Consider the following 57,064-nt stretch of genomic DNA (forward strand, 5'->3'; position numbering starts at 1 on the left):
AACGTTCCGGAGCTGCCTTCATTCGACCCAGGCTCCGCCGCCAAGGCATGCGCTGGCTTCCCGCAGAACGCGCACGCCTGCCACTTCGCGGGCTCAGGCCATCCCTTCGAGCTTCTGACCGGAAGCGTCCGCTCCCACGTGCCGACAGGCATGGGGACAGCACATCTCTAGACGGGCCGATTGTGAATCCCCTCAAAGAGAACTGATTCCAGACCAGACAATCAGGCAGGGCCGTCCGGAACTCAGCGCCCCAACCCAGCGGAACCTCTCACAGCATGCCCCCGGGGGCAGCATCAGCTTTGGCAGGCGCTTCGACGAAGCCCGCCCCAACGCCACGCCAGAGTGCGTTGGGGCAGCTCGCCTGCCAGTGACTACGGCCCCACGTCCACGTCTCGGCTGAGCCAGCCCACTCCGCCGCGTCCGTCACGCGCCACCACATAGACGGTGATTCGCTGGGGCGTGGCGGGCGTCTCGTACTTCGACGTCGGGTCTCCGGGCCTGTTGTCCACCGGCTCCTGCGAGCGGAACTCCTTCACCTCGCCGTCCCCTGAGACGAACCAGCTGTAGAAGACCTGCTCCGTGCGCGGGCCGTCCTCCGCCGTATACACCTGCGAGCTCCCCTCCGTGAGCACCGGACGGAACACCACCTCCGTGTCCACCGGCAGCGGCCCCGTCAGCGGCACATCATTCCAGAGGATGTCCGCCACCGACGGGTTCTGATTCGGCTCCGTCGTCGAGCGCACCAGCACCTGCCTCACGCCCCGCTCCACCCCCTCCGGCGTGCCCGTGCCGTCCGACGCCTCGTACCCCACGAAGAGCGGAATGCCCTGCTCCAGCGCCTCGCGCGTGCGCGGGTCATCCGGATTCGGCGTCCCTCCTCCATTGGGATTCGCCGCGACCAGCGCCTCCTGCAACACCACCTGCACGTTGGGGTCCTGCAATGACAACACACCGTCCGGCAGCGCCACGCCGTTCTCACCCGGGCAGCGGCCGTCATACGGGTTGCCGTTGTAGCGACACAGCGCATACGTCACCGTGACGGTCCGCCCCTCCGGCGCCACGCCCAGCGCGCTGAACGTCACCGGCCCCGGCAACGTCCCGGTGTCCGGATTCAGCACCAGCTCCGGCGGCTCCGCGCGGATGCCCAGCACTCGCACCCGGCGGATTTCACTCTGCAATTCGAAGTCGGGGCCGCAGGCAAGCAGCAGCGCGGCCAGTGTGACGAGGACTCGCGTGCGCATGCTCAGAAGCTCCCCTTGGCGCCAATGACTGGAAGGATGGGCAGTCCCTCGAAGTAGGCGCTCTCGCTGTAGTTGTAGTTGTAGGCGATGCCCTCCACCGCCGCGTTGTTGTAGACGTTCGTCAAATCCAGATAGACGTCCAGCGTCCACTTGTCGAAGACGAAAATCTTGTCCACGCGCACGTCCAGCTGATTGAACGACGGCAGCCGTCGCGAGTTCACCCCCGCGAACAGCGGCAGGAACACGTCGGTGCCGTCATCCCTCACCGAGCCCACCACCGGCGTCGTCGGATTGCCCGACGCGAAGCGGAAGCGCGCCCCCACCTCCCAGCCCTTCGGCAGCTTGTACGAGGCAATCGCCGTCAGCACGTGCGTCTGGTCGTTGTCGAACAGGCGCCAGTTCGCTCCCGGCGCATCCCGACGCTCGCTCTTGCTGAGCGTGTACGCAATCCAGCCGAACAGGCGCTCCGTCAGCGAACGGCGGATGAGAATCTCCAGGCCATACACGCGGCCGATGCCCCCGTTCGTCAGCCGCTCCGGCACCAGCTCCCCGTCCCGCTCCACCAGCGCGTCCGAGCGGCTGATGAGGTTGTCCAGGTCGTTGTAGAAGACCTCGCCGCTGACGAACCACTCCTGCTGAGGCTGCCACTCCGCGCCCACGCCGTACTGGAGCGAGCGCTTCGCCGCCAGGTCCGGATTGCCGAACGCCAGGCTGGGCTCATCCTGCACCGGCGGCCCGTGGTACACGCCCGCGCCACCCTTCAGCGTCAGCGTGTCCGTCAGCGCGTAGCGCACCGCCAGACGCGGGTTGAGCGTGCGCTTCGTCTCCTTCTGGTCCGTGAAGACATACCCCTCGTACCGCACGCCCGGCACCACCAGCAGCCCCTTGAACGGGCGCCAGCGCCCCTCAATCCACAGCGAGGGGAAGTACTGGAGGAAGTCGCCGTCGGTGTTGAGCAGGTCCTCGGTGATGAGCGGACTGGGCGGCTCGCCCTCGCGCGGCGGACGCTGGATGCGCGCCTTGACGTTCGCGAAGCTGCTCGTCACGTCCACGCCACCCGCCAGGGTGAAGGGCTCCACCAGCGCGTACTCCGCGGTGGCGCGCAGGTTCAGGTCCGTGGAGGCGATGCGCAGGTTGCGGTCGCCAATCTCGAACTCCACCAGCGTGTTGCCCACCAGCGCGTGCGTGTCCAGCGTGAGCCGGTCCGCGCGGTACTGGTGACGCAGCCGCAGCTGGTTGAAGCCCGTGGTGACATCCAGGCTCCCGTTGACGGTGGGGTCGTTGTCCGACGGCCGGTCGAACACCAGCCCCAACCTGTCGCGCGAGGTGATGCCCTGCAGCGTGAAGGTGTGACGCGACAGCGGCTTCCACACCAGCTTGAGCTGCGCGTCGTAGTAGCGCGGCGCCACCTGGAGGCTCGGGCCGTCACCCTCCGGAATCACTCCCAGCACGATGTCGATGTACGAGCGCCGGCCGCCAAGCGCGAAGCCCAGCGTGTCCGTAATCGGCCCCTCAATCACCGCGTTGGACTCAATCAGGCTCACGCCCACGGTGGCGTGGAGGCGGTCCATCTTCGGCTCGCGGCTGTTCACGTTGATGACGCCGCCGGTGATGTCGCCGTAGTACGAGGAGAAGTTGCCGGGCAGGTAGTCCAGCGACTCCAGCAGCTCGGAGTTGTAGACGCTCGTCAGGCCGCCAAAGTGGAACAGCAGGGGAATCCGCTGGCCGTCCAGGAAGACGCCGGACTCCTGCGGGCTGGTGCCACGAATCACGAGCGCGCCGCCGTTGAACGCGGGCCGCGCGACGCCGGGCAGGTTCTGCACCACCTTCAGCGTGTCGCCCTGCGTGCCGGGCACGCGCTGCACCTCCGCCACCTGGAGCGTGGTGCTCGTCACCTCCTTGCGCTCACGGTCGCTTCTCACCACCGTCTCGAAGGGGCTGAAGATGCGCTTCTGCACGTAGTACGTGGCGCGCGTCTCCAAGCCCTCGGACAGCGTCTCCTTCGTCTTGAAGCGGTCATAGCCGCCCTGCACCACCAGCACCTCGTGCGTGCCCAGCGGCACACCCCGGAAGGAGAAGCGCCCCTCCGCGTCGGCGACGGTGGACAGGTCCAGCTCCGGCAGCACGATTTCCGCGCCGTTGAGCGGCTTGCGCGTGCCTCGCTCCAGCGCCTGACCGCTGAAGTTCACCGGCGCCTCGGGCTGCGAGACGCCTCCGTCCGCCGTGGGCTCGGGCGCCACGGGCCGGAAGACGAACTGGTACGCGTACTGGATACGGACTGGCGAAGGGACGTTGTCCACCTCCGCCGGGGAGAACTCGAACTGCTTCACCGCCTCCACCGCGGCCTCATCGAAGCCGTGCCCCGCGGCCTGCGTGACTTCGACATTCGTGACGGCGCCCGTCTCCGAGATGTCGATGAACATCACCACCGTCCCCTCCAACTGCTGGGCGGCGGCTTCAGCGGGGTACGGCGCTTCCACCTGACGCAGGAGCTCGGGTGGCTTCGTCAGCACACCGGTGGGGACACCCGCGTCGGGGTCGGCGACGCCGCCATCCGGGGCCTGGGCCAGCGCCCCGGTGGCGATGAGGAAACAGAAGACGGTGAAGAGCGTTTTCATGAGGGGAGGGGCGCACCCGCGCGCGCCCTCCCGAAGCTCTCACAACTTGGGCGCGAGGACGATTTCGATGCGCCGGTTCAAGCTGCGGTTTTCCGGCGAGTCGTTGGCCGCAATCGGCTGGTACTGGCCGTACCCCGCCGCCGACAACGTCGTCGGGTCGACACCCGCGTCCTGGAGCGCCCGGACCACCGCCATCGCTCGCGCCAGGCTCAGCTCCCAGTTCGTGGGGAACTGACCGCCGCCCGTGGGCACGTCATCCGTGTGCCCCTCCACGCGCACAATCTTCCCCTGCACCGTCTTGAGCGCGGTGGCGATCTTGTTCAGCGCCTCCACGCCCTCCTTGCCCACCCGCGCCGAACCGGAGGCGAAGAGAATCTTGTCCTTGAGCTGCACCGTCATCCGGCCCTTCAGCTCGGACAGCTCGATTTTGCCTTCGGAGATTTCCGACTTGAGGCTCTGCGCCAGGTTCTCGTACTCGGAGCTCTTCTTCTCCAGCTCCTCCTTCGCCTGCGCCAGCTTCTTGGAGTTGCGAGCCAGCTCGTCATTGAGCGCGGCCAGCTGCGCGTTCTGCTCCTGCAGCGCCCGGCGCTCGGCGGCGCCCGACGTGAGGCGGGACTCGGAGGTCGTCAGCCGCGTCTCCAGCGCCGTCTTCTCCTGCTCCAGCGCCGCGATTTTCTCCGTCAGCTCCTTCACCTTGGCCTCGGCGGCCTCGCGCGCACCCTTCTCGTCCGTGAGGCCCTTGGTGAGCTGCTCCGCCTCCAGCGCCTTCGCGTCGAACTTGCCCTGCGAAACGCATCCCGTGGAGAGCGCGACGAATGCCGCCAGAATCAGCCGTGTCCGCATATGTATGAGTTCTCCCGACAACGATGATTGGAGCTCCACCTTACTGCTCGGGAGCGCCAAGGTCAGGAAGAACCCACAATGGCATTTCGCCAGCCGGGTGCCCTGGCCGCCTGGCCAGGGTGGGGCCCTCAGCGAGGGAAGATGGGGTGCACGTCCAGCCAGACGGAGAAGAGCGCGTCAGCGAACGTCTTGCCGGGGATGAAGACGCCGCCGCTGGCCGCGCCGCCGATCTCCAGCCCGCCCCCGGGCGTGTAGGTGATGATGAGGTCCCCGCCCTTCTCCACGTCACGCATCGAGTCGAGCATGACGCCGAGCTGCTGGGACAAGGGCCCCTCGCGCAGCTCCGCGCTGCGGTGCAGGCCATGGCGCAGGCTGTCCACCAGCTGCGAGCGGGTGATGTCCCGCAGGAAGCGGAAGTGCAGCCGCTTCACGGAGTTGGAGGCGATGGCCTCCGAGGCACTGCGTGGACGGTCCTCCAGGTAGAGGCTCCACACATAGACCTTGAAGAGGAAGCGCTTGTGCAGCTCCATGTGGGCGAGCTCCACCGTGCGCCCCTGGAGCGTCATCGAGTCCGGCATATGGACTCCGCCCACCTGCTTCTGTCCCGCCCGCGCCGAGCCCGCGACCAACACCAGCCCCAGCACGAGCCACCGCGCGCTCTTCCACGCCTGCTCTCTCATGCGTCCGACCCCCGCCCCGTTACGGTGCCGGGATAGGTGCGCACGCCCTCGCCGCGCCGCCAGCAGATCCACCTGTGCACCTGTGCCCTGGTGGACGGAAAAGACCGCCGGTGAGTCCGATGTCACGCCGTGTCCCTGACCCGTGGCCGGAACGCCAGGGCACCAGGTGGGGGGCAGGAGGGGGATGTCGGGGTGAATCGGGTCCATGACGCTCGTTGGAGAACATACCAGTGCTCTCCGACGTGCGGGGCTCCCAGCTTCATGACAGGTCGGGTTCCGTGCATCCGGGCCGCCCGTCCGGGTGCGTCAGCTCGTGGCCGCGTCCGTGCGCTCCAGCAGGGCGCCGGCCCAGGTGAGGCCGCTGCCCACGACGCTCAGCACCACCGCGTCGCCCAGGGAGGCGTCGTCCCAGTGCTCGCTCAGCACGCCTGGGGCTCCTGCCGCGCCGGTGTTGCCCCGGACGTTGACGTTGAAGCGGTGGCGGGACTCGGGCACCTCGCAGCGGCGCTGGACGGCCTCCAGCATGCGCAGGTTGGCCTGGTGACCGATGAAGGTGACGTCCTCGTTGCCCTTCTCCGGGTGCTGGCGCAGGTAGTGGGCGCGCAAGTCGAGGAACGTCTCCCCCGCGCGGCGGATGGCGAACTTCTGCACCTCCGCGCCGTGCTGGGTGAAGTGGCCGATGCGCGGCACCCGCACCTTGTCCGCGCCCGATGGGTCTCCGGCCAGCCGCGTCTCGGTGATTCGCCACCGCCCGGGCACGCGGGGAGAGAGCACCGCCGCCGCCGAGCCGTCGCCCCACAGCACCGCGCTGGAGCGGTCCGTGTAGTCGACGACGCGCGTGGAGTTGTCCATGTTCACCACCAGCACGTAGTCCGGCAGCCGCTCCGGCCGCATGCCCGTGAGGAAGTGCAGCTGCGTGCAGAACGAGGAGCAGGCGCTCTGGAGGTCCACCGCGGGCGCGTCGATGCCCAGCACCTGCGCCACGCGGTTGGATTCGGCCGGAATGCACTCGTCGGGGCTGCACCCGCCCGCGACGACGAGGCCGATGTCGGACGGCTTCAGCCCCGCGCGCGCGAGCGCCATCCGCGCCGCCTGGGCCCCCGTCTCCGCGTTGCTGAAGAGGGCCGCTTCCTGCGCGGCCCGCACGTCCTTGTTGCGCGTCTCCCGCAGGTACTCCAGCGGCAGCACCGTGTGACGGGAGCGGATGCCCACCCGCTCCACAATCCACGCGTCCGAGGTCTCGAGCCCCAGCTCCTCGAGGAAGGCATTGGTCAGGAGGTTGGGCGGATGGAAATGGCCGAGCGCGTGCAGGAACATGTGAACCCTCTAACCACGAACCCTGCCCATTCTCTGTCAGCGCCCTGTCACGCCTTCGCCACTCCGCGGAGCAGCCGGCCACTCGTGCGGAGCGCCGGCCCGGTCTCGTCACGTTTTCGCCACGTTGCTGACGCGCTGTGTCGTCACTTCTCGGGCGGCGGAGGGAGGACGCGGGTGGTGAGCACGAGGCGCGAGTCTCCCTTGCCCTCGATGCGCATGCCCTGCTGGTACAGCTCCGGGGCGGGGGTGAGCGTCAGGGGCCCGGCCATGGAGAAGCTGAGGAGCAGGGTGCCGGCGGCCAGGATGTTCATCGTTCCCTGGTAGGTGACGGACATCGACACGGGGGACTCCTCATCCGCGGGGACCTCCAGGGTGGTGGACACCGCGAAGACGCCCACGGGCCCGCGCGCCTCATGGCGAATCTCCGAGAGCTGGATGCGGGTGTCCTTGAACTTCACCCCGTCCGGGCCGCCTCCCTTCTGGAGGCTGGCCTCGAACGCCTTGGCGACGCGGTCCACGCTGTCGCCAATCTGGAGCGGCGCTTCGGGGAAGGCGGCGACGATGGGGTCCTCCTCGCCCAGCCCTTCAAGGTCCGTGAGCACCGTGTCCCGCACCTGCTTCGTCACGGGCTTGCCCTGCAGGTCCGTCACCACGAGGGTCCCCTTCTTGAACTCCCCCAGGTAGCTCTTGCCGTTGACGGCGGACACCTCCCGCGTCTCCTTGCCGTCGCCGTCCTTCGTCACGTCCACCACATCGCCATAGACAATCTTCCTGCGGGTGACGATGCGGCCCTTCGCCGCGAGCGTGGTGGTGACCTGCGTCTGGAGCATCGTGCTCGACAGCGAGATGGGCTCCGGCTCCATCTCCGGCCCGGTGACTTGGAAGTCCTGGGTCATCTCCAGGCGGAGTCGCTGCTCCTCCGCCTCCCCCACCACCGCGTCCTTCTTGGTGAAGCGCACGCCCCTGCCCAGCTCGTCCCTGTCGCCCTTCACCTCGTCACCCAGCGAAACGGACGACAGCGACACCCCCGCGACAACGACCCACGACCACATTCGGCGCATTTGTTCCCCTCTCGCCGCAATCCTTTCATGGGCTTGCCGATATCGTCAGCCCTGAATCCGCACAGCGGAACGCGGCGCTGACAGGCATTGGCGATGGCACGGGCGAGGTAGAGTACCGCGCATGAGCGCGACGGCTACGTCCCGGGTCCACTTCCGTACGTGCAACCTGTGCGAGGCGATGTGCGGCCTGCGCATCGAGCTGGAGGGCGAGAGAATCACCGCCATCCGAGGTGACGACGAGGACCCGTTCAGCCGGGGCCACGTGTGTCCCAAGGCGCTGGCGCTGAAGGACCTGCACGAGGACCCGGACCGGCTGCGCCATCCGATGCGGCGCACGGCGACGGGTTGGGAGCGCGTGTCGTGGGACGACGCGCTCGACGAGGCGGCCCGGCGCATCCACGCCGTGCAGCAGGAGCACGGGCGCGACTCGGTGGCGTCCTACCTGGGCAACCCCAACGTGCACAACCTGGGCAACATGGTGTTCGGCCCGGAGCTGGTGCGCGCGCTGCGCTCACGCAACCGCTTCTCCGCGACGTCGGTGGACCAGCTCCCCCACCAGCTGGTGTCGTACTTCATGTTCGGCCACCAGCTCCTCACGCCCATTCCCGACCTGGACCGCACGCAGTACCTGCTCGTCATGGGCGCCAACCCGCTCGCCTCCAACGGCAGCCTGATGACGGCGCCCGACATCCGCGCCCGGCTGCGCGCGATTCAGCAGCGCGGCGGCAAGCTCATCGTCGTGGACCCGCGCCGCACGGAGTCGGCCGCCATCGCCGACAGCCACGTCTTCATCCGCCCCGGTACGGACGCGCTCGCGCTCCTGGCCTTGCTGCACGTCGTGCTCGTGGAGAACACGCCGCGCGCAAGCCACCTGGCCGCGCACCTGGAGGGCCTGGAGGCCGTGCGGGAGCTCGCGCGCGACTTCCCTCCCGAGCGCGTCGCGCCCCACACCGGCGTGCCCGCCGAGACGCTGCGCGGAATCGCCCGGGACTTCCTCTCCGCCGAGCAGGCCGTCTGCTACGGACGCATGGGGCTGTCCACGCAGCCGTTCGGCTCGCTGTGCCAGTGGCTCATCAACGTCCTCAACGTCGTGACGGGCAACCTGGACCGACAGGGCGGCGCCATGTTCACCCAGCCCGCGTTCGACATCGTCGGCGGGCCCAAGGCGATGGCGCTCGGACGCGGCAGCTATGGCCGCTGGAAGAGCCGCGTGCGCGGACTGCCGGAGGTGGGCGGAGAGCTGCCCGCGGCGGTGCTGGCCGAGGAGATGCTCACCCCGGGCGAGGGCCGCATCCACGCGCTCATCACCATGGCCGGCAACCCCGTGCTGTCCACGCCCAATGGCCCGCAGCTGGAGCGCGCACTGGAGGGCCTGGACTTCATGCTGAGCCTGGACCCGTACCTCAACGAGACGACGCGCCACGCGCACCTCATCCTCCCGCCCGTCTCCCCGCTGGAGCGCGGCCACTACGACGTGGCCTTCCACGTGCTGTCGGTGCGCAACACCGCCAAGTACTCGCCGCCCCTCTTCCAGCCCGGGCCGGAGGGACGCCAGGACTGGCAGGTGGTCCTCGCGCTCCAGCACCGGCTGGAGAACCTGCGCCGCGGCCGGCCCTCGCTGCGGCAGACCCTGAAGTACCAGGCCCTCACGCGCCTGGGGCCGGAGCGGGTGCTGGATGTCGGCCTGCGCATGGGCCCGTACGGCGCGCGCTTCCATCCGCTGCGCGAAGGCCTGTCGCTGGCGAAGCTGCGCGCGTCACCGCACGGCGTGGACCTGGGCCCGCTCCAGCCGTGCCTGCTCGGCCGGCTCCAGACAAAGGACCGGCGCATCCAGCTCGCTCCCGCGCCGCTGATGGCGGACGTGCGCCGGCTGCGGGAGACCTTCCCGGAGGGCTCAGCCCACGAGCCGCGCGACGGGGAGCTGTTGCTCATCGGCCGGCGCCACCTGCGCGACAACAACTCCTGGATGCACAACGTGGCGGGCCTGGTGAAAGGCAAGCCGCGCTGCACGCTGATGGTGCACCCGGAGGATGCCTCGCGGCTGGGCCTGGTCGATGGCGTGGTCGCCGTCGTCACCTCGCGCGTGGGCGAAGTGGAGGTGCCGGTGGCGGTGACGGACGACGTGATGCGCGGCGTGGTGAGCCTGCCGCACGGCTATGGCCACCGCCGTCAGGGCACGGGCCAGCGCATCGCCGCCGAGCACGCGGGCATCAGCCAGAACGACCTGACGGACGACCGCGCCGTGGACCTGCTCAGCGGCAACGCCGCCTTCAACGGCACGCCGGTTCGGGTGAAGCCGGCCGGGCCGCCGGACGCACCCGCCACACCAGCGGCGTGAGCGCGCCGGCCGTGACGAAGACGAGCTGCACCAGGTGGCCCAGCAGCGCCACCGACATGGCGCGCGCGGCGGTGGTGTCCAGCACGCCCGCCGCCAGCGCGAAGGCGCCGTCACTGACGCCCACCTGCCCGGGCACCAGCGAGCCCACCGCCAGCGCGCAGAGATAGAGACCTTGCGAGAAGAGGGCCTGCACCAGCGACGTGTCGATTCCCACCGCGTGCGTCAGCACCGCGTACTGCGCCACCTGGAGCGCGCGGCTGCCCAGGAAGGCCAGCACCGGCCCCGTCGGCAGCAACGTGCCGTGGCACGCCGTCACGCGGAACTGCTCCGTGTGGTGGGCCCAGCGCTGGGAGCGCCGCGCCAGCCACGCACAGGGCCTCCGCGCGCGCATGCAGGCACGCAGGCCCGTGGAGGCCACCACCAGCACCACGCCATGGCCCAGCATGGCCAGGGTGAAGACGGACCAGCCCGTCAGCAGATAGGACGCCGCCGCGCAGGGAAAGGAGATGAGGCCGCCCGCCCCCAGCGAGGCCGCCTGCGAAGTGGCCGCCGCCGCGGTGGCCGTGGCGCCGCCCATGTGGGGCGACAAGAGCGCGGCCTTGGTGGCCTCCGCCGCGGCGCGGCCCGCGGGTGCCATGCTGGACACCGCCGTGCCGATGAGCTGCGCGCGCAGCAAGACGCGCATCGGGACGTGCTCGGCGCGGGTGCCATAGGAGGCGCGCGTCGCGAGCGCGTCCATGCCCTGACGTCCCAGCTCCAGCAGCACCACCCAGGGCAGCCAGGGCGCGGCCTCCAGCAGCACCCCACCCAGCTCCCGGGCTCCCGCCTTTCGCACCAGCAGCGCCAGCATGGCCAGGCCCGCCACCGCGAAGACAGGCCGCAAGAGCCCCGTCAGCTTCTTCCGCCAGGGCACCGACACCGAGGGGAGCGCAATCGCCGCGTCCATCGGTCGGCCCAGGGTCATCTCCCCGCGCGCGTTGCTCACCATCGCCTCCCTCACCCACCCTGCGCCCCGAGTCACGGTGGAAGGTGGACAGCCCCGGCTGGGATGGCGAGGGTCGCCCGTCGCCCGGAAGCCACCTCCCTCTGCCTCGCGTCAGCCGGTGGACATCCGCGCTCGGCCCCCCCACCCCGGAGCGCCGGTTGCCCGAGCGACTCCGAGTGCGTGCTCGGCTCCGGCTCCGAAGGTCGCTAGGGTGCGGCTCCGATTTCCCGCGCGCACACGGAGCAACTCATGAAAGCGGTCCGGTTTTCGAAGTTCGGGCACCCGTTGAAGGTGGTGGAGGTGGTGGAGGAGCCCGACGCGGAGCTGAAGTCGGGTGAGGTCCGCATTGAAGTGTTGGCCACCCCCATCAATCCCTCCGACGTGCTCACCCTCTCCGGACAGTACGGCTCGCTGCCCAAGCTGCCGGCGGTGCCGGGCAACGAGGGCGTGGGCCGCGTGGTGGAGGTGAAGGACACGTCAGCGGTGAAGGTGGGAGACGTCGTCTTCCTGCCGCTGGGCTCGGGGACGTGGCGCACCCACCTGGTCGCCCCCGCCGAGGGGCTGATGCCGGTGCCCAAGGGCACGGACGTGAAGCAGGCGTCCATGTTGTTCGTCAACCCGCCCACCGCGGACATCATGCTGCGCGAGTTCGTCACCCTGCAGCCCGGAGACTGGGTGCTCCAGAACGCGGCCAACTCCGCGGTGGGCCGCTACCTCATCACCCTGGCGAAGCAGGCCGGCTACAAGACGCTCAACGTCGTGCGCCGCGAGGAGCTTGCGCCGGAGCTGCTCGCGCTGGGCGCGGACGTCGTGCTCACGGACACGGACGACCTGCGGGAGCGCGTGCGCGAGGCGACGGGCGGCGCGAAGGTGCGGCTGGCCATCGACGGCGTGGGCGGAGACTCCACGCGGCGGCTCGGCGACTCGCTCGCCACCGGGGGCACGGTGGTCAACTACGGCGTCATGAGCGGCAAGGGCCCCAAGCTGTCGGCGGAGGCCACCATCTTCAAGGACGTCACCCTGCGCGGCTTCTGGCTGGTGCTGTGGCTGAAGCGCGCCGAGCGCGAGCACCAGCGCGACACCTACGCCCGGCTGTCGAAGCTGCTGGCGGACGGCACGCTGAAGACGGCGGTGGAGGGCACCTTCTCAATCGATGCCATCCAGGATGCGCTGGCGCGCGCCATGGAAGGTGGACGTGGCGGCAAGGTGCTGCTCACGCCCAACGGTCCGGTCTGATTCCCACTCGCAGCCCGAAAGGAACACGACGATGAATCGCGTGGAAGGCAAGGTGGCACTCATCACGGGCGCGGCGGGAGGCCTGGGCAGCGCGGCGGCGCGGATGCTGGCGCGCGAGGGCGCGAAGGTCGTGGTGACGGACCGCAAGAGCCAGGAAGCGCTCGGGCGCGAAGTGGCCGCGTCCCTGGGCGAGGGCCAGGGCCTGTTCCTCCCGCTGGACGTCACGCGAGAGGAGGACTGGGTCCAGGCCATCGACACGACGCTGGAGAAGTTCGGCCGGCTGGACGTGCTCGTCAACAACGCGGGCCTGGGCATCCCCAAGGACGTGGAGCGCCTCTCCCTGGAGGAGTGGCGGCTGGTGCACGCCGTCAACCTGGACGGCACGTTCCTCGGCTGCAAGCACGGCATCCGCGCCATGCGCCAGTGTGGAGCCAGGGGCTCCATCATCAACATCTCCTCGCTGGCGGGCCTCATCGGCGTGCCCACGCTGCCCGCGTACGGCAGCGCCAAGGGCGCCGTGCGCATGTTCACCAAGTCGGTGGCGCTGCACTGCGCGCAGCAGGGCTACGGCATCCGCTGCAACTCCATCCACCCCACCTTCGTCGAGACCACCATGGTGAAGGCGCTGATGGAGGCCAGCGGCGTGCCGGACAAGGCGCGCGAGGGCATGCGGCGCAGCATCCCCCTGGGCCACCTGGGCGAGCCGGACGACATCGCCCACGCCGTCGTGTACCTGGCGTCGGACGAGTCGAAGCTGATGACGGGCTCCGAGTTCGTCCTCGACGGCGGCTCCTCCGCGCAGTAGCCCCTCTGGAAGTCGCTGGCGGCGCTCAGGTCCAGGGCGCCGTCAGCATCTGCGCGAAGCGCACGCTCAGCTCCGGGCGCCGCATCATCGCCTGTATCCAGGCCTGCGCCTCCGTGCTCCAGTCGGCAATCGACAGTCCGCGCGCTTCGAAGACCGCCAGCGAGTCGCTCGACACGCTCATCGCCTTGAGCACCCGCGCGTACTCCAGCAACGTGCCCAGCTTCGCCCCGGGGAGGATGACCTCCGTGTCCAGCTCCTGCGCGTCCACCTGGGGGCGGGCCTGGAACCATCGCTCCAGGGACACGGGCGGCCCCATCTGGGCCACCGCGTTCATCAGCCGCGCACGGTGCGCCTCCTGCTCCTCGCGGACCCGGGCCGCCTCGCGCTGGGCGGCCTCGGCCTCGCGCTGGGCCATCTCGATTCGCCGCTGCTGGTCCCTGCGTCGGGACTCCTCCACGCGCCGCCGCAGCTCGGCCTGGCGCTGTTCCTCCTCGTCGTCCCGCTGGCGCTGGAGGTACTCGCCCATCATCTTCACGTCGACGTGGATGTCCTCCAGCAGGTCACGGTGGTAGCTGGACTCGGCCTCCTGGACGGGCGCCTCGCGCACGCGCCGCTCGAAGTCCGGGAGCCACTCCAGGAAGCGCTCCACGTCGGGGATGAGGAAGTCATTCCCCTCGCGCAGCGCATTGTTGAGCCGTGAGGACGCGTAGAACGCCGCATGCGAGGTGGAGCGCGGCCACCCATCCACCCGCGTCTCCACCGCCGCCCACACGAAGGGCAGGCGCTCGGCCAGCGTCCGGGCGGGGACGTCCTCCAACAACCACCCCACCAGCTTCGGGAGCTGGAGCTGCGAGTCCGCGCGCCACCACGTCTCGAAAATCACGAGGGGGTCCGGCTCCGCCGCGAGCTGGCGCTCCCATAGCTCCTGTCGCCAGGGCATGAAGGTGGCCAGCAGGTCCGCGCGCTCGTCGAGGTAGCGCTGGAAGCGCAGCCACACGGCGTCGATGAGCTCCTCGCGTCCGGAGATGCCGCTCCAGGAGCGCACCGCCTTCGCCAGCGGGGCCAGCACCGCCGCCCGCGCGGGCTTCTCCCACGCGGCCATCAGCAGCCGCGCCGAGCGGCCTCTCCCCACCTCCGGCGCCAGGCGGTCCAGCATCCCCGGCAGCGACACCAGCAGGTTCAGCAACGGCTCCGCGCACGCCGCGTCCCGCGCCCACGAGTGCACCAGCGTCAGCTCCTCCACGTCACCCAGCGCGAGCAAGGTCGTGAAGCCGCCCGCGCGCACCAGCTCCGCGCGCTCGGCGGACGGGGCGGTCCTGAGCGCCTGCACGGCGGCGGCATGGAAGGCGCGCGCGGCCGGCGTGGCCCGGGCCTCTCGCTCGTCGGTGGCCCACTCCAACCACCGAAGCACATTCCGCGCGGGCCACGTGCCCAGGGTGTCACGGGCGAACGTTCCCCAGCGGGCCAGGACGTCCGGAGACAGGCGCTCGAAGGGCATGTTGCGAGCCCAGGACTGCACCGCGTCCGCGAGCGCGTCCGGCTCCCGCGCGGTGACGGCGAGCACCGCCTCCAGCACCTCCAGCGTGGGCGGTGACGGCAGCCGTCGCAGCACGTCCCGGACGAAGGCCGCGTCACCCGTCGTGGCGAGTCGCGAGAGCAGTGTCGACGAGCCGAGCGACGCCAGCGTCCCCCGCGCCTCCGTCACCACCTCCGCGTCCTCGGAGTCCAGCGCGGCGACGAGCCCCGACTCGTCCTCGAGGACGAGCGCGCACTCGAAGCGGAGGTCCTCGTCCGGGGAGCGCAGCCCCTCGCGCAGCGCGAAGAGCAGGTCCACCTCGGGCGGCTTGCCGGTGGCGCGCACCCAGGCCACCGCGGCGCGCGCGGTGTGCTCGGGGAAGCGCGCGAAGACGGCGCGCGCGTGACGCTCGATGTGCTCGCGCTGCTGCCGCTGCAACCGCGTGCGCTTCCACACCCGCCAGCGCGTCAGGGCGAGCGCGGCCTCCATCGCCGCCCTCCCCTCCTCGTACAGACTGGACAGGACGGTGGAGTACATGTCCCGCGTCTCCTGTCGCAGGTGCACCTTGGCGAGCGCCGCGAGCTGGCGGACCTCGGACGCCTGGCCGTGCCGGAACATCACCGCCAACGTGTCCTCGTCCTCGTCGTCCTCGGTGGAGGAGTCGGGGACAGGCGGCCAGGCCCAGGGGAGCTGCTCGGCCCAGCGGTCCTCGGCCTCCTCGGCGAAGCCCGGGAGCAACAGGAAGGGCTCGCACCAGCGCACGTCCGCGATGACGCGCAGCACGTCCGCCCACCGCGCGGCGTACTGGGACTCCAACTGCCAGGACAGGGACGGCTCCAGCGCCTCCAGCCGCCCCACCAGCGCGAAGCGGTCCACGCCCGCGTGGAGCAGCATGCGCGCGGCGCCATAGTGCTCGGGTGGCACCGGGCCGCACGCGCAGTGGGGACACCGGATGCCGGGCGCGTTGAAGCGGGTGCAGCCGGGACACCGCACCCGCGTGCCACGGAGGGCACCGTTCTCCCAGGAAAGGGACATGCCCCCTGTCTACAACGTCCCGGCGCCGCTGTGCTCCCGGACGGCGCCAGGACGCGCCTGACTCAGGGAGGACACCCTCCCACGGGCACGATGGGCAGCGCATACAGGAACCGGACGCCGGTGTTGTCCTGCGCCGTGAAGAAGACGTTCTGGCCGGAGCGCGTGAAGCTCCTCGGGAAGGAGTCGAGCGGACCGGGCGCGATTTCCGTCAGGGACACCGTGGTGATGCGCACGCCGTTGCTCACCCAGGGCTCCGCGCCCCGGTTGCGAATCGCCGCGCTGAAGAAGAACAGGTTGTCGACGGTGGTCAGCTCGTCCGGGAACGAGCTCCCCGCGCCGAGCTCCAGGTCGCCGAACAGCCGTGTCTTCACCGCCGTGGTGTCGCTGTCCCAGGGCTCCACGCCGTGGGTGCCATTGTCCGCGGCGAAGAAGAGCCGGTTGCCCAGCACCGTGAAGTGGTCGGGATTCGAGCCCGTGGGCCCCGGGAGGATGTCCTCCACCAGCACCGTCCCCGAAACCGTGCCGTCACTGCGCCACAGCTCCATGTCGTGGCTGCCCATCCCCAAGGCCGCGCTGAAGAGCAACCTCCCTCCCACGCCCGCCATCGCCCCCACCATCCCGAACTGACGCAGCATCACCGGAGGCGCCCCTCCGTCCGTCACCATCAGCATCGCGCCACCCGAGTGCGACACGCTCACCGCGAAGAACAGCTTGCTGCCCACGGGCACCAACGGAAGCTGGAAGTCCTGGTCGCTCGGCGTCTGGAACACCTCGACGGCGCCCGGGCCACCGTTCGAGCGCATCAGCATCGTGAGGACACCGCGATACGACGTGAGGAAATAGAGCGAGCCGTCTCCCCCCAGGGTGAGCCGATAGGGCGAGGAGTCCTCGATGCCCGGCTCCAGGTCCTCCACCATGAAGGTGCCGGCGGAGGTGCCATCGCTGCGCCACAGCTCCCGTCCATGCGTTGCGTCTCCCGCGGCGAAGTAGAGCAGCCCGTTGAACGCGAACGGCTCATTCGGGAACGAGCCGACCGCGCCGGGCCAGATGTCCTTCACGAGGCGGGTGCCACCCGTCGTTCCATCGGTCACGAACAGCTCGCGCCCGGCCACCGGGTCATCGGCGGCGAAGAACACCCGGCTCCCCACGGTCGTGAACCAGGTCGGGTGCGAGCCCACCGCTCCAGGGATGAGCTCCTTCAAGAGCCGGGTGCCCGCCCCGGGGGTTCCGTTGCTCACCCACGGCTCGCTGCCTCGCACCCCGTCGTCCACGCTGAACACCATGCCCCCCGCGCTGGGCGCCATGGGCGCAATGAGTGGCGTGGGCGGCGACTCCTGCACCAGGGAGACCCCCAGCGACACGGCGGTCCTCGTGCAGATTTCCCAGGGACCCGCGAGCAGCGATGCGCCCGCCTGCACCTGCTCCGGCGACTCCGACGACGACGAGCAACTCGCCAGCAAACACACCACCACCAGGAAACAGCACCTGTACCTCATCGGGACTTCTCCTCATCCGCTCGAGTCGACAGCCATCACGTGACGGGGAGACCCACGCCGAGGCCACTCGCGCGGGTGGGAGACCAAGACACTTCGCGTCGCGAGACAACGACCCTCCGGTGGCAGCGTTTCGTCGGGCAATCGTCAGCGAACGGGACTCGAGAACAGCTCGACGTTGTCGGCCGCACGCCTACGTTCTGGGCCCCGCCTGGACAACCCCGCGTTCGGAGTCTCCCCTTCCATGACGAACCGCTGTGTCACGCTTTCGCCGGGCGTCAGCGCGCTCTGGCTGCTCGGCCTCGTGGTGGGGGCCTCGTCGGCCCTCGCGCAGTCCCCCTCGCAGGTCGGCCGCTGGTCCAGTGTCATGAACTGGCCCATCACCGCCACGCACACCAGCGTGCTCCCCGATGGCAAGGTGATGTTCTACGGCGAGTTCGCCGAGGGGGCCCTGCCGCCTCGGCGCTGGGACCCCGCCACCAATGTCATCACCGAATACCCCTATGCGGGCTACAACATCTTCTGCTCCGGCCACTCCTTCCTCTCGAATGGCAAGCTGCTCGTCACCGGGGGACACATCGCCAGCCACGTGGGCCTCCCCCGCGCGAGCCTCTTCGACTACCTCAGCAACACCTGGACGCAAGTGCCGAACATGAACGGCCCGCGCTGGTACCCCACCAACACCACGCTCAACAACGGTGACATCGTGGTCACCTCCGGAGAGATGAATGGGGCCAACGACATCAACCTCATTCCCCAGCGCTTCATCGCGGGGACAAGCAGTTGGCGGACGCTGACCAACGCGTCGATGAACATCCCCTACTACCCGAAGATGTTCCTCGCCCCCAATGGGCAGCTCTTCTACGCGGGCTCCTTGCGCGGCTCGCTCTGGCTGGACCCCACCAGCAATGGCGCCTGGAGAACCGGGCCCGTGAGCAACTACGGCACCCGCAGCTACGGGCCCGCCGTCTACATGGACGGCAAGGTGCTCCTCATCGGCGGAGGACAACCCCCCACCTCCACCGTGGAGCAGATAGACCTCACCGCGGCCAATCCCACCTGGCGGTACGTGGCGCCGATGAGCATCCGCCGTCGGCAGCACAACGCGGTCCTGCTGCCGGACGGCTCCGTGCTCGTCCTCGGAGGCAGCAGCGGCCCCGACTTCGACTCGTCCAACTTCCCCGTCTTCTACGCCGAGCTCTACAACCCCACCACCAACACCTGGACCTCGCTGGCGAGCAACGTGCGCTACCGGGGTTATCACTCCACCGCGGTGCTCCTGCCGGATGGACGCGTGCTGTCGGCGGGAGGCAGCCAGGAGCTCACCGCGGAGGTCTACTCACCGCCTTATCTCTTCAAGGGCGCGCGCCCCGTCGTCACCGCGGCCCCGACGACAGCCCAGCCAGCGAGCACCATCACCATCACCACACCCGACGCGGCCAGCATCACCCGCGTGTCCCTCATCGCCCTCAACTCGACGACGCACACGTTCGACCAGAACCAGCGGCTGCTCACGCTCGCCTTCACGCGTGCCGCGGGAAATCTCACCGCCACCATGCCCGCCAACCGCAACCTCGCGCCGCCTGGCTACTACCAGCTCTTCATCGTCAACAACGCGGGCGTGCCTTCCAGTGGACGCAGGCTGCGCATCCCTCCTCCCTGATTCGAGGACGGATGCGCGTCGGGCCCCACCTGCTCAGCGAGGACAATCCCCGTCCGGCCGGACGAGCAGGGAATACAGCCCCCGGACCCCGCTGGCGTCTTCCGCGGTGAAGAACACATAATCCTGGGAGCGCATGAAGTTCTTCGGGTTGGACGAGCGGGGCCCGGGCGCGATTTCCGTCAGGGCCACCGTGGAGATGCGCACCCCGTCGCCCACCCACGGCTCCGAGCCCCGGTTGCGAATCGACGCACTGAAGAAGAGCAGGCCCTCGAGGGTCCTCAGCGCGTCCGGGAACGAGCTGCCCGCGCCAGCCTCCAGGTCTCCGAACAGGCGCGTCCTTGGCTCCGTGCCATCGCTGTCCCAGGGCTCCACGCCATGAATCCCATCGTCCGCGGCGAAGAAGAGCTGGGTGCCCAACACCGCGAAGTGCTCGGGATACGAGCCCTCGGGTCCCGGGCGGAGGTCCTCCACCAGCGTGGTGCCCACCACGGTGCCGTCGCTGCGCCACAGCTCCATGTCCTCGGTCACCATGTGCGGCGAGGCGCTGAACAGCAGCCTCCCGCCCACCGCCGCCAGGTCCCCCGTCATCCCGAAGTGGCCCAGCACCACCGGGGGCGCACCGGCCTCCGTCGCCATCAGCGTCCCGCTCTTGCCGTGGGAGCCGCCACCTCCGTGCCCTCCCCCTTCGAAGAAGAACAGCTTGCGGCCCACGGGCGTCAGCGGGCTCGGGAAGCCCTGGTCGATGGGCGTGCGGAACACCTCCACGGCCCCGGGGCCGCCCTCCGTGCGCATCAGCAGCGTGAAGATGCCTCGCTCCGTCCGGAGGAAATACAGCGCGTCATCTCCCCCTTGCGTGAACCGATAGGGAGACGAGTCCTCGGGCCCCACCTCCAGGTCCTCCACCAGGACCGTGCCCGCGGACGTGCCGTCGCTGCGCCACAGCTCCCGTCCATGCACCGGGTCTCCCGCCGTGAAGTAGAGCAGCCCCTTGAACGCGAACAGCTCGTTCGGGAACGAGCCCACTGCACCCGGCCAGATATCCTTCACGCGCCGGGTGCCCTCCGAAGTGCCGTCGCTCACGAACAGCTCGCGTCCCACCACCGGGTCCGTGGCGGCGAAGAACACCTGGTTCCCCACCTGCGTGAACCACCGGGGGTCCGAGCCCTCCACTCCGGGAAAGAGGTCCTTCAGCAGTCGGGTCCCCGCGCTCGGCACGCCGTTGCTCACCCACGGCTCGCGACCTCGCACGCCGTCGTCCACGCTGAACATCAGGCCCGCGGCGCTGGAGGCCAAGGGCGGCGAGTACGGCGTCTCCTCGAGCGCCGTGACACCCAGCGACACGGCGGTCCGCGAGCAGGGCGCCCAGGTCTTCACGAGCGGGGACGAGCCCTCCCGCGTCGGCTCCGACGAGCCTGGGGCGGAGGAACAACTCACGAGCAGACACACCACTCCCAGGAAACGACGCCTGTACCCCATGGGGACTTCTCCTCCATCCGAGCGAGTCGACTGCTGGCGCTCGGACACCCACACCGAGACACCCGCGCGGGTGGGAGACGAAGCCAATTCGAGACCCGAGACAACGGCCCTCCGGTGGGAGGGGCCCGTCACCCAAAGGGCAATGACCGGGACGAGGGAACGGCTGGCCGCTTTGCGTTGCGGGCTTACGTTCTGCCTCCGCGTTTGAGAAGCATCCACTCGGAGAGAGCTCATGAAGCCCCGCCGTGTCTCCCTCTCACCCCACATACAGGGGGTCTGGATTCTCGGCCTCGTGCTGTGGATGTCCCCGACTCGCGCGCAGTCCCCGTCGCAGGTCGGCCGATGGTCCAGCGTCATGAACTGGCCCATGGCCGCCACCCACCTCAGTCTGCTTCCCGACGGGAAGGTGTTCTTCTTCGGCGAGTTCGAAGAGGGCAACCTGCCGCCGATGCGCTGGGACCCCACCACCCAGGTGTTCTCCACGGTCCCCTTCCCCGGCTACAACGTCTTCTGCGCGGGCCACTCCTTCCTCTCGAACGGGAAGATGCTCGTCAGCGGGGGACACGTCGCCAGCCACGTGGGGCTCGACGACGCGAGCCTCTTCGACTTCGACACCAACACCTGGACGCGCCTGCCGGACATGAACGGTCCGCGCTGGTACCCCACCAGCACGACGCTCTCCAACGGAGACGCGGTGGTGACCTCCGGAGAAGTCGCCGGGCCCGGAGACATCAACGAAATCCCCCAGCGCTTCATCGCGGGCACCAACACCTGGCGGACGCTGACGGGCGCGCAGAAGAACTTCCCCTACTACCCGAAGATGTTCCTCGCGCCCGACGGGCGGCTCTTCTACGCCGGCTCCCTGCGCGTCTCGCTCTGGCTGGACCCCACCGGCAATGGCGCCTGGACCACCGGCCCCCAGAGCCTCTTCGGCGGGCGGAACTACGGCCCCGCCGTGTACATGGACGGCAAGGTGCTCATCATCGGCGGCAGCGAGCCGCCCACCGCCACCGTGGAGCAGATAGCCCTCACCGCCGACTCGCCCGCCTGGGAGTACCGGGCCCCGATGAGCCTCCCCCGGCGCCAGCACAACGCGGTCCTCCTGCCGGACGGCACCGTGCTCGTCATCGGTGGCACCCACGGGCCTGGCTTCGACTCGGCCGACGCCCCCGTCTACCACGCGGAGGTCTTCAACCCCGCCACCAACACCTGGACCTCGCTGGCGAGCAATGCCCGCTACCGGGGCTATCACTCCACCGCCCTGCTCCTGCCAGATGGACGCGTGCTGTCCGCGGGAGGACGGCTGGAGCGCACCGCCGAAATCTTCTCTCCGCCCTACCTCTTCAAGGGCCCGCGCCCCGTCGTCACCGAGGTGCCCACCACGTGCCTGCCCGCGAGCCCCCTCACCATCACCACGCCCGACGCGGCCAGCATCGCCCGCGTGTCCCTCATCGCGCTCGGCTCGGTGACTCACACCTTCGACATGAACCAGCGGCTGCTCACGCTCGATTTCGCGCGAAGCGAGGGCAGCATCACCGCCCTCATGCCCGCCAACCGCAACCTCGCGCCGCCGGGCTACTACCAGCTCTTCATCGTCAACGACGCGGGCGTACCCTCGTACGGCCGCCGGCTGCGCATCCCTCCGCCCTGATTCGTGGAAGAATGCACACCGCATGAAGAGCGACTGCCCCGTCTGCACACAACCTGCTCCCACGCTGCGCGTCATTGAAATGCGCGGTGTCCCGGTCGACACCTGCACCCGCTGTCACGGCCACTGGCTGGACGCGGGGGAGCTGGAGCGGCTGGCACCGGGCTGGAGGACGGAGGCGCTCCGGGCGGCCCTGCCGACGGCGACCCGGCGCTGTCGTCACTCGCGACACCATGTCCCGACGACGCATGAGCAGTGCGGGCTGTGCGGCGCTCCGGCGGCGCGCTGTCCGTCCTGCGCGAAGTTCCTCTCCCAGGTGCGCACGGAGGTGTGCGCGGTGGACCTGTGTGGGAGCTGTCATGGCCTCTGGCTGGACGCGAACGAGCTCAAGGCGTTGATCGACTGGCACCAGCGCTCCCAACGTCCGCTCGCGGTGGGCGCGGCGGTGGTGGGCACGGCTGCTGCCGCGGCGGCCGCGGCGGCGCTGTCCCAGGTGACCGCGGGCAGCCCCGAGCGCTCCCGGGCGGCCGAGGTCCTGTCCGCCTCACTGGAGCGGGCGGGAGACGCGGCGGACGTGGTGGAGGTCGGCGAGATGCTGGGCGTCACGGTGGAGGCGGCCAGCGAGGGCCTGGGCTCCGCCGCCGAGGCGGCCGTGGAGGGGGCGAACCTGGTGGGAGACGCGATGGGTGGGTTGTTGGAGGTGGTGGCGGGATTGTTCCATTGACCCACCTTCACACCGCCACTGAATCCCCTATGCTCGTGACAGTCCCGTGAGACCCGCCGGATTGTGACGGGGGGAGTGCCAATGATGAGTCAGGTGAGCACGAAGAGCATTCCGGCGGATGACCGTCGTCTGTTTCCCCGTCTCCAGGCGCCGCTGTATGCGCGCCCGGCGCGGCTGAAATTCGGCGACAAGCGGCAGGTGCTGGACGCGAGCCTGGGCGGCGTTCGCATCTACTCCGACGAGCCGTACGCCGAGGGCCTCCAGCTGGAGGTGGACCTGTTTCTGGGAGACGGCTCCACGCTGGAATGTCGCGCGCGGGTGGCGTGGCTGCGCAAGCTGCCCAAGGACGCTGTGGCGGTCTACGAAGTAGGCCTCGCCTTCACGGACGTCACCCCGGAGACGCTGGAGCGCCTCAAGTCGGTGCTCGTCGTCGAAGAGGACTGAGGTCCCCCGCGATTCCCGCGTCGCACGGCCCTGAGAGGACTCACGGCCGTCCGGCGAACTCGTCCCACAGGGCGCGCAGCTCCTGCTCCAGTCCGGGCACGGAGGAGGCACGCAGGCTGCCTCCGCCGCGAAAGAGCGAGAGCCCCTCGAAGAAGGCCACCAGCAAGGCCGCGCGTCGCTCCCGTCGAGCAGGCGTGAGGTCGGGCGACAGCTCGCGCAGCAGCTCCACCACGCCCTCGCGATAGCCGGCATAGAAGACCCCCAGCGCCTCGGCCACCATGGCGTCGCGCGCGGCCAGCGCCCACAGCTCCGCGAAGAGCTGGAAGTGACGGGGGGACTCCTGGTCCTCCAGCAGGGCGTCCAGCGCGTGCCGCAGCCGCTTCGCCGGCTCCTGTCCTCCTCCGTCCATGCGCTCGCGCACCCGGCGGATGGCGGTCTCCAGGTAGCGCGCGAGCAGCGCGCGCACCACGTCCTGCTTCGTGGGGAAGTAGTACTGGAGGTTGCCCAGGCTCAAGCCCGCGCGCTGGGCCACGCCGCGCAGGCTCAGCCCCGCGTAGCCGTCCTCCACCAATACATCCATGGCCGCGTCCAGGATGCGCTCCACGCGCTCATGGCCCTTGGCGTGGACGGCGGTGCCCGCTCGCGGCTTCGCAGAGGGGAGCTTCCCGGGAGACTTGCTCGCGCGTGGTGACATCAGGCCGCCTTCCTCGTCGGCACCTCGTCGGACGCTACCTCATCGAGCCGCACGGTGACGCCGCAGTCGCGCAGCGTGGCCAGCAGCGCTTCGGCGCGGGGCTCGTGCTCGGGGAACCACACGCCGGCGGACGGAGGCGGCGCGCCATCCAGGCCCAGCAGTCGCTCGACGCCGAGCAGCGCGCCCACGGCCGTCAGGTGCGCCTGGCCCTTCGGGTCCACCACCTCGATGCGGGTGCGACCGTACTCGCCCTCCAGGTCGGCAAGCCACGCGGCCTCGCCTCCGGTGCCGCTGGTCGCCAGCAGCGCGCGGCGCAGTGGCGTCAGCCGGGGATGCTGGAGCAGGCGGAGGATTCCGAGCCGCTGGAGCACCACGAGCGACCACGTCGCCGAGCCCGAGTCGAACCCCAGCCGCGTCGCCACGCCGCGCGCGCCCAGCACCATGGGCAGCGTCGCCTGCTCGGGTGTGTCGAGCCGGAACACCCGCGTGCTCCGTCCGTCCGAGAACGTCACGCGCCGCCCGTCCGTCAGCGGCAGCACCTGGCGCTCCTGCCCGCGCTCCGTCACGTCAAAGGACAACCCCAGCCGGTCCATGTACTCCAGGGAGTCCGGACCCGCCTCGTCCGCGAGCGCGAAGCGGATGCCCACGTCCACGTGCTCCAGCCGTCCCAGGCGTCGTGCGGCCATCGCCACCAGCCGAGGCACCAGCCCCGCCATCCACGCCGAGCCCAGCATCACCGGCCCGCGCGGAGGCGTGCCCGACAGCCTCAACATCGCGGCCCGCACCCGCGACGTCCACCGGGTGATGTCCAGCACGGGGACACCGTCGCGCGCCGCCGACATCAACAGGTGGTCCTCCGGGTCATTGACCAGCGACACCACGGCCCGAGGCTTCACGCCGAGCACCGCCAGCGGTGACGGGGCCCGGATATCCAGCGCCACGCCCTCGGCGTTCCCGAGCGCGGCGGCCAGCTCCCGCGCGGGCTCCAGCCTCCGGCCGGCGATGACGAGCGGCAAGCCGGGGTGGCGCGCCCTCAACAAGCGGGCGAGCCGGACACCCACCACGCCGTAGCCCCCCACCAGCACGACACTTCCCTCGGACACCATGACGACCCCCACACGGGCGGACACGGGACGTCCGTGCCTCGACGGAGACAATATAGGTCATATGACCTAATTCTCACGACAATCGTCCGAGACGCCCTTCTGAGGGCGCGGGGCTCGGTCCGGAGTGGCTCGCGACTTTCGCCACCCGGTGGCGTCTGGAGAGGGAGCCCCAAGGACCGGCCGGGTCCATGGGGGCCAGCGCAGGTGGACCTGGACAGGGCGCGGCTGCGCGACGACACGGCGCACCCGCTGCCCCCCTTCTTCTCCACGCTTTTCGCGCGAGCGCTCTCGCGGCGATGCGTCGCCCGCGTGGGCACCTCGCCACGGCCAGGGCGTTGTGCTCCGGGCGCGTTTGGCCCAGGCTGACCGCGTGAGCCTGGAGCCGCGGTCATCCCTCCCCGAGACACCCCGCCGCGCGGGCTTCGCCCACCTCGCCTTCGAGCGCTCCGGCCCTCGCACCGTGGTGCGCACCGCGCTGGCGCACAGCCCGCTGCGCCTGCTCACCCCTCGCAATCACGGCCACGCCGCGTGGGCCTATACGAGCTCGTTCGGCGGCGGCCTCGTGGACGGGGACCACCTCTCGCTCCAGGTGGACCTGGCGCCCGGTGCCACCGCGTGGCTGTCCTCCCAGGGCGCCAATCGCGTCTACCGCTCGCCCTCCGGCTGTCGCAGCGACGTGTCCGCGCGCGTGGGTGAGGACGCACTGCTCGCCTGGGTGCCGGACCCCACCGCGTGTTTCACCGGCGCGCGCTACAGCCAGACCCTGGCCTTCCAGCTCGCGCCGGGCGCGTCGCTCATCGTCGCGGACCTCATCACCTCCGGACGCAGCGCCAGCGGCGAGCGCTGGGCCTTCTCGCACTACGCCTCCACCCTGCGCGTCCACGTGGGCGAGCGCGCGCTCATCGACGAGCGCTGGCTGCTGGACCCCACGCACGGCACGCTGCCGGAGCGCCTGGGCCGCTTCGAGGCCATGGCCACCCTCCTCCTCGTCGGCCCCGCGCTGGCCACCACACGCGAGGCGCTACACGCCCGAATCTCCACGCTGCCCGTCACCGCGCGCGCCTCCCTCATCCCCTCCTCCAGCCTCCTGGGCACTCAGGGCCTGCTGGTGCGCGCCGCCGCCGTGTCGGTGGAGGAGCTGGTGCGCACCACCCGGGACTGGCTCTCCTTCCTCCCGGCGCTGCTCGGCGACGACCCCTGGGCCCGGCGTGTCTGAGCCCCGCCCTGGCGACGCCCGACACCTTGCACTACTGTTGACGCGTCAAGTCATGGCGCCCTCGGGCCCCTGGGAGTTGGTCTCGTGCACCTGTCCCCTCGCGACGTCGACAAGCTGTTGCTGCATCAGGCGGGCTTCCTGGCCCAGAAGCGGCTCGCCCGAGGGGTGAGGCTGAGCTACCCGGAGGCCGTCGCCCTCATCGCCACGCAGTTGCTGGAGTTCATCCGTGACGGCCGGAGCGTGGCGGAGCTGATGGACCTGGGGCGGCGCTTCCTGGGACGCGCGCAGGTGATGGAGGGCGTGCCGGAGATGCTCGCGGAGGTGCAGGTCGAGGGCACCTTCCCGGACGGCTCCAAGCTGGTGACGGTGCACCACCCGGTGGTGGCCGAGCATGGCGATCTGGAGCTCGCGCTGTACGGCAGCTTCCTTCCGGTGCCGTCGCTGGAGCGCTTCAGCGCGCCGGTGTCCACGGGGGACGGAGTGCCCGGCGAGGTGCGCGTGAAGCCCGGCGACATCGAGCTCAACGCGGGCCGCGACACCGTCTCCCTCCCCGTGACGCACCTGGGAGACCGTCCCATCCAGGTGGGCAGCCACTACCCCTTCTTCGAGACGAACCGCGCGCTCGCCTTCGACCGCGAGAAGGCCTACGGCCGACGCCTGGACATTCCGGCGGGCACGGCCGTCCGCTTCGAGCCGGGTGAGCGCAAGACGGTGCAGCTGGTGGCCATCGCGGGCGAGCAGGTGGTGCGCGGAGGCAACGCGTTGGGCAGCGGCAAGGTTTCCGACGAGAATCGTGAGCGAGGGATGGAAGCGGTCCGTGCGCGCGGCTTCGGCCACGAAGGGGAGCACGAATGAGTCGGAAGATGGACCGGCGCCACTACGCGGACATGTTCGGGCCCACCACCGGGGACAAAGTCCGGCTGGGCGACACGAGCCTATGGGCCGAAGTCGAGCGCGACGCCACCGTCTACGGTGACGAGTGCAAGTTCGGCGGAGGCAAGGTGCTGCGCGAGGGCATGGGCCAGCGCGCGGGGGCCGGCGACGCGGACGCGCTGGACGTCGTCCTCACCAACGCGCTCATCCTCGACTGGACGGGCATCTACAAGGCGGACATCGGAATCAAGGCGGGCCGCATCGTCGGCATCGGCAAGGCGGGCAACCCGGACATCATGGCCGGGGTGACGCCGGGCATGGTGGTGGGCGTCACCACGGAGGCCATCTCCGCGGAGGGGCACCTCGTCACGGCGGGCGGGCTGGACACGCACATCCACTTCATCTGCCCGCAGCAGGCGGACGAGGCGCTCGCCAGCGGCATCACCACCTGGGTGGGCGGAGGCACCGGCCCCGCGACGGGCACGAAGGCCACGACGTGCACGCCGGGCATCTGGAACCTCCAGCGGATGCTCCAGGCCACTGACACGATTCCGCTCAACATCGGCCTCACGGGCAAGGGCAACACGTCCATGCCGGAGGGGCTGGTGGACCAGATTCGCGCGGGCGCCATTGGCCTCAAGCTGCACGAGGACTGGGGCACCACGCCGGCCGCCATCGACACGTGCCTCACCGTGGCCGAGGACGAGGACGTCCAGGTCACCATCCACACGGACACGCTCAACGAGTCGGGCTACGTGGATGACTCGCTCGCGGCAATCAAGGGCCGCACCATCCACACGTACCACTCCGAGGGCGCGGGTGGCGGCCATGCACCGGACATCATCCGCGTGTGCGGCGTGGACAACGTGCTGCCCTCGTCCACCAACCCCACGCGGCCGTACACGGTGAACACGCTGGACGAGCACCTCGACATGCTCATGGTCTGCCATCACCTGGACCGGGAGATTCCCGAGGACGTGGCCTTCGCGGAGAGCCGCATCCGGGGCGAGACGATTGCCGCCGAGGACATCCTTCATGACCTGGGCGCCATCAGCATCATGTCCTCGGACAGCCAGGCCATGGGGCGCGTGGGCGAGGTCATCTGTCGCACCTGGCAGACGGCGCACAAGATGCGCGAGCAGCGCGGGCGACTGAGCCAGGAGGCGGGCGACAACGACAACCTGCGCATCCGACGGTACGTGGCGAAGTACACCATCAACCCGGCCATCGCCCATGGGCTGTCCCACGAGGTGGGCTCGGTGGAGGTGGGGAAGCTGGCGGACCTGGTGCTGTGGCGGCCGGCCTTCTTCGGCATCCGGCCGGAGCTGGTCATCAAGGGCGGCTTCATCGCCTGGGGACAGATGGGCGACGCGAACGCCTCCATTCCCACGCCGCAGCCGTACCTGATGCGGCCCATGTTCGGAGCGCGGGGCCGTGCGCTCGGGGCCACCAGCGTGGTGTTCGTCTCGCCACGCGCGCTGGCGGAGGGAACGACGCGTGAGCTGGGGCTGACGAAGCGGGTGGTCGCGGTGAAGCGGTGTCGAGGGTTGAGCAAGCGGGACATGCGGCTCAACGACGCGCTGCCGGTCATCACGGTGGACCCGGAGACGTACGAGGTGCGAGCGGATGGAGAGCTGTTGCGGTGTGAGGCCGCGGTGAAGCTGCCGCTGGCGCAGCGCTACTCACTGTTCTGACCGGGAGCCTCGCGCCATGGGCTCGTCGTGGAAGGTGCTTCAGCTGGCGGACTCGGGGTTTCCCACGGGGGGCTTCGCGCACTCGGGGGGACTGGAGGCGGCGGTGCAGGCGGGCGAGGTGCGAGGGGCACCGGAGCTGCGCCGCTTCGCGCGGGAGCTGCTGTGGCAGGCGGGGTATGGAGCGCTGCCGCTGTTGAGCGCGGCGCATCGCGAGCCGTCTCGACTGCCGGAGCTGGACGCGCGCGCGGAGGCGTTCCTCACCAGCCACGTGGCGCACCGGGCGAGCCGCACGCAGGGCCGGGCATTCCTGGACACGTGCGCGCGCATCTTCCCGGGGCCGGTGGGGCCGCTGCGCGAGTCGGCGCGAGCGGCGGGGCTGGGCTTCCATCACGCGCCGGTGTTCGGGGCGGTGTTGAACGTGCTGGAGGTGGAGCTGTCGGAGGCGCAGCGGCTGCATCTGTCGCTGACGTTGAGGGGCACGCTGTCGGCGGCGGTGCGGCTGGGCATCATCGGCACGCACGAGTCGCACCAGCTGCAGCATCAGGCGACGTCGTTGTTGGACACGGTGTGGGAGCGCTGCGCGGGGCTGGGGTTGGAGGAGCTGGCGCAGCCGTCACCGTTGTTGGACTTGCTGGGTTCGACGCACGACCGGCTCTATTCGAGACTCTTCCTGTCCTGAGGTGAAGCGCACATGCACGACGATGACCACCGCGGCCATGGCCATGACGACGAGCACGACCACACGCATGAGGAGTGGGACCACCCGGGCCACTTCGAGGAGCGGGAGGAGCCGAAGAAGCGCGACTACCAGTCCCGGGCCTTCACCATCGGCATCGGCGGCCCGGTGGGCAGCGGGAAGACGGCGCTGGTGCTGGCGCTGTGCCGCAGGCTGCGCGAGCGCTACCGGCTGGGCGTGGTGACGAACGACATCTTCACCAAGGAGGACGCGGAGTTCCTGGTCCGCAACCACGCGCTGTCACCGGAGCGAATCAAGGCGGTGGAGACGGGAGGCTGTCCGCACGCGGCGATTCGCGAGGACATCAGCCACAACCTGCTGGCGCTGGAGCAGTTGATGGAGGAGCTGACGCCGGAGCTGCTGATTGTGGAGAGCGGCGGCGACAACCTGGCGGCGCAGTACAGCCGGGAGCTGGCGGACTACACGGTGTATGTCATTGACGTGGCGGGCGGGGACAAGGTGCCGCGCAAGGGCGGGCCGGGAATCACGCAGTCGGACCTGCTCATCATCAACAAGACGGACCTGGCGCCGCACGTGGGCGCGGACCTGGGAGTGATGGAGCGAGACGCGAAGAAGATGCGCGGCAGCGGGCCGTTCGTCTTCACCCAGGTCACCAAGGACGTGGGCCTGGACGAGGTCGTCGAGCATCTGCTCACCGCGTGGAAGCAGCGCACCGGCGCCCGCGCGTCCTGACCTCCTCGCGAGCTCCAACAGTGCCTCCCGCTGTCATTGGTTGGGAGGCGCTGTCGACGCGACTCACGTCAAGGTGTCGCCATCCACTTGGAGAATCACCGGACAATTCTCACGGTCCGCGGGGTCATAGGCCACATCCAACACCGCGCCGGCCACCAGCCGGAGGATGAGCTCACGCCCGTGCACCAGACGCACCTGCTCCACGAGCCAGTCCTTGCCCGGCTCCCCTTCGTGCATCAGGAGCCGCAGGTGCATGGTGGCCTCGTCGCCCACGAACATCGAATCGTATGTGACTTCGCGCAACGTGGCCTTCACCCGTCGGCCATGGGTGAGAATCCAGTTCCGCCTGTGGCGCTGCTGCCGGACCTTCCTGATGGCCAGCGCCCCGACAAAGATGACCAGCAGACTCGAGCCGGCCCAAAGCCACGGATGGGGATGATCAAACATGGCGCCCCCCTACCTCAACTTCTCGCCATCGAACCATGCTGCTTTCACTCATCGACCGCCCCCTCTGAAAGTGCGCCTGGGATTTTCCCATCGACGACATCAGGGCGGCCAGGACAAAGCGCCGCGTGGTCGCTCGGCCCGGGGGGTGACAGCAGCAACGTCGCGATGCGCGCTGGGACCAGCCCATCCCCCTGGAACGCGACGCGGACCGGGCCGAAGCGTTGGGATGCGACCACTTCAGGTGAAGGCTCCGGTGATGACGGGTACCCATGGCAGGTGTTCTGGGACATACCCGTCTTCGCGACCCACTCCATGACGACCTCCTCCATGACCCTCCTGCATCTCGTGCGATGTGCCCTGCTCGGAACGCTGCTCCTGCTCACGGCCTGTGGCGACGAGGACGACCCGTCACCTGGTGACCCTGTCGACGCGGGTGTCCAGGGGCGCGACGCGGGAACGGACGCGGGGAGCGATGCAGGATCCGATGCAGGCCCGCCCATCGAGGTGCCCTCGATTCCCGCGCAGACGGTGACGCTGGGCGGGCAGTCCTACGTCGCCTATCAGCGCGCCGGGGACACGTTCCGCATCGTCTGTCAGGCGCCCTGCCCCATCGATGAGTCGTACATCTTCGCTCGCTACGCGGGCTTTCGCGCCGTGAAGGACGACCTGCTGTCACTCACGGGGGTCGACGTGGTGTCGAAGATGGCGCCGGTGGACATCCACCTCGCCTCGGACAGCGTGTGCGGGAGCCCGGGCAACCTCGCGGGCGCGTCGTTCATGAACTCCACACCGGAAGGCCCGGGACCCGGGTCGAACGTCTGCCTGTGGGACTTGGAGGCCTCGCAAGCCCAGCCACCCAACGTCCCGCGCCCCCTGACAGTGGAGAACGCGCTGGCTCGCGAGAACCAGGTGCTCGTGGCACACGAGTACGCGCACGTCGTGTTCTTCCTGCGCCATGAGCTCTCTCACGAGTGGTTCGTGCGCGCGGTCTCCTACCGCATCGGCGGAGAAGCCCAGAGTCTGTGTGATGCGACGAACGAGCTCTTCGCGCCCACGGCCTGGAACCTGTGCCAGCAACACGGGCTCGACTATCCGCAGCTCGCGGAGAGCATGCGGCGAATCGACACGCTGTGGTCCAGGGGCGATGGCACGGAGTCCCTCTTCCTGGGCGTTCCCCTCGCCACGTCCATGTACCAGTATCACCGCATCCTGGACGGCCTCGCGGGCGAGGACACCTTCGCGGGCCTGACGCTGGCGGGCGAGCTGCGTCCGAACCAATGCGGTGACGTGGCGAGCTTCACCCCGGCCGGAGGCACTGTCTCCATGTATGGAGGGCGAGTGCGCTGGGAGCTTCCGGCGGGGGCCGTGGCCTCGGAGTTTCATGTCGGGCCTGGAAGCTGGCGCTCGGGAATGGTGGTGCCGAGCGGATGGGAATCGTTCGCCGGGGCGCACAACTACTCCTTCACGTTCGGGGAAGACCCGCTCTTGAAGCAGGCTCGACTGACGGTGAGTTACGACCCGAGCCTCATGCCCGCAGGCGCGTCCGAGTCCTCCCTCACGCTCTACTGGAAGCCCGCGGCGAGCATCGCGCAGGAGGTTCCGGGAGCGCAGGTGGACACAGCGGCGAACACCGTGAGCGGCACCGTGTCGCGGTTGGGGCGCTACATCGTCGCGCCGCGCTGAGGGAAGGGCGGGTGCTACGCTCGCGCGCATGATGTCCTCGACCACGACGGGCTTCTGGGGCCCGAGCACTTCGACGGTGGACTGGTGCGAGACGAACTACCAGCACCTGTTCCACGTCGGAGAGCTGTTCAACTCGGCGTCCAGTCTCATCCTGGTCCTCACGGGGGTGCTGGGCGTCGTGCTGCACCGACGGGTGCTGGAGCGGCGGTTCCTCCTCGCCTTCGCGTTGCTCGCGCTGGTGGGAGTGGGCAGCACGGCGTTCCACATGACGCTGCGCCGCGAGCACCAGATGTTGGACGAGCTGCCGATGCTCTATCTGGCCATCGTCATCGTCTACATCCTGCTGGAGGACCGGCCCCAGCGACGGTTCGGGAGCTGGTTCCCGTGGGTGTTGTTCGGGCACGCGGTGCTCGTGACGTACCTGACAGCGTTCACCCGGGGCGCGGTGCAGTTCTTCCTCTTCCAGGTGAGCTTCGCGTCGCTGGAGTTCTTCGCGCTCGGGCGGACGTACTTCCTCCAGCGGCGCAGTCCGGACGTGGCCACGAAACGACTGTTCCAGCTCGGCATCGGGGCCTATGCGCTCGCGATTGTCTTGTGGGTGAGCGACATCCAGTTCTGCCCCACGCTCAACGAGACGCTACCGGCGCGAGGCATTCCGAATCCCCAGTTCCATGCCTGGTGGCACGTGCTCGTGGCCTTCGGGTTCAACGCGCTCCTGCTCGTGATTGCACGGGAGCGGTTGAGGACGCTGGGAAAGGAGTCCCAGCTGCGGGCCGTGCTGGGCGTGATTCCGCGAGTCCTGTTGCCTTCACGGCTCGAGGAGCAGGCGACACCGCCCTCATCGCGGGACGGAGCAAATCCCACCTGACCCCAAGGGGGCCGGCCTATTCGTTCAGCCAGTAGAGCCTGTCGCCGCCCGACAGCGCGCGCGCCAAAAACTCACGGAACGAAGCGGCAATCGGCCGGCACTTGAGGGGATACGATTCGTGCCACCCATCCAGGAGCGGGTAGCCGCCGGCGCGAGGTGCACTGACGTCGAGAAGGGCATAGTCCCCGTCCTGGACATCCACGACCGCCCACCAGTCAGCGGGCCCCGCCGAGTCCTCGTCTCTTCCGCGAATCGCGATGCGCGCACGCCGAATCTCCGCGAGGGAGAGGATGCTGTAGCGCGCATCCGGCAACGGGTCGAAGAGCTCGGCGCCATCACAGTGTTGATAGAAGGCACGAAGCTCATCATCCAGGCGCCAGCCCACGCGCTCCTCGAAGGCGGCGATCTCCGCTGGAGCCGCGGGCGCATGCGGATGATGGGCACGGGAGACTTCGGCGAGGAGTTCTTCCATCGTCATGGTCAATCCACGTACGGCTTCACTGGTCCGATGGAGAGCCATCGCGGGTCCCTGGCATAGCATGCAGGGTACGCGTCGTTGACGACCTTGTGCACCTCTTCAGGGAGGGGGAGCACGTTCGATTGAGCCGTGGGGTGTCCACCATGGAGCAGGTCGTGAATGTGGTGCCCCGGCCAGTTCCGGCCAGCGGTCTGTGGCCACTCGCCCAACTCTTCTGCCCAGGTGCGCCGGAAGGTCTTCCGCACGTTGTCCCATTGGCGGCGGAGTTCCTCCGCATTGCCGACCGTCGGGTAGTCACAGCAGCAGTGTGTCACAGCGAGGCGAGTGCCACCCTCGGCGGGTAAACCCAGGAAGCGGCCCGTCCAATCCCCCTTGATGTCCGCCAGCCAGATGCAGCCAAGCAGCGCGTGCCCAGCTGTGGCACATCGTTGCTCACACCGCGCCATCCACTGTGCGTTGCATTGCCAGGGACCGTAATAGATGGCCGTTCGCACCGAACCACCATCAGGCGTCGGCATCGATGGGCCTATCCATTTCGCCGCGGCTGGCGCGGCACCGACGGAGCCGACAGTGGCTGAGCCGCAGCCCGAAGTGACGAGCAACAGGAGCGTGCTGCTCGCGCGCGACAGGGGCAAGAGGGAGAGGGGCATGAGGACGAGATAGGCCCAACCGACTCGGGAAGCAAATCCAGACGATGCCCATTCCTTGACCAACCTTCACGCACCGCTATCCCAATCAGGGAGCGAAGCGCACCGCGAAGGAGCTCTGCTCCGTGGCATTCCCGTGGGGTCCGTCGTCGAAGGAGAATGGGCCCGAGAAGACACCGAACAGCGTGGGTGCACCGCTCATGTCCACCCCAATTCCTCTCACTCGGAGATAGGGCGCACGCACGCCCACGGGCCCCGTATAGGTCCTCGAGGTATGCACCACGGCACCGGCCGCGTCCCGCTTCGTGTAGCGCAGCGACACCGGTGACGCGGACTCCCGGGAAACACCCGTGAACGACTGTCCCCACGCATCCGTCGCGACGCCGAAGACCCACTCGTTCGCGAAGCGCTCGAACGTCCCCTCATTCGACAGGTCCGCGTTCAACACGCCCGAGAACCCGAACGCGCCCTGTCCCGTCACACCATCACCCAGCCCCACGTCGCCCTCGGCATTCCCTCCGACATGGACCCGCCCGTTCTCCCCGAGAGCGACGTCTCCTGGCTCGCAATCCGTGTCCACTCCGCCGCCCAGGACCCGTCGATGAACGGGCCTCAGGTCAGCCCCCAGCGCTGCAATCAGGCAGCTCGGAGCAGCCAGCACCAGCGGCTCGCTCCCCGCCGAGTCCACCACCGTGCCCGTCCGCAACCGGCCCCCCAGCACCACGCCCCCGCTCTCCGTGAGCGCCAGCGTCCGGATGACCGCCTCCGCCCCTCCCATCACATACGTCCCCAGGGGCCTGCCATTCGCCGGGTCGAACGCGAGCACGAAGCCATTCGCTCCCAGCGCCACGGGTGACACCTCCGTCGTCCCCGCGCTCGTCACGAGCCGCACACGCCCCAAAGACAGGTCACTGACGCTGAATACACAGCCGATGGCCCCCAGCCCACCGCGCACCTGGAGCTCCTTGCGGAACAAGCCACAGTAGGGCTGCACGTATCTCTGCTCTCCAGAGACAATCCCCATCGCCCACAGCGCCTTCCCATCCGCGCCGCGAAGCTTCACGAGGAAGCTCGAAATCTCCCCTCGGCCGATGCCCACCGTGACGCCATCTCCGAAGTCGAGACCGTCGTGGTTGTCCTTCAACAGGCCCGCCAGATAGACATCACCCGCTTCGTCGAAGGCCACCGCGTTCGCCGCTTCGATCTCCACCGTCGAGAAGCTCCGCTTCCACGCGAGCGCCCCCTTCGAGTCGAGCACCGCCACCAACAAGTCGTAGTTCGGAATCGTCGTGCCCGGGCCGTAGTGAGCGAAGGGAACTCCCGCCACCGTTCCTTCCCGGAAGGGCGAGGCAGCCAGTGCGACGCGTCCATCCGCCCCCACCGCGAAGGCATCTCCTGTCGCGGCTCCCGGCGTGATGTCCGCATACCAACGAAAGACACCCGAGGTCGGCGGCACGGGCCCCAGGGCGTCTCCAGCCCCGTCGTCCTTCGCTCCATCGTCGGAGCAGCTCATCCCCGCCAGCAGCCCCACCCACACAACCACCGCACGCGTGCGCTGCATCATGCGTCCCCCTGGGTCATCACGAGACCGGACCACCCTGGCGCACAGCGAGCCGGGGCGAGGGACAGCCACTTCAAGGCATGGGCCAGGACGCTCGCGCGCGCCCCGGCAAGTCATTCCCCGACGTTACGCCGGCACACCTTGCCCACCGCGAAGTGGCATGCGCGCCTTGCGCGAGGTCGCGGTGGCACGCACCGCACCACGACCCCGCACCTCCTCCTTCGTGACTACTTCTTCTTCGGAGCCGCCGGCGCGGGCTTCGCGGGCGTCTGCGTCTGGATGCGCTTCACCACCTCATCCATGAGGTCGTTCGGAATCGGGATGGACAGGTTGTACTGGGCAATCTTCCAGGTGGCGCCGTCCTTCACCAGGACACCACTGCCCCGGCTGGGCCCCAGGTTGGGCGTGTCCAGCGTCTCGTCGAACCACGCCACCGCGCCGTCCTTCGACACGAAGATGTGGCGAGAGGTCGCCTTGAAGCTCCACGCCTTGCCCTTGGAGAAATACGGCTTCGACCAGGCGCGGAACTCGTCGCGCGTCCACCGCTCCGTGGCGTCCGTACCCATGTAGACGGCGTCCGGCGTGAAGTATCCGAAGTAGCGCGCCTCGTCCGCGTCGGCGGCGGCCTTGTGCCAGTCATCCAGCACGGTGGCGATGGCGGCCTTCGGGTCCGAGGAGGCCCCCGTCACGGGAGCGGCGGCGAGCACGAACAACAACAGGGAGACAGTGGACACGCGGGGCAACCTCGTCGAAGAGAAGTTCGCGATATGAAGCGGCACGGCCCACCCCAGGTCAAGACTCCGGGCCGGCCAGAAAGGCGTGAGTCGCGTGGTCCTCGAGAGCTTCCAGGTCGGTGAGGGGGATGTGCCCACGGTGCTGCTGCATGGCTTCCTCGGCTCGGGGCGCAACCTGCGCTCCCTGGCGCTGGCGTGGAGCGCCGCGGACCCTCGGCGCCGCTTCCTCCTGCCGGACCTCACCGGCCACGGCACCTCGCCCGTCCCTCCCCCGAGCGCCGACCTCTACACCGTCGCTCGCGACGTGCTGGACACCGCGCGCGCCCAGGGCTTCAACGGCGCCCTCGACTGGGTGGGCCACTCGCTCGGTGGACGCGTCTCGCTCGCCGCCAGCCTCCACGTCCCCGAGGCCGTCTCCCGCGTGTCGCTGCTCGACATCGCCCCGGGCCCCGTGCCCTACGACTTGTCCGACAGCGGCATGGTGCTGGGCATCCTCCTCCAGGCACCACCCCACGCGAAGGACCGCAAGGAGATGCGCGCCACGCTCACCGGCAAGGGCCTGTCCGACGGACTCGCGGACTGGCTGGTGATGAACCTGGTGGCGGACGGCGACGGCGTGCGGTGGCGCTTCGACCGACAGGCCCTCGCGGAGCTGCACTCACGCGTGAATGGCACGGACCTGTGGGCCGCCGTGGAGCGCAAGGACCGTCCGCCCATGCGCTGCATCCGGGGAGGCCGCTCGCGCTACGTCTCCGACGAGGAGGCCGCGCGCCTGGAGGCCGCTGGCTGCCCGGTGACGACGCTCCCGGGCGCGGGCCACTTCGTCCACGTGGACGGCGCGAAGGAGCTGCTGGCGTGGCTGCTGCGCGACTGACGCCCGCGCGTCAGATGCGCACGCCCAGGAACAGGCCGGGCCACATGCGCGTACCAGTGGGCCCTCGTCCCGTCTGAAACTGCGGCATCCACGTCATTCCCTTGTCGGGATTGTCGTCCGGCGGCGTGTAGGCATTGAGCGACACTCCGCCAAAGAGGGCGAAGCGCCGCTTCAGCTCCCAGCCCACGCTGCCGCGCAGGCGATAGAGATTGTTCTTCGTGCCGTCACCGAAGAGCTTGGGCTGCCAGCCGCCGAGGGAGAGGTCCACGTCCGCGTAGTAGCGGTCCCCGTCGCCAAGGGGCAGGTGTACGCCCACGCCCAGCGACGTGACGGTGCGCCAGGAGTCGTCTCCCTCCAGCCCCTTCATGCCGATGCTCGCGAGCACGTGCACTGTGCGGCTGCCGTACTTCACGCCGACCGACAGCGGCGTGACTTCATCCGTCCAGATTTCGAAGGCGATGCGCCCCTTGCGCACCAGGCTGAGCAAGCCAATGGGCACCGACACGTCATCGGCGATGTTGATGAAGCCGAGCTGCACCCCACGCACGTTGCTCGCGACGTTGATGAGCCCCACCTGCGCGCCCGTCACGCTGCCGGCCAGATTGAAGACCCCAATCTGCGCGCCCGTGAGGTTCTCCACCATGTTGACGCCGCCGACGAGCTGGAGCCCATGCATGTCCGCATCCGAGCGGTTGCCCACCGCGGCCAGCTGGAACCCGGAGAAGGAGCGCTCCGAGTAGTTGATGATGCCCGCCAGCTGCACGCCCGTCGCGCCGCCAAAGGCGAGGTTGCCACCCGCCGCGAGCTGGAGTCCTAGCGCCTCGCCGCCAGTGACGTTGGCGATGCCCGCCAGCTGCACACCCTCCATCGTCCCGTCCACCCAGCCCAACCCCGTCGCCGCGCCGAGGCCTCGGAGCTGGAACGAGCGCACCGCCAGCCCCCCCAACGCGATGTTGTTGAGGCCACCACCGCCCCAGAACGCGCTCGTGGACAGCGGCGGCACCAGTGACAGGTTGATGGGCACGGAGGGCATGTCCTCCAGCACTCCCTCGCGAGCGAGCGGCACATCCGACGGCACGGCGCCACCCCGCGCCGCCGTGCGAGTCAGCGTCACCGGCACGAAGTCACCGACGCGCAGCTCCGCGTCACCCTTCGTCCCCACCAGCAGCTCCGCCTCGAAGCGCTGCGTGGGCCGCTCCAGCGTGACGTGGTAGCGCCCCGCCTCCAGGCCCAGCGAGAGCCTCCGCCCCGCCTGCTTGTGCAGCTCCGCCACCAGCTGGTTGCCCCAGTCGCGCACGAAGAGGCGGCCCTGCACCTCCTCCGCCACGCGCAGGCGCGCGTTGGAGCCGCGCAGGTCCGTCATCACCAGATCGCCACTGCCCGCGAGCTGGATGTCATAGGCCGCGTGCTGCGGGCCGCCCTGCGAGCGCTCCGTGCGCGCCAGCGTCTCGTGGAAGGCGAACTGATACGCCTCGTGCAGCGTGACGCGTCCATCACCCGTGGTGTCCGCCGCGCCGCGCAGGCCCGTCACCAGGAAGTGCGTGAAGAAGGACGCGCCGATGGTGTCCGACTCCTGCGCCACCTCGTCCGCGGAGCTGGAGGCGAGGTACGCATGGCCTCGCACCTGCGCGGAGACGTCGGTGAGGAACGACGGACGCCGCAGCCCGCCCTTGTAGCGGGTGAGCGCGCCGGAGCCACACGAGTCGAGGATGGCGATGCGCACGTCCACGGGCACCAGGCCCATCAGCTTGCGCAAATCGCCGTAGGTGACGCGCTCGCCGCGCGGCAACAGGCCGTCCGCATCCGAGTGGCCCGAGTAGTACACCACCAGCTCACGCCGCACGCCGGGCACGGCCGCGCCATCCACCAGCGTCTTGAGCCGCTCCAGCGCGGACAGGAGCATGTCCCGGTCCGCCTCCAGCAACAGCACGCGGTCCGCGGGGGCCACACCGCCCAGTTCCTCCAGCACGCGCGACATGGCCAGCGCGTCCGAGCCCGCATAGCGCAAGCGCTCACGTCCGGGCCCGCCCTCACTGGAGCCGACGACGAGCGCGAAGCGGCGCAGCGCGGCGTCAGGCTCCTCCTCGCGCCGAGCGGCCCCCGAGTCCGAGCCCCACGACACCAGCACCATCGCGGCCAGCACCCCGGCCGCGCGTCCCCACCCGCGCGCTGTGCTCCGACTCATCATCCGCTTCCCACCCCGCTCCAGCCTCGGCCCGGCCTCGCGTGAGCACCGAGGGCATACCCCGGATGGCCGCCCCCTTGCGAGCCATCCCCTCCAGCGCTACGGAGACCAACGGGCCTTGCGGATGAGCCAGGTACTGCCTCCTCGCCCGTCCCGCGCCACGGCCCAGAAGGTGACCTCCTGAGCGACGCCGTCCTTCTCCGGCGGCTCCCACTCCACGCGATGCCGACCGGGCTCGCCATTGAAGTCCGCGCCGCCCGTCTCCTCGTCCGGGATTTCTCCCAGCGACGCGTGCCAGCTGATGGACCAGGCTTCCTTCAACGACACGGCCTCCCTGCGGAACCCGGGCACCACGTAGGCCTCCTCCAGGGCGGACACGTCCTCGGCCGTAATCACGAAGGGCCCCTGTCCGGTCAGCTCAGGCAGCGCTTCCTCCGCCCACGGCTGGCCCTCCAGGCGGAGCCCCTGCAGCTCCGGCTGCTGGTTGGGCGCCATGCCCGGCACGAGCGGGCAGGAGAACACCATCAGCTTCTGCGCGTAGATGGCCTCGCTCCCCGCGGTGAGGTTCAGCACCAGTGGCATGCGCAGCCCGCCGAAGCCCTCATAGGGGTCCGCCTGCCGCACCTTGTCCAGGAGCAGCGTGCCGTCCGACAGCACGCTGGCACCGGGCCGGATGGGCACCACCAGCTCTCCCGGCGTCATTGTCCCCTGCGCCAGCTGCACGCGCTCGGCGGTGTTCTCACAGAGGGTGTCCTCCGGGTCCGCGCAGGCCCACAGGGTGTAGGCGATGGAGCGCCCCTCGCCCTTGGGGTCCACCACCAGCGCGCGGTAGGACACCTCGTTGGTGAGGACTTCGAGGGCCTCCGCGGTGAGCTCACACGTCGGAGCCATCAGCTCCGGACGCTCCACGGCGATGCCCAGCACGCGAAGGTCATGCACGTTCGACGGCTTGTCATCGGGGTCGACACAGGCGACGGCGCCCAGCGTGAGCAGCAGCCCCCCATACTTGAGCCAGGTGTTCATCAGAAGCTTCCTTTCACGCCCAGCACGGGGAGGATGGGGATGCCCGGTATCTCCATCTCGTTGCGATACCGGTAGTCATTGAAGACGAACTCGACGTTCTCCGCGTTGTAGAGGTTCTGCACGTCGAGATAGAGCGCGAGCGTCCAGTTGTCGAAGCGCCAGCCCTTCTCCACCCGGACGTCGAGCTGGTGGAACGTGGAGGTCCGCGCCGAGAGGTGGCGGCCGTACGTGGGCCCGTAGTTGTTCGAGTCCGAGTTGTAGACGTCATGCGGATGCACCAGCGGCGTCGTCGGTCGTCCCGTGGTGAGGCGGAAGCGTCCGCCCAGCTCCCAGCCATTGCCCAGCACGTAGTTGGCCACCAGCGTGAGGATGTGCGTCTGGTCCCAGAGGCTCAGGCCGTAGGTCTGCTCGTTCACGACGGGAGGACCATCGTCGCCGAAGGCACCGTCCACCCGGGGCTTGGCGCCCGCGCGACCGTCCTCCGCGTGGCTGAGCGTGTACGACAGCCAGCCGTACCACTTGTCCGTGGCGGCGGCGCGGTCCTTCTTCACCATCAGCTCCACACCGTAGGCCTTGCCGATGCCCGCGTTGACGAAGCGGTCCTGCGTGAAGCTCCCTCCATCCGTCGCTCGCACATCACCCGGCGCCACCACGTTCTCGAAGCGGCGGTTGAAGAAGCCGGTGACGTCCACGTTCCACACGTCCCCCAGCCGCTGCTCCACGCCGAGGCTCGACTGGAACGCGCGCTGGTAGCCCAGCAGGGGGTTGCCGTAGGGGGAGAAGATGAACTGGTAGGTGTCCGCCGGCTGGCTGTAGAGGCCGAGCGAGCCCTTGAGCGAGGTGCGCTCGGTGGCCATGTAGCGGACCCACAGCCGAGGGTCCAACAACAGGTTCCGCGTGCCGCCCACCTTCTGGAGGTTGCCGCGCACGCCCGGCGTCACGGTCAGCGGTCCCCACTTGAAGTCCATCTCGGCGAAGAGCGCGCCGTCGAAGCCGTTGATGGTGAGCTTCTCGTGGATGAGCTCCGCGACGGGGTCATTGCCCGGGAAGGGCACGTACTCGGTGCCCTCCGGAGAGGGGGCCTGCACGTCCACCTTCACGTGCTCGAAGTAGACATCCAGACCGGTGCGCAGGGTGAGCGCGTCGGACAGCTCCAGCGACACCACCTCGCGCGCGCCCAGCGAGTAGATGGAGTCGTTTTCGATGTACTGGCCGAAGCTGATGTCGAAGTAGTCCACACCCACGTACGGCGTGAAGACGGTGGTGAGCGGTCCCTTGCGGTACGTCCAGTCGCCCTTCACACGGTGAAAGACGGTGTGCGTGTCCAGGGAGATGTCGCGGTTCTCCTCCTCGCCTCCGGACACCAGGCGCAGCTTGTCGTCGCTGCCGAAGGCCATGATGTAGCCGGTGCTGCGCGCGGCCCCCGGCTCCGGCGTGGAGCCACGCGGCGCGCCGAAGTCCACGCGGAGCTGGTAGTCCCAGTACACGGGGACGATGGAGAGCGTGGAGCCCTCGTCGTCCGGCAGCACCATGGGCAGCAGCGTGTCGATGTACGAGCGCCGCGCGGAGGCCGCCACGCTGATGCCGTCGGTGATGGGCGCCTCGATGAAGAAGCCCGCGTCGAGCAGATCCACCTTCACGGACCCGTGCACCGTGTCCGCGGCGCCCTTGCGCGTGGCCACGTCCACCACGCCGCCCACCGCGCGGCCGTACTGACTGCCGTAGCCGCCCGGGAAGAAGTCGAGCGAGTCGATGAACTCGGCGTTGACCACCGACGGTCCACCGAGCAGGTGGAACAGGTTGGGGATGCGCACGCCGTCCATCAGCGTCGCCGTCTGGCCCGGGTTGGAGCCGCGCACCAGCAAGTCGCCGGAGATGAAGGGCGCACGCGCAACGCCCGGCAACGTCTGGAGGACGCGGATGGGGTCACCGAACGTGCCCGGCGTCTTCTGCGCCTCCTCGCGCGTCACCGTGCGGCGGACCACTTCCTTCTTCGGCCGCTCGGAGCGCACCACCGTCTCGAAGGCGCTGCCGGCCGGAGCCAGGTAGAAGTTCACCTCCGTCGTCTCGTTCGCCTTCAGCGTCTCCTTCGTCTGGTAGAGCTGATGGCCGGAGGCGATGACGCGCACCGCGCACTCACCCGGAGGGACTTCGAGGGTGAAGCGGCCGTCCACGTCGGACACGGCCTCGGTGGCCTCCGCATCGTCACCGCAGCGCACGGTGGCGCCGGCCACGCGGGAGCGGCTGCCTCGGGAGATGAGCTGACCGGTGAGCGTCGCCTTGGGCGCCTCGGGCTCCGCGGCGACCTGGCCTTCGGGCGGCGGCGGCGCGTTGAGGGTGAAGTGGTAGACGTACTCCACCTGCACCGGCGCGGGCACACCGTCGACCTCGGCGGGCGTGAAGCGGAACTGGCGCACGGCGGCGATGGCCGCCTCGTCGAAGCCGTGTCCCGCCAGCTCCGCGGACTGCACGTCTGTCACCGCGCCGTCCTCGGCGATGGTGATGATGAGGCGCACGGAGGCGGTGAGGCCCTGCGCGAGCGCCTCCGCGGGGTACTGGGCTTCGACCTGCTGCACCAGCGCCGGGGGCTTGGTGATGGTGGGCTGCGCGGCCGGTGGTGACTCGGCGGCGGGGGCTCCGGGTTGCGGCGCCTGCGCGAGCGCCGGGGTCGCCACCCAGAGGGAAGCGGCGGCGAGCGCGGCGCGGGCTTTCACGTTCGAGGACATGGGGCTTTCAAGGACAGGGGCGTGAAGGGAGTCGGGCTCCCGCCGACAAAGGGACGGAGTGAAGGCGTGCTGGAGGAGCCGGCGAGCGTGGACGGGCCGTGGATGTGGAAGGGGCCCACCGGTGCACTCCCCCGCTCCGACCCTCTCTCGGCGGGAGCGGGTGTTCAATCGAGCAGGAAGGTATAGGCGTACTTCATTTCCGTGGACACTGCTTCGCCTCCCTTGATGGCGGGACGGAAGCGGAAGCGGAGGATGGCGGTGCGCGCGGCTTCTTCGAGTCCGTGCCCAGGGCCATTCAGCACGCGCGCATGCACCACGCGTCCCTCGGGGTCGATGGTGATGGACAGCGTCACCGTCCCCTCGACTCCCGCGCGACGTGCCTCGTCGGGATAGGGAATCTTCACCTCGCTGGCGAGCTGCGGCTCACGGTCCACCTGGTAGATGGGCGTGTACTTGGGCGCGCTGTAGGTCTTCACCTCTTGCGGCGCCTTGGCCTTGTCGGCGGTGCGGCCGTAGAGGGTGTTGCCCACCGGCGCAGCGAAGCCTCCCGCGCTCGTCGTCGAGGACATGGAGATGCCGACCACCAGGGGCGCCGGCTTCGCGCTCGGCGGAGGCGTCTCGTTGGGCGGAGGCGGCGCATCCACGGGAGGCGGAGGCAGCGGCCGAGGGGCCTCGGCGACCTTGATGGGCGGAGGCTTCACGCGGACCTTTGGAGGTGGAGGAGGCTCGGGCTTCGGCTCCTCCACCACGGGGGGCGGGGGCGGTGGAGGCTTTGTCACTTCCACCATGACCAGCTCCACGGGACGCTGCGGCGCGGGACGCTCGGGTGGGCGGGTGTGCAGCACCACCAACCCCAGCCCGTGCAACACGAGCGAGCCCGTGACGAACCCCACGAACAACCCGTTGCCACCCCGTCGGGGGAGGACGACACCACTGTCGAGCACGCTCGTACTCATGGCCTTCGCGTCAGCCCCGGGGCGCGGGCGCGACGTCCTTCTCGATGTTGAGCGCGAACTTCGCGATGCCGTGGCCCTTCACCGTGTCGATGAGCCGCATCACCTGTCCATACGCGATGCTCTGGTCGGCGCTGATGATGGCGCGGGTGTCCTTGTCCTTGGCGACGGCCTCGGCGACCTTCGTGGACAGCTCCGCCTCGCTCACCGGTGCGCCGTCGAAGTAGAGCTTGCCCTCCTTGTCGAGCACCACGTTGACGAGCCCCTGCACCGTCTCGCCGCCGTTGGCCGCGCGGGGCAGGTCCACCTCCACCGTCTCGCGGACGATGAAGTTGGCCGTCACCATGAAGATGATGAGCAGCACCAACACGATGTCCACCAGAGGGGTGACGTTGATGCCAGTGATTTCTTCGTCGTCCTGCTGCGCGCCTCCGGCCATGACTAGCGGACCTCCGCGCGCAGGCTGCCGACCAGGGCGTGGCCCAGGGCGTTGGCGCGACTGGTCAGCGTCTTGAGCTGACGGTTGAAGATGTTGAAGGCGACGACGGCGGGAATCGCGACGGCCAGGCCCACCGCCGTGGCGACGAGCGCCTCGGAGATGCCGCCCATCACCGTCTGCTGGATTGCCGCGCCCTTCACGCCCGCGGAGCCCAGGTCATGGAACGCCTTGATGATGCCGAGCACCGTGCCGAACAGGCCGATGAACGGGGCGTTGTTGCCCAGGGTGCCGAGGAAGGAGAGGAAGCGCTCGTACTGGGGGCGCTCGCGGGCCATGGTGGAGGCAATCACCTGCTCGACGGAGTCAGCGCCCTGCGCGGCGGAGGCGAGGCCCTCGCGGATGATGGCGGCCTCCATGCCCCGGCGTCCCTGGATGGCCACGCGGACGGCCTCGAGCTCCCCGCGCGCCAGCCGCACCGCGAGCGTCTCCGAGTCCGGGAGGCGGTTGCGGGAGAAGTACACGGCGCGCTCCAGCATGATGGCGATGGAGAGCACGGACAGGACGACCAGGATCCACAGCACCCACTCGGCGGAGGTGAGGGTGACGCCGAGCAGCTTGCTGCTGAGCCAGCCGAGATTCTCGGCAGGGACCTGGGCGATGACCGCGATGGACGACATGGAGTTCTTTCCCCTCTCGAAATGCGTTGGCGCGAACGGAACACCGAGGGCTCCGGAAAGTGTTACCGGGTTTATTTTTCGGGGCGGTCCGCTGTGCGCGGGTGTAGGCCCGGTGCGGGCAGCCTCGACGCGCTGGGAGTGCGGGGCGACAATGCCGGCCATGCAAGGCAAGAGCGTGGTGGTCACCGGTGCTTCCATGGGCATCGGCGAGGAGCTGTCGGTGGCGCTCGCGGCGCGGGGCGCGAATCTGGTGCTGGCCGCGCGGAGTGAGGACGCCCTCCAGCGGGTGAAGCAGCGGTGCGAGGCGGCGGGCGGGAAGGCCATCGCGGTGGCCACGGACGTGGGGGACCCGGAGGCGTGTCGGCGGATGGTGGACCGCGCGGTGGAGGCGTTCGGCGGAGTGGACGTGCTCGTCAACAACGCGGGCATCTCCATGGACGCGCGCTTCGAGGACATCACGGACCTGACGCTCTTCGAGCGGCTGATGCGCATCAACTACCTGGGCGCGGTGTACTGCACGCACCATGCGCTGCCGCACCTGAAGGCGCGGCGCGGGCTCCTGGTGGCGGTGTCCTCGCTGACGGGGAAGACGGGCGTGCCCACGCGCTCGGGCTATGCGGCGAGCAAGCACGCGATGAACGGGTTCTTCGACTCGCTGCGCGTGGAGCTGATGGGGACGGGCGTGGACGTGACGGTGGTGTGCCCGGGGTTCGTCGCGACGAACGTCCGCGCCAACGCGCTGGGCAAGGATGGAAAGCCGCTGCAGGTGAGCGCGCACGACGAGACGGAAGGCAACATGGACGTGGGCACGTGCGTGTCCATCATCCTGAAGGCCATGGACCAACGTGAGCGCGAGGTGGTGATGACCACCAAGGGCAAGGTGGGTCAGTACCTGAAGCTGTTCACCCCAGGCTTCCTGGACCGCATCGTGTTCAAGGCGATTCAGGAACGGCGGAAGTGAGCGGAGCGGGAGGCTGCCGGCCTAGGCCGCGCCCGAGTGGTAGCGCCGTTGTATGCCGCGACCACTCGAGGTGTCTTTCGGTGTGAGGGAGGCAGCGAATGGAGGTGGACGCGGTGGTTCGAGAACTTGTGGCGCGAGGACTGTATGCGCGTCCTGCTCCATTCGCCTTTGAAGAGGCCTTGTTTGTCAGTAGAGAAGACCTTCGTTTCGAGGCCGAGGATGGGCTTCGTGGATGGAAAGAGTCATTCCTGCTTCGTGGCCGCGATGCTCACTGGGTTGTCAGCAGGAGCTCGCATGGGGTGAAGCATTTGGATGAGGTTGTATTTCCAAATCTGGATGAGGTGGTGCGACATGCGCACTCTTTGTTTGATCGAAGTGTCTCGTCCTTGATGGGAGATTCGTGACCGTCGTTTTGAATGTGGCTGGCTGGTGCGGGAAACGTGGCTGCCCCTGTGTCAGGGAAGAACTTGCCGTCGGTTGACGGGAGATGACTCTTCGACGCGCGGCGACAACCAACGTGGCCGAAGGGCTCGGCATGGCCCGATGGGGCGATGACGAAGCGACCCTCCGGGAGGTCTACCCCGAGGCCTATGTTCGGCCGAGGCCAGGGGTCGGAGCTCCCCTCATCGTCCCCAGCTTGTTCGAGGACTCGTCCTCCCCTGGAGTGAAGGGGTATTTTTTTCTAGGCCCGCGAGGGGTCGAGTACATCGTTCTCAGCGAGAACTCCGAGATGGATGGGATGGATGTTCTCCCCTGTGTGCATGGACTCGCCCATCGCTTCGGCTTTGGGCCCGTCACCGACTCGAAGCGACAGACGTGGGTGGTAAACGGGTCGCAAATCTTGCTCCAGCTTTGCGACCCGTTCGAGGAGGGAGCCTCGATTTCCGAATTTCTCCTACGGGTTAATCATCCAGGGACGATTCAGCCTGACTTCCGAATCTTTGAGGCTCAGCCATTGTGGCCGAGGCGGGTAGCGCAGCCGCTGCCCGCCAGGGACCAAGCTGTGCTGCCAGCGTCTGTTCGGTCAGACTCATTCGTTGAATGCCCCTTCTGTGGAAGGGTGTTCAGCCTCACCGATTCTGCGAGATGGGATGGCTCGCGTCACCTCACATGCGGCCAGCGAATCCAACTGGAACCATTCTCAAATTCCTGACAGGACAGAGGCCCATCGACAGCACGTCAGGTGCCCCAGCGTCAGCGGGCACTGCGGCTCGACTGGGCAGGCCTCCTCAAACGCAGCTTCAAAGAGGACGTCCTTCTCCGCAGTTGGTGCGGAGGGACGGTGCCGTGTCGTCGCCTACCTCGTCCACTCGCCCGCGCCCAGGCAGGTGCTGGAGCACTTGAAACTGCCCGTGGACCTGCCGCCTCTTGCAGCAGCACCAGGGCCGCTACGGCCAGACTTCTCGTAGTAAGGCCCCCTCACTCCCCTACCCCAAGTGTTTCGAACCTGGGGTTGGGACCTCGCCCTCGTGGTCTCCAAGCCCATCAAGCAAGCGCTCGAACGCGCCCTGGCGACGGGCGTGCGCTTCAAGGAGGTCTAGCCTCGCTCTGGCCCCTGATTCGACTTCCATGACGCGACGTGTCACACTGCGCGTGGAGGTACTGAATGACGACTTCGGAAGCCGCTGAAACCCCAGACTCCGAGCCTGGGTTGCCGGTGGTCTCGTCCTCTCCCGCCGACGCTGCGCTGCCCGCTCCGCCCAAGCCGCGAGTGGGCAAGGTGGATCTGGCGCTCGGCGTGCTCAACGGCGTGCTGGGCGACTACCTCCACCGCCAGAACAACGCGCTCGCCACGCCCATGGGCCTGTACCACGAGGGCCGCTCCCTCCCTGTCGAGCGCGAGGCCCTGCGCGCCGCCCATCCCCACTCCACGGGACGCGTGGCCCTCTGGGTCCACGGACTCGCCGTCACCGAGGCCGTCTGGGCCTTCCCCGCCGAGCCCACCACCGACTACGGCTCTCTCCTGGAGCGCGACGCCGGCTTCACCCCGCTCTACCTCCGCTACAACTCCGGCCTGCACATCTCCGACAACGGAGAGGCCCTCGCGCACCTCCTGCAACGCCTGGTCGCCGAGTTCCCCGTCCCCATCACCGAGCTCGTCCTCGTCGGCTACAGCATGGGTGGCCTCGTCCTGCGCAGCGCCTGCCACATCGCGTCCGAGGCGTGCCTGCCCTGGCTCTCCCTCGTGCGCCGCTCGTACTCCATCGGCGTGCCCCACTTCGGCAGCCCCCTGGAGCGCATGGGCACCGTTGTTGCCCAGGTGCTCCGCGCCGTGCCCAATCCCTACACCCGCCTCGTCGCCGATGTCGTCGACCTGCGCAGCAGCGGCGTGAAGGACCTCGGTGTCGCCCGCCTGCGCCGACAGGACTGGGAAGACACCACCTCACCGTGCACGCCCCTGCTCCCTCCGCCGGGCATCGCCCACCACCTCATCGTCGGAGCGCTCGGCCAGCAGGGACAGTGGTTGTCCGCGATGTTCGGCGACGGCGTCGTCTCACTGGCGAGCGCTTCCGGACGCACCGGCCCTCGTGATACGAGCCCGCTGTTCCCCCCGGAAAACGTCAAGGTGGTCGCCGGCATCGACCACGTCTCGCTCGCCCACCACGCGGAAGTCTACGCGCGGCTGCGCGAGTCGCTCGCTGTGGAGGTCGCATGACTCGCCTACGTGGTCTGAAGGACCTGGTGCACGTTGCCGTGGAGCAGGGCGCCACGGCGGTGGAGCGCATCCACCGCTCCAGCGCCGCGAAGCCCTTCGAGGTGCTGCGGCTGATTCCCACGCTCGACGCACCCGTGGGCGCCCTGCAATCCCTCCATGACGCCGCCCTCTCCGGCACGTATGGAATGGTTCGCTGGGTCAACCGCGCCGTCGACGGGACGCTGGACGTCGCCCTGGACCTCTTCGAGCAACGCCAGCTCTCCCAAACAGAAGCTCAGGGTTCGTCGAGCACCGACAACATCCTCGGCAGAACGTCGGAGAACGTGTAGCTCCAGCAACTCATGTTGTGGCCGCCGTCGCACCCATACGGCTTCTCGCCCGGCGAGGGGCGGCCATACATCTCGTAGTGATGCGGAACCCCAGCGGTGTTGAGCACCTGGTGGAAGCGCTCCGTCGCCGTGGCCGGGACTCGCTCCAGCAAGTCTCCATCCCAGGTGCCCGAGCCCGTGTAGAGCGCCACCGCCACGGTCCGCGGCCTCGCCGCGCACTCCAGCGCTCCCACGTCACCGGCTTCGTGCAGCGGTCTGCCTCCGCCAGCACCCGCAGCTTGTACTCCGCAGTGAAGCCTCGCCGCCTGGCCTTCTCCACCACCTCGGTCTCCCTGACCCGAGCCTCTTCCACCACCGGATCCATCGTCCCTGCCTAGGTCGCCCTGCACACTAAAATGCCGGGTACGAACTGTCTCACTCACCTTGGCAGAGAGGGTTGCCTTGTCGTGACCTGCGGTTCGCCATGAAGCGATTGTTCCACAACTGTACCTATTTTCGCCATGCGGAGTTCTACAACTCTGCGAGGAGCGCACGGGCCTCGGGATCGGCTTCGAGTTCTATGACGCGCTTCCGGATGGACTCCGTAAGAAGGCCGTTCTCCCCGAGATGACGGGCAGCATTGAACCGCCACCTATCGTCGTGATGCATCGTTGCGACCCAGCCAAGAAAATGCCGAGCCTCATCCTGATGCCGTTTGAGCGCGAAGTTGACGGCAGCTTCCCATTCCTCAAACGGAACCTCCTCCATGGCCTCCGAGACTGCGTCGACGGCCCCGCCCTCCTCAAGCAGACGAAGCGCATGCCCCAGATGCCAGTGGTATACCCAGTCCCACGGGTAGATTCTTCGACCTAACCCCAGCCAATCCCACTCCAACGCTTCTTCCACGCTGACGATCTCCAAATGTATCGATACGTGTGCGCCCGCCGCTCGGCGCGGAGATGCCTTCGTGAACCGCGAGCTAGTTACAAGCACTCCGATTTGGGCACCGACATCGTCTAAGAAGCTAATGAACGACTCAACATCCACGATGTCGAGGGGCTTCCGCCAATGCTTTGCATCAACCACTAGGAATGGGGCCCCCTCGCCCCGGCGGAACACAGCAACGTCCAGTTGCCGCCCCTCACCCGAGTGACGACCGATGAAGTAGTAGTCGTCCTCTGCTGAAGGTTCGACCCGGAAGTGCGGAGGTGGGAATTCGCGCAGGAACTTCTCCACGACTGCGCGCTCGTATCGCTTCCAGTCCATCTTTTGAGCATACCGCCGTGGGCACCAAGGCAGCGACAGTCGTCTTCTCGCCGGCCAAGCATCTTCGCGCACAGCCGACATCACTCAAGCTACGGAAACGCCACCCCGGTGAGAACGATGCTCCGGGTCCCAGCCGCGTCCCACAACTTGAGGGTGAAAGTGCCTCGAGTCTCCGCTTCTGTCGCCTCCGTCTCGATCACGACACGCCGGTCCTCCGTAGAAAAGCTGATGGGTTCTGCCTGCCATGGTGGCGACACGCGCAGTGTGCGGCCGCCTGGGCCGACCAATTCCGCTCCCACGGCCTCCCAGGGCGCAGCCCCCCTTGCAAACTTCCAGCACCAGCACTGCGGCCACCAAACCCCGGTCGTGTCCCTATAAGTGTGTAGATGGCGAGACAGGACGAAAGTGTGTAGATGGCGAGACAGGACGAGAGGGAAAGAGGGAAGCTCCTCGTTGAAACCAACCGAGACGGTCCTCCTTTGGAGAGGAGGCCGAGGAGCTCCCCGCCGGGCGTCGGACGTAACTGCCATGTACCGCAGGAATTGGCGTCTTGCAGGGAGGACATCGTGCTCCCGTGCCTTCCATGCGCACATCGAGGACTACTCCCGCCGCGCTATCGCGGTCCACTCGGTCCACCCGACACCCAGGAAGTGGGAATAGCGTTTCCATTCCCAGGGTGTATTCGCCTCGCTGGCAGCTTGCCGCATCTGCCTACTCTCCGGAGGGGAACCACACGATTTGCGGGAGAGCCGCAGATGCGGATCAAGCCCACCCTCCGACACACGCCATCAGCAGGGCGCCCCCCCAGAGACTCGTCACGGGACGCATTCACTGGACTCTCTCCGGCGCCATGCCGGATCAGGTGACCCGTGAGAACCACTCCCCCGTGGAGAACTGGGCTTCCAGCACCGCGGCCAGGTGCGTGTCCTCCAGCAGCACGCCCACTTCGATGTTCCGTGTCTGTCCCCGGTTCGTGAAGTTCGCGGACGTCACGAAGACCCACCGCGCGTCCACCACGACGCATTTCGCATGCAGGCTGGCGAAGACACCCCTCCTGGGTGAGAAGCCGTGGCACTCCGGAAAGGGCGGACCGAAGGGCCAGTGCTCCCGCAGGAACTCCGAGGCCACCGGTGCGCTCGCATAGAGCCTGCAACTCACGCCTCGCTGGAGGGCTTCGTGCAGCGGCCCCAACACGTCCGCCGCGTGGTCGAACGTGAACCCGGCCACCAGCACCGTGCTCGTCGCCTTGTGGAACAGGTCCGCCAGCACCACCGCCGTGTCGCGAGCTCCGCTCCAGCGGGTCTCCGGCCCCGTCCACACCAGCTCTGGCCGCCGGGCACCCGCGCGCCGCTCCACGAGCACCGTGTCCAGCAGCACCAGCGTTGCCTCCCGTCCCAGCGCATTCAACGCCGCGACCTCCCCCGTCAGCCGCTCCAGCCCCTCTCCCTGGAGCGCCAGTCGGGACAACGGAAACCCGAGCCGCCGCGTGCCCACCACCGCCTTCAGCCGCTCCAGGTCCAGCGTCGCCACCCCGCTCAGGTCCACGGTGTCTTCAGGAAGGCGACGTCCTCGTGGCCCAGCGTGGGCACGACGAGCGCTCGGTCGAGGTACTGGTTGAAGCGCTCGCAGGAGCACTCGGGGAGGAAGAGGCACCCGTGGCACGCGGCGCCCTCCAAATCACGGTCATCACGGCCCGTGGGTTCGTGATGCGCGCAGACGGGGTCGTTGGAGCACAGGCGCGCGTCCTCCAGTGCCCGGGCAAGGTGCTGCCCCAGTCGCCGGCCCTCCTCCACCAAACCGCCCAGCGTGCCTTCCGCGCCCGTGGTGCCCGTCATCAACAGGATGCCCGCCATGGGGACCGCGTCGCTGTGCGGCGCGCAGTAGAGCCGCTCGCGGATGGAGCTCGCGGGATAGCCACACTCCAGCGCCACCTCCGTCATCAACAGGTGCGCCAGCGAGTGGAGCAGGTAGAGCCGCACGCCCGGGAAGGGGAGCTTCGAGCCGGAGCCCTGCTTCCAGCGCTCATATCCCGCCCTGAGCACCTCCTCGCGCCGCAGCACGGGCTCGGACAGCTCCCAGGCATGCACCTGCTGCTCGTCGAGCACCAGCAGCATGCCCTCGCCCTGCATCTCCGTGACGGGGACCCAGTCCCGGTGGAGCGACATCGGCGCGAGCGCCACGTCCAGGTCGTAGCGGCCCTGGAGGTCCTTCGACAGGGGCTCCAGCCGCGTGAAGCCGACCTGGGCCTGGACCTCCCGCAGCCGTCGCGCCAGCACCACGCGTTCGACCAGCGAGGGCAGTCCCTGGGGCCGAGCGATGCGCCGGGCCCAGAAGACCTCGGTGCGGTCCCGGGGCATCTCGCCAGGCTTCTCCTGGGGCTGCGCGAGGAACTGGAGCCACTCCGCGGTGCGGATCTCCGGGACGGCTTCGGGCGTGTGCTCGCGCTCCGCCTGGATGGCCGCCAGCACCTCCGCGTCGGAGGCGGAGCCGAGCGCCGCCCGCACCTGGGCAATGGTCCGGAAGGCCGGCAGGGTCTCCGCGGTGGCTGACTGGAGGATGCTCCACGCGGACTGCACCTTGCGCCGGAGCGACTCCGGTTCAGGGATGGTGATGGCACTGGTGGTCTGCGCGAAGTAGCCGTTGCTGGCGGTGCGGACCAGCAGTCGCTGCTTCTCGTCGCAGCGCTCCCGCGCCTCCAATCCCAGCCACGGCCGCTCCCCGTCGCAGCGGTCCTGCTGCTCCTTGTGTGTCATGTCGATGAGGCGCCTGCGCTTGCCGCACGTCGAGCACGCGACCTCGATATCACTGAAGTCACCGCTCACGCCCTCCTCGAACTTGAGCTGTGGGGCGTCGCAAGGCTTGCGCTCGTGCATCCACCAGCTCCAGTCGATGTCCGACAGGTGCCCCCGCGGACAGGCCGCGACGAAGCGCACCGGCACGCAGCGCTCGGGCTTCGCCTCCACACCCGCGCAGCGATGACGGTACTCCTGGCTCACGCGCTCCAGGCTGTTGGCCCGCACCAGCGTGCGGCAGTGGGGGTTCTGGCAGACAAACCAGCGCGGAAACTCATACACCTGGATGCCGCAGGACTCTGTCGGCTCCCGCTCATCCCCAGCGGGGGGCTTGCGGAAGGGGGCCTCCTTGCTGAGCGGCCACTTGTTGCGGTGGTAGAGCGGTTCGACGATCTCCAGCAGTCGTGGCTCGTTGACCACCTCGCCCTGGCCCTTGAGACGCCAGAAGTCCAGGCCACCCACGAGGACCGCGTCGGTCAACAGATCCAGCATGCTGCCTGGACCGAAGGTGGAGACCACCTGGCTCTGGCGCACGCGCCCATCCGGCGGCCGCGTCGAGCGGGCCTTGCCCCATTTCCTACGGTTCGTCATGCGCTACCTCCACCGTCGCTGCCTTCGGGGCGCGGTAGCCGCCCAGGGGTTGACGTGAAATCCACAGGTGCACCGAGGACTCCACGTCACGCATGGACGTGGGCGCGTCGAACTTGAGCTCGTCCTGGGTGAGGTTGTCGGTGGGGTCCAGGAAGCCGCGCAGCAGGGGCTTGAGCCCCTTTCCCTCCGGGTCGTAGGGCGAGTACGCGCGCTGGGCGGCGTCCTTCTTCGCCTGCTCGATGATGTTGCGCCACGAGTCGAGCAGGCTTCGCGCGCGCTGCATCACGATGCCGCTGGCGCGCTCCGACTCCTCCTTGGGCAGCCCTCGGCCAGCGCGCTTCGCCAGGGTTTCGAGCGCCTGCTCCAGCGCGCCCCGGTGCGCCTGCAGGGACTTCCACTCCAGGGGCGCCGTCATGGCGGTGTCCAGCAGCCGGCCCAGCGCTACCACCACGCCCGCGAGCCCCCGGTCGAGCGCCGGTGCCGAGAAGGGGGTCACCGAGGTGGCTTCGACGAAGCGATAGAACGACTCGTGGTACGTCCCGAAGCGCTCGTAGTGGCTGCGGTCTCGGGGCTTGGCCGCGTTGAGGCACGTCACCACGAGGCCGGGCTTGTTCAGCTTGCGGCCCACGCGGCTGGACGCCTGGATGTACTCGCTGGTCGTCTTGGGCTGTCCCGCCACGACCATGAGTCCCAACCGGTCGATGTCCACGCCGACGGAGATCATGTTGCTGGCGAGCACGACGTCGATGCTCTGGGGCTGGCCGTGCGTAAGCTCCAGGCGGCTCTTCGAGGCCTTGATGTCAGCGGTCTTCTCCCGGCTGGTCAGCTCGATGGGCTCGCCGCGGATGGTCCTGCCCCGGTACCAGGGATGCTCGGCCTCCCTGTCGAAGTCCTCTGGACGGCGGCGGACGCGGTCCATCACCAGTCGGCGCACCTCGTCCTCGACCAGTCGGCGCATGCCGCCCAGTTCGCGCAGGCTGTTGAAGTAGCCGACGAGCGTCAGGTACGGGTCCGCGCTCACGGCGCCGTGGAGTTGTTCGCCGCGCGCGGCGGCGGCGAGCAGGCTGACATAGACGCGCAGCAGGATGGCCTTCATGGGCCGCCCGGGTGCCGCCACGCCCACGTATTGGCGCGCGCCCTTCTTGCCCACGGAGGCGAAGAACGTCTCGGAGGCATCCACGCCTGGCGGAGGGAAGAGCGCGACGTCCCGTCCATAGAGGCGACTCACCTGTTGCCGGGAGCGGCGCACGGTGGCGGTGGAGGCCACCAACTTCGCCCGGGGCGCGAGCGTCAGGACGGCGCCTTCGTAGAGGCCCACCATGGAGCCCAGCGGGCCGGAGATGAGGTGCAGTTCGTCCTGCACGATGAGCTCCGGGGGAGGCAGCCCCTTCGGGAGCATCACGAGCGCCGCCTTCACGTCCGCGGCGGCATTGCACGGGCCGACGAAGCGCTTCCCGGTGCGACCCAAGACACGACCGAAGAGCAATCCCGTCTCTCCTCGCCACGGCAGCATGGCGAACTTGTCCACGGTGGCGACGAGGAAGCACGGCAGCTCCCGGTAGATCTGCTCGTCGACGAAGAGGACGGGGAGCCCTTCCGGGTTGCGGCCCAGGTTGAAGGCGCACTCGATGTTGGCGCAGCCGACGAGCACTTCCTCGGGTCTGGACCTGGAGGGCCGGAGGATGAAGCACTCCCGTTCGAACGGCGTCGCGCACCAGGGACAGGTGGCGAGCGGGAAGGGAGATTGCGCGCGGGCGCTGTTGTCGTTCTTGTACTCGGTGATTTGCGTGGAGGCCTGCTCCAGCGTGTTGGCGGTCGCGGAGCGGCCGACCCACAGCCCGATGGAGAAGCGCACGGCTCCCAGGCGTTTCGGCTCTTGCTGGCGGAGCACTTCGAGCGCGCAGATGAGTGTCGAGGCGCGACCGAGTTGGTCGAGTGTGAGCAGCCGCAGCGTGTAGCGCAGCAGCACGGCCACGCCCAGGCCGCCGTGGAGGTGGGCCTGCCCTCGGAGGCGGCGCAGGAGCAAGGTGAAGGCAATGAGTCCCAGGTAGGCCTGCGTCTTTCCGCCGCCGGTGGGGAAGAAGATGAGCTCCACGAGCTCACGGTCCGCGTGGCCTTCGTGCTCGACGGAGGGGAGGTTGAGCAGGATGAAGGCGAGCTGGAAGAGACGCCATTGAGGCGCTTCTTCCTGCCGCACCTTGCGTTCCGCCTGGGCCATGACGCTGTTCATCCAGCGGAAGGCGTCGAAGGCGAGAGGTTCCCGTGTCAGGAGTTGGATGCCCTCCTCGATGCGGTCGGCCGCGCGTCGAGCCCTGCGGATGAGCTCATCCCGTGTCTCCTCGCGGCGTTCGCTGCCGACAGCGAGAGTGGCCTGGGTGGCCACCCATTCACGGTAGGTCCGGACCAGGGGGAGCAGGGCCGCTACAGCCTCCGAGGGGAGCGTGAACGCGGCGAGCTGCTCCATGCCCACCGTGACTTCGTCAATCCGCCGCGCTTCGACAGGGAGCACCTCGACGCGTGGCAGCCAGTCCGTTTCCACTCGGGTGACGGGGACGGAGGTGGATGGGACGCGCACGGAGATGCCATGACCCACGGCCCACCGCTGGCGGTCGCGGAACTGTAGGTCGTTGACGCGGTCGTCGTCGTCCTCGCTCCTGGCGTCGCTGGAGTCCTGTCGGCTGACGAAGCCCTGCTCGCATTCCAGGGCGAGGTGGGTCTGGAAGGCATAGGCCTCGTCCCGGTCGACGGCGGTGCTGGTGGGCGGGCGTGCGTTGACGAGGAAGATGGCGACCGCGAGCTCTCCTTCACTCGTCTTCTCCACGTGGCCTTCCAGGCGCAGGCCCCCGCTATCCTGAAGGTACAGGCCTTCCCGCAGCGCCGCGTCGTTCAGGTGCAGGGTGACGGTGCGTTGGTGGAAGGTGCGGCTCCACGGCTTGCGCTCCTCTGCTTCGAGGCGCTGGTAGTCCGCCCAGCAGACATGGGCGGTGAGCTGGGACGTGCCCGCGGGGACGAAGACGGACAGGCCCATGGAGGCGGGCAGGCGGCGCACCTTCTTGGCGC

Annotated in this window: 46 protein-coding genes and 1 pseudogene (2 of these 47 only partly in view); 19 read left to right on the forward strand and 28 right to left on the reverse strand. The window is 68.9% G+C overall.

The annotated features are described in order from the left end of the window. The 7 genes from LZ199_RS19590 to LZ199_RS19620 all read right to left on the reverse strand — a co-directional run. Positions 1-152, reverse strand: partial view of an AHH domain-containing protein gene (locus LZ199_RS19590; protein WP_253995245.1) — the beginning only. It extends 583 nt beyond the left edge of the window; the window shows 152 of its 735 coding nt (coding positions 1-152); its start codon is at positions 150-152; its stop codon lies off the left edge, out of view. Between the two features lie 219 nt (positions 153-371). Beyond that, entirely contained in the window at positions 372-1,241 is an 870-nt protein-coding gene (locus LZ199_RS19595) for a hypothetical protein (protein ID WP_253995246.1), read from the reverse strand. A gap of 2 nt (positions 1,242-1,243) precedes the next feature. Continuing rightward, the gene (locus tag LZ199_RS19600; protein WP_253995247.1) at positions 1,244-3,859 is read right to left on the reverse strand and encodes a TonB-dependent receptor; all 2,616 of its coding nucleotides are present in this window, start codon (positions 3,857-3,859) and stop codon (positions 1,244-1,246) included. A 39-nt stretch (positions 3,860-3,898) separates the two neighbouring features. Then, complete coding sequence (locus LZ199_RS19605) at positions 3,899-4,702, reverse strand: OmpA/MotB family protein (RefSeq protein ID WP_253995248.1); 804 nt, start codon at positions 4,700-4,702, stop codon at positions 3,899-3,901. A gap of 128 nt (positions 4,703-4,830) precedes the next feature. Continuing rightward, entirely contained in the window at positions 4,831-5,382 is a 552-nt protein-coding gene (locus LZ199_RS19610; protein WP_253995249.1) for a chalcone isomerase family protein, read from the reverse strand. Between the two features lie 306 nt (positions 5,383-5,688). Further along, complete coding sequence (locus LZ199_RS19615) at positions 5,689-6,699, reverse strand: 3-oxoacyl-ACP synthase III family protein (RefSeq protein ID WP_253995250.1); 1,011 nt, start codon at positions 6,697-6,699, stop codon at positions 5,689-5,691. Positions 6,700-6,842: 143 nt separating this feature from the next. Continuing rightward, a complete protein-coding gene (locus tag LZ199_RS19620) occupies positions 6,843-7,760 on the reverse strand; it encodes a hypothetical protein (RefSeq protein ID WP_253995251.1) in 918 nt (305 codons plus the stop codon). Positions 7,761-7,881: 121 nt separating this feature from the next. Between LZ199_RS19620 and LZ199_RS19625 the strand changes: the two genes are divergently transcribed. Beyond that, complete coding sequence (locus tag LZ199_RS19625) at positions 7,882-10,098, forward strand: molybdopterin oxidoreductase family protein (protein ID WP_253995252.1); 2,217 nt, start codon at positions 7,882-7,884, stop codon at positions 10,096-10,098. On the opposite strand, the gene LZ199_RS19630 is transcribed toward LZ199_RS19625, so the two are convergent. Continuing rightward, positions 10,031-11,086, reverse strand: coding sequence for a lysylphosphatidylglycerol synthase domain-containing protein (locus LZ199_RS19630; protein ID WP_253995253.1), 1,056 nt, complete (start codon positions 11,084-11,086; stop codon positions 10,031-10,033). The genes LZ199_RS19625 and LZ199_RS19630 overlap by 68 nt on opposite strands. Before the next feature lie 246 nt (positions 11,087-11,332). Here LZ199_RS19630 and LZ199_RS19635 point away from each other — a divergent pair, with 246 nt between their 5' ends. After that, the gene (locus LZ199_RS19635) at positions 11,333-12,319 is read left to right on the forward strand and encodes a zinc-dependent alcohol dehydrogenase family protein (protein WP_253995254.1); all 987 of its coding nucleotides are present in this window, start codon (positions 11,333-11,335) and stop codon (positions 12,317-12,319) included. A 31-nt stretch (positions 12,320-12,350) separates the two neighbouring features. Next, a complete protein-coding gene (locus LZ199_RS19640) occupies positions 12,351-13,124 on the forward strand; it encodes a glucose 1-dehydrogenase (RefSeq protein WP_253995255.1) in 774 nt (257 codons plus the stop codon). Positions 13,125-13,149: 25 nt separating this feature from the next. Here the strand turns inward: LZ199_RS19640 and LZ199_RS19645 are convergent, their stop codons facing one another. Together LZ199_RS19645 and LZ199_RS19650 are read right to left on the reverse strand one after the other, a co-directional pair. Beyond that, positions 13,150-15,675, reverse strand: a complete 2,526-nt coding sequence (locus tag LZ199_RS19645; RefSeq protein WP_253995256.1) for a hypothetical protein — start codon at positions 15,673-15,675, stop codon at positions 13,150-13,152. Between the two features lie 62 nt (positions 15,676-15,737). Then, entirely contained in the window at positions 15,738-17,171 is a 1,434-nt protein-coding gene (locus tag LZ199_RS19650) for an ELWxxDGT repeat protein (protein ID WP_253995257.1), read from the reverse strand. Between the two features lie 241 nt (positions 17,172-17,412). Here LZ199_RS19650 and LZ199_RS19655 point away from each other — a divergent pair, with 241 nt between their 5' ends. Then, positions 17,413-18,831 (forward strand): galactose oxidase-like domain-containing protein, encoded by a 1,419-nt coding sequence (locus tag LZ199_RS19655; protein ID WP_253995258.1) that lies wholly within the window; start codon positions 17,413-17,415, stop codon positions 18,829-18,831. 33 nt (positions 18,832-18,864) lie between these two features. Here LZ199_RS19655 and LZ199_RS19660 read toward each other — a convergent pair whose 3' ends face one another. Continuing rightward, complete coding sequence (locus LZ199_RS19660) at positions 18,865-20,205, reverse strand: ELWxxDGT repeat protein (RefSeq protein ID WP_253995259.1); 1,341 nt, start codon at positions 20,203-20,205, stop codon at positions 18,865-18,867. Positions 20,206-20,674: 469 nt separating this feature from the next. On the opposite strand from LZ199_RS19660, the gene LZ199_RS19665 reads away from it, so the two are divergent. The 3 genes from LZ199_RS19665 (at position 20,675) to LZ199_RS19675 (ending at position 23,123) form a co-directional block, all read left to right on the forward strand. Continuing rightward, the gene (locus tag LZ199_RS19665) at positions 20,675-21,958 is read left to right on the forward strand and encodes a galactose oxidase-like domain-containing protein (protein ID WP_253995260.1); all 1,284 of its coding nucleotides are present in this window, start codon (positions 20,675-20,677) and stop codon (positions 21,956-21,958) included. Positions 21,959-21,980: 22 nt separating this feature from the next. Next, positions 21,981-22,679, forward strand: coding sequence for a TFIIB-type zinc ribbon-containing protein (locus LZ199_RS19670; protein WP_253995261.1), 699 nt, complete (start codon positions 21,981-21,983; stop codon positions 22,677-22,679). Between the two features lie 84 nt (positions 22,680-22,763). Continuing rightward, the gene (locus LZ199_RS19675; protein ID WP_253995262.1) at positions 22,764-23,123 is read left to right on the forward strand and encodes a PilZ domain-containing protein; all 360 of its coding nucleotides are present in this window, start codon (positions 22,764-22,766) and stop codon (positions 23,121-23,123) included. A 40-nt stretch (positions 23,124-23,163) separates the two neighbouring features. Here the strand turns inward: LZ199_RS19675 and LZ199_RS19680 are convergent, their stop codons facing one another. Together LZ199_RS19680 and LZ199_RS19685 are read right to left on the reverse strand one after the other, a co-directional pair. Next, entirely contained in the window at positions 23,164-23,817 is a 654-nt protein-coding gene (locus LZ199_RS19680; protein WP_253995263.1) for a TetR/AcrR family transcriptional regulator, read from the reverse strand. Further along, a complete protein-coding gene (locus LZ199_RS19685; RefSeq protein WP_253995264.1) occupies positions 23,817-24,923 on the reverse strand; it encodes a saccharopine dehydrogenase family protein in 1,107 nt (368 codons plus the stop codon). Before LZ199_RS19685 ends, LZ199_RS19680 begins: the two co-directional genes overlap by 1 nt. A gap of 370 nt (positions 24,924-25,293) precedes the next feature. Between LZ199_RS19685 and LZ199_RS19690 the strand changes: the two genes are divergently transcribed. The 5 genes from LZ199_RS19690 to ureG all read left to right on the forward strand — a co-directional run bounded on the left by LZ199_RS19690 (position 25,294) and on the right by ureG (position 30,135). Further along, on the forward strand, positions 25,294-26,139 hold the full coding sequence (locus tag LZ199_RS19690; protein ID WP_253995265.1) for an urease accessory protein UreD: 846 nt from the start codon (positions 25,294-25,296) through the stop codon (positions 26,137-26,139). A gap of 84 nt (positions 26,140-26,223) precedes the next feature. Next, the gene (gene ureA, locus LZ199_RS19695) at positions 26,224-26,994 is read left to right on the forward strand and encodes an urease subunit gamma (RefSeq protein WP_253995266.1); all 771 of its coding nucleotides are present in this window, start codon (positions 26,224-26,226) and stop codon (positions 26,992-26,994) included. Further along, the gene (gene ureC, locus LZ199_RS19700; RefSeq protein WP_253995267.1) at positions 26,991-28,706 is read left to right on the forward strand and encodes an urease subunit alpha; all 1,716 of its coding nucleotides are present in this window, start codon (positions 26,991-26,993) and stop codon (positions 28,704-28,706) included. The genes ureA and ureC overlap by 4 nt, the downstream gene beginning before the upstream one ends. Positions 28,707-28,722: 16 nt before the next feature. Continuing rightward, positions 28,723-29,385 carry an urease accessory protein UreF gene (locus tag LZ199_RS19705; RefSeq protein ID WP_253995268.1) on the forward strand — a complete coding sequence of 221 codons (663 nt, stop codon included), beginning with the start codon at positions 28,723-28,725 and terminating at the stop codon, positions 29,383-29,385. Between the two features lie 12 nt (positions 29,386-29,397). After that, the gene (gene ureG / locus LZ199_RS19710; protein WP_163863017.1) at positions 29,398-30,135 is read left to right on the forward strand and encodes an urease accessory protein UreG; all 738 of its coding nucleotides are present in this window, start codon (positions 29,398-29,400) and stop codon (positions 30,133-30,135) included. A 63-nt stretch (positions 30,136-30,198) separates the two neighbouring features. On the opposite strand, the gene LZ199_RS19715 is transcribed toward ureG, so the two are convergent. Continuing rightward, a complete protein-coding gene (locus LZ199_RS19715) occupies positions 30,199-30,582 on the reverse strand; it encodes a hypothetical protein (RefSeq protein WP_253995269.1) in 384 nt (127 codons plus the stop codon). Between the two features lie 327 nt (positions 30,583-30,909). Between LZ199_RS19715 and LZ199_RS19720 the strand changes: the two genes are divergently transcribed. Together LZ199_RS19720 and LZ199_RS19725 are read left to right on the forward strand one after the other, a co-directional pair. Then, positions 30,910-32,265: a hypothetical protein gene (locus LZ199_RS19720; protein ID WP_253995270.1), complete on the forward strand. Its 1,356-nt coding sequence runs from the start codon at positions 30,910-30,912 to the stop codon at positions 32,263-32,265. Positions 32,266-32,293: 28 nt separating this feature from the next. Then, positions 32,294-33,133 (forward strand): ceramidase, encoded by an 840-nt coding sequence (locus LZ199_RS19725; RefSeq protein ID WP_253995271.1) that lies wholly within the window; start codon positions 32,294-32,296, stop codon positions 33,131-33,133. Between the two features lie 16 nt (positions 33,134-33,149). On the opposite strand, the gene LZ199_RS19730 is transcribed toward LZ199_RS19725, so the two are convergent. The 3 genes from LZ199_RS19730 to LZ199_RS19740 all read right to left on the reverse strand — a co-directional run bounded on the left by LZ199_RS19730 (position 33,150) and on the right by LZ199_RS19740 (position 36,553). After that, the gene (locus LZ199_RS19730) at positions 33,150-33,611 is read right to left on the reverse strand and encodes an SMI1/KNR4 family protein (RefSeq protein ID WP_253995272.1); all 462 of its coding nucleotides are present in this window, start codon (positions 33,609-33,611) and stop codon (positions 33,150-33,152) included. 735 nt (positions 33,612-34,346) lie between these two features. Continuing rightward, entirely contained in the window at positions 34,347-35,822 is a 1,476-nt protein-coding gene (locus LZ199_RS19735; RefSeq protein WP_253995273.1) for a hypothetical protein, read from the reverse strand. Between the two features lie 224 nt (positions 35,823-36,046). Beyond that, positions 36,047-36,553, reverse strand: a complete 507-nt coding sequence (locus LZ199_RS19740) for a nuclear transport factor 2 family protein (protein WP_253995274.1) — start codon at positions 36,551-36,553, stop codon at positions 36,047-36,049. A gap of 94 nt (positions 36,554-36,647) precedes the next feature. On the opposite strand from LZ199_RS19740, the gene LZ199_RS19745 reads away from it, so the two are divergent. Then, the gene (locus LZ199_RS19745) at positions 36,648-37,427 is read left to right on the forward strand and encodes an alpha/beta fold hydrolase (RefSeq protein ID WP_253995298.1); all 780 of its coding nucleotides are present in this window, start codon (positions 36,648-36,650) and stop codon (positions 37,425-37,427) included. Positions 37,428-37,437: 10 nt separating this feature from the next. On the opposite strand, the gene LZ199_RS19750 is transcribed toward LZ199_RS19745, so the two are convergent. From LZ199_RS19750 to LZ199_RS19775, 6 genes are all read right to left on the reverse strand, one after another. Further along, on the reverse strand, positions 37,438-39,615 hold the full coding sequence (locus LZ199_RS19750) for a caspase family protein (protein WP_253995275.1): 2,178 nt from the start codon (positions 39,613-39,615) through the stop codon (positions 37,438-37,440). A gap of 96 nt (positions 39,616-39,711) precedes the next feature. Continuing rightward, on the reverse strand, positions 39,712-40,635 hold the full coding sequence (locus tag LZ199_RS19755) for a hypothetical protein (protein ID WP_253995276.1): 924 nt from the start codon (positions 40,633-40,635) through the stop codon (positions 39,712-39,714). Next, entirely contained in the window at positions 40,635-43,361 is a 2,727-nt protein-coding gene (locus LZ199_RS19760; RefSeq protein WP_253995277.1) for a TonB-dependent receptor, read from the reverse strand. Before LZ199_RS19760 ends, LZ199_RS19755 begins: the two co-directional genes overlap by 1 nt. 164 nt (positions 43,362-43,525) lie before the next feature. Then, positions 43,526-44,317 carry an energy transducer TonB gene (locus LZ199_RS19765; protein WP_253995278.1) on the reverse strand — a complete coding sequence of 264 codons (792 nt, stop codon included), beginning with the start codon at positions 44,315-44,317 and terminating at the stop codon, positions 43,526-43,528. A 10-nt stretch (positions 44,318-44,327) separates the two neighbouring features. Beyond that, positions 44,328-44,753, reverse strand: a complete 426-nt coding sequence (locus LZ199_RS19770; RefSeq protein WP_163863039.1) for an ExbD/TolR family protein — start codon at positions 44,751-44,753, stop codon at positions 44,328-44,330. A 2-nt stretch (positions 44,754-44,755) separates the two neighbouring features. Next, a complete protein-coding gene (locus LZ199_RS19775) occupies positions 44,756-45,430 on the reverse strand; it encodes a MotA/TolQ/ExbB proton channel family protein (protein ID WP_176435522.1) in 675 nt (224 codons plus the stop codon). A gap of 151 nt (positions 45,431-45,581) precedes the next feature. Here LZ199_RS19775 and LZ199_RS19780 point away from each other — a divergent pair, with 151 nt between their 5' ends. The 4 genes and pseudogenes from LZ199_RS19780 (at position 45,582) to LZ199_RS19790 (ending at position 49,376) form a co-directional block, all read left to right on the forward strand. Beyond that, positions 45,582-46,391, forward strand: coding sequence for an SDR family oxidoreductase (locus LZ199_RS19780; protein WP_253995279.1), 810 nt, complete (start codon positions 45,582-45,584; stop codon positions 46,389-46,391). A 1,433-nt stretch (positions 46,392-47,824) separates the two neighbouring features. Then, positions 47,825-47,932 (forward strand): annotated as a pseudogene (locus LZ199_RS47125) (imm11 family protein); the annotation flags it as partial. A gap of 65 nt (positions 47,933-47,997) precedes the next feature. After that, positions 47,998-49,047, forward strand: a complete 1,050-nt coding sequence (locus LZ199_RS19785; protein WP_253995280.1) for an esterase/lipase family protein — start codon at positions 47,998-48,000, stop codon at positions 49,045-49,047. Continuing rightward, on the forward strand, positions 49,044-49,376 hold the full coding sequence (locus LZ199_RS19790) for a hypothetical protein (RefSeq protein WP_253995281.1): 333 nt from the start codon (positions 49,044-49,046) through the stop codon (positions 49,374-49,376). Before LZ199_RS19785 ends, LZ199_RS19790 begins: the two co-directional genes overlap by 4 nt. Here the strand turns inward: LZ199_RS19790 and LZ199_RS19795 are convergent. From LZ199_RS19795 to drmA, 5 genes are all read right to left on the reverse strand, one after another. Next, complete coding sequence (locus LZ199_RS19795) at positions 49,322-49,609, reverse strand: hypothetical protein (protein ID WP_253995299.1); 288 nt, start codon at positions 49,607-49,609, stop codon at positions 49,322-49,324. The two genes, LZ199_RS19790 and LZ199_RS19795, sit on opposite strands and share 55 nt — an antisense overlap. Before the next feature lie 277 nt (positions 49,610-49,886). Then, the gene (locus tag LZ199_RS19800) at positions 49,887-50,591 is read right to left on the reverse strand and encodes a restriction endonuclease (protein ID WP_253995282.1); all 705 of its coding nucleotides are present in this window, start codon (positions 50,589-50,591) and stop codon (positions 49,887-49,889) included. Positions 50,592-51,479: 888 nt separating this feature from the next. Then, positions 51,480-52,166 (reverse strand): DISARM system phospholipase D-like protein DrmC, encoded by a 687-nt coding sequence (gene drmC, locus LZ199_RS19805; protein ID WP_253995283.1) that lies wholly within the window; start codon positions 52,164-52,166, stop codon positions 51,480-51,482. Beyond that, positions 52,157-54,004 carry a DUF1998 domain-containing protein gene (drmB, locus tag LZ199_RS19810; protein ID WP_253995284.1) on the reverse strand — a complete coding sequence of 616 codons (1,848 nt, stop codon included), beginning with the start codon at positions 54,002-54,004 and terminating at the stop codon, positions 52,157-52,159. Before drmB ends, drmC begins: the two co-directional genes overlap by 10 nt. After that, a protein-coding gene (gene drmA / locus LZ199_RS19815; RefSeq protein WP_253995285.1) for a DISARM system helicase DrmA crosses the window boundary here: on the reverse strand, positions 53,991-57,064 show its 3' portion. Its footprint extends 265 nt past the window's final position; 3,074 of the gene's 3,339 nt are visible here — the last part of the coding sequence; the start codon falls outside the window, past its right edge — the gene reads right to left on this strand; its stop codon occupies positions 53,991-53,993. Before drmA ends, drmB begins: the two co-directional genes overlap by 14 nt.

Source organism: Myxococcus qinghaiensis (assembly GCF_024198215.1).
Taxonomy (GTDB): Bacteria; Myxococcota; Myxococcia; order Myxococcales; family Myxococcaceae; genus Myxococcus; species Myxococcus qinghaiensis.

What these genes read in the sequence shown, in the direction of transcription:
- LZ199_RS19595 (WP_253995246.1), bottom strand. Translation starts at nt 1,241, where the DNA reads ATGCGCACGCGAGTCCTCGTCACACTGGCCGCGCTGCTGCTTGCCTGC.
- LZ199_RS19720 (WP_253995270.1), top strand. Translation starts at nt 30,910, where the DNA reads ATGACCCTCCTGCATCTCGTGCGATGTGCCCTGCTCGGAACGCTGCTC.
- LZ199_RS19760 (WP_253995277.1), bottom strand. Translation starts at nt 43,361, where the DNA reads ATGTCCTCGAACGTGAAAGCCCGCGCCGCGCTCGCCGCCGCTTCCCTC.
- LZ199_RS19755 (WP_253995276.1), bottom strand. Translation starts at nt 40,635, where the DNA reads ATGAACACCTGGCTCAAGTATGGGGGGCTGCTGCTCACGCTGGGCGCC.
- LZ199_RS19735 (WP_253995273.1), bottom strand. Translation starts at nt 35,822, where the DNA reads ATGATGCAGCGCACGCGTGCGGTGGTTGTGTGGGTGGGGCTGCTGGCG.
- LZ199_RS19640 (WP_253995255.1), top strand. Translation starts at nt 12,351, where the DNA reads ATGAATCGCGTGGAAGGCAAGGTGGCACTCATCACGGGCGCGGCGGGA.
- LZ199_RS19645 (WP_253995256.1), bottom strand. Translation starts at nt 15,675, where the DNA reads ATGTCCCTTTCCTGGGAGAACGGTGCCCTCCGTGGCACGCGGGTGCGG.
- ureG (WP_163863017.1), top strand. Translation starts at nt 29,398, where the DNA reads ATGCACGACGATGACCACCGCGGCCATGGCCATGACGACGAGCACGAC.
- LZ199_RS19635 (WP_253995254.1), top strand. Translation starts at nt 11,333, where the DNA reads ATGAAAGCGGTCCGGTTTTCGAAGTTCGGGCACCCGTTGAAGGTGGTG.
- LZ199_RS19615 (WP_253995250.1), bottom strand. Translation starts at nt 6,699, where the DNA reads ATGTTCCTGCACGCGCTCGGCCATTTCCATCCGCCCAACCTCCTGACC.
- LZ199_RS19600 (WP_253995247.1), bottom strand. Translation starts at nt 3,859, where the DNA reads ATGAAAACGCTCTTCACCGTCTTCTGTTTCCTCATCGCCACCGGGGCG.
- LZ199_RS19675 (WP_253995262.1), top strand. Translation starts at nt 22,764, where the DNA reads ATGAGTCAGGTGAGCACGAAGAGCATTCCGGCGGATGACCGTCGTCTG.
- LZ199_RS19780 (WP_253995279.1), top strand. Translation starts at nt 45,582, where the DNA reads ATGCCGGCCATGCAAGGCAAGAGCGTGGTGGTCACCGGTGCTTCCATG.
- LZ199_RS19705 (WP_253995268.1), top strand. Translation starts at nt 28,723, where the DNA reads ATGGGCTCGTCGTGGAAGGTGCTTCAGCTGGCGGACTCGGGGTTTCCC.
- LZ199_RS19785 (WP_253995280.1), top strand. Translation starts at nt 47,998, where the DNA reads ATGACGACTTCGGAAGCCGCTGAAACCCCAGACTCCGAGCCTGGGTTG.
- LZ199_RS19605 (WP_253995248.1), bottom strand. Translation starts at nt 4,702, where the DNA reads ATGCGGACACGGCTGATTCTGGCGGCATTCGTCGCGCTCTCCACGGGA.
- ureC (WP_253995267.1), top strand. Translation starts at nt 26,991, where the DNA reads ATGAGTCGGAAGATGGACCGGCGCCACTACGCGGACATGTTCGGGCCC.
- LZ199_RS19630 (WP_253995253.1), bottom strand. Translation starts at nt 11,086, where the DNA reads ATGGTGAGCAACGCGCGCGGGGAGATGACCCTGGGCCGACCGATGGAC.
- LZ199_RS19715 (WP_253995269.1), bottom strand. Translation starts at nt 30,582, where the DNA reads ATGTTTGATCATCCCCATCCGTGGCTTTGGGCCGGCTCGAGTCTGCTG.
- LZ199_RS19775 (WP_176435522.1), bottom strand. Translation starts at nt 45,430, where the DNA reads ATGTCGTCCATCGCGGTCATCGCCCAGGTCCCTGCCGAGAATCTCGGC.
- LZ199_RS19725 (WP_253995271.1), top strand. Translation starts at nt 32,294, where the DNA reads ATGATGTCCTCGACCACGACGGGCTTCTGGGGCCCGAGCACTTCGACG.
- LZ199_RS19670 (WP_253995261.1), top strand. Translation starts at nt 21,981, where the DNA reads ATGAAGAGCGACTGCCCCGTCTGCACACAACCTGCTCCCACGCTGCGC.
- LZ199_RS19650 (WP_253995257.1), bottom strand. Translation starts at nt 17,171, where the DNA reads ATGAGGTACAGGTGCTGTTTCCTGGTGGTGGTGTGTTTGCTGGCGAGT.
- LZ199_RS19685 (WP_253995264.1), bottom strand. Translation starts at nt 24,923, where the DNA reads ATGGTGTCCGAGGGAAGTGTCGTGCTGGTGGGGGGCTACGGCGTGGTG.
- LZ199_RS19655 (WP_253995258.1), top strand. Translation starts at nt 17,413, where the DNA reads ATGACGAACCGCTGTGTCACGCTTTCGCCGGGCGTCAGCGCGCTCTGG.
- LZ199_RS19680 (WP_253995263.1), bottom strand. Translation starts at nt 23,817, where the DNA reads ATGTCACCACGCGCGAGCAAGTCTCCCGGGAAGCTCCCCTCTGCGAAG.
- LZ199_RS19625 (WP_253995252.1), top strand. Translation starts at nt 7,882, where the DNA reads ATGAGCGCGACGGCTACGTCCCGGGTCCACTTCCGTACGTGCAACCTG.
- LZ199_RS19750 (WP_253995275.1), bottom strand. Translation starts at nt 39,615, where the DNA reads ATGATGAGTCGGAGCACAGCGCGCGGGTGGGGACGCGCGGCCGGGGTG.
- drmB (WP_253995284.1), bottom strand. Translation starts at nt 54,004, where the DNA reads ATGACGAACCGTAGGAAATGGGGCAAGGCCCGCTCGACGCGGCCGCCG.
- LZ199_RS19790 (WP_253995281.1), top strand. Translation starts at nt 49,044, where the DNA reads ATGACTCGCCTACGTGGTCTGAAGGACCTGGTGCACGTTGCCGTGGAG.
- LZ199_RS19730 (WP_253995272.1), bottom strand. Translation starts at nt 33,611, where the DNA reads ATGACGATGGAAGAACTCCTCGCCGAAGTCTCCCGTGCCCATCATCCG.
- LZ199_RS19665 (WP_253995260.1), top strand. Translation starts at nt 20,675, where the DNA reads ATGGCCGCCACCCACCTCAGTCTGCTTCCCGACGGGAAGGTGTTCTTC.
- LZ199_RS19765 (WP_253995278.1), bottom strand. Translation starts at nt 44,317, where the DNA reads ATGAGTACGAGCGTGCTCGACAGTGGTGTCGTCCTCCCCCGACGGGGT.
- LZ199_RS19610 (WP_253995249.1), bottom strand. Translation starts at nt 5,382, where the DNA reads ATGAGAGAGCAGGCGTGGAAGAGCGCGCGGTGGCTCGTGCTGGGGCTG.
- LZ199_RS19770 (WP_163863039.1), bottom strand. Translation starts at nt 44,753, where the DNA reads ATGGCCGGAGGCGCGCAGCAGGACGACGAAGAAATCACTGGCATCAAC.
- LZ199_RS19620 (WP_253995251.1), bottom strand. Translation starts at nt 7,760, where the DNA reads ATGCGCCGAATGTGGTCGTGGGTCGTTGTCGCGGGGGTGTCGCTGTCG.